At 36.3% G+C, this 42,158-nt stretch carries 45 protein-coding genes, 7 tRNA genes and 1 rRNA gene (2 of these 53 cut by a window edge); 43 read left to right on the forward strand and 10 right to left on the reverse strand.

All coding sequences use genetic code 11. The features are described from left to right. The 27 genes from rpmC to MY04_RS18490 all read left to right on the forward strand — a co-directional run. Nucleotides 1–297, forward strand: the 3' portion of a protein-coding gene (gene rpmC / locus MY04_RS18360; RefSeq protein WP_066212077.1) for a 50S ribosomal protein L29. The gene continues 36 nt to the left of window position 1, outside the view; only the last 297 of its 333 coding nucleotides appear in the window; its start codon lies beyond the left edge, outside the window; it ends in the stop codon at nucleotides 295–297. Nucleotides 298–318: 21 nt separating this feature from the next. Beyond that, a complete protein-coding gene (gene rpsQ / locus MY04_RS18365; RefSeq protein ID WP_066212079.1) occupies nucleotides 319–573 on the forward strand; it encodes a 30S ribosomal protein S17 in 255 nt (84 codons plus the stop codon). A gap of 75 nt (nucleotides 574–648) precedes the next feature. After that, on the forward strand, nucleotides 649–1,017 hold the full coding sequence (gene rplN, locus MY04_RS18370) for a 50S ribosomal protein L14 (RefSeq protein ID WP_066212081.1): 369 nt from the start codon (nucleotides 649–651) through the stop codon (nucleotides 1,015–1,017). A 5-nt stretch (nucleotides 1,018–1,022) separates the two neighbouring features. Then, a complete protein-coding gene (gene rplX / locus MY04_RS18375) occupies nucleotides 1,023–1,346 on the forward strand; it encodes a 50S ribosomal protein L24 (protein ID WP_066212088.1) in 324 nt (107 codons plus the stop codon). Beyond that, complete coding sequence (gene rplE, locus MY04_RS18380; RefSeq protein ID WP_066212090.1) at nucleotides 1,346–1,894, forward strand: 50S ribosomal protein L5; 549 nt, start codon at nucleotides 1,346–1,348, stop codon at nucleotides 1,892–1,894. Before rplX ends, rplE begins: the two co-directional genes overlap by 1 nt. A 15-nt stretch (nucleotides 1,895–1,909) precedes the next feature. Beyond that, a complete protein-coding gene (gene rpsN / locus MY04_RS18385) occupies nucleotides 1,910–2,179 on the forward strand; it encodes a 30S ribosomal protein S14 (protein ID WP_044203093.1) in 270 nt (89 codons plus the stop codon). 57 nt (nucleotides 2,180–2,236) lie between these two features. Then, nucleotides 2,237–2,635 carry a 30S ribosomal protein S8 gene (rpsH, locus tag MY04_RS18390; RefSeq protein WP_066213438.1) on the forward strand — a complete coding sequence of 133 codons (399 nt, stop codon included), beginning with the start codon at nucleotides 2,237–2,239 and terminating at the stop codon, nucleotides 2,633–2,635. Between the two features lie 79 nt (nucleotides 2,636–2,714). After that, on the forward strand, nucleotides 2,715–3,269 hold the full coding sequence (gene rplF, locus MY04_RS18395; RefSeq protein WP_066212092.1) for a 50S ribosomal protein L6: 555 nt from the start codon (nucleotides 2,715–2,717) through the stop codon (nucleotides 3,267–3,269). A gap of 5 nt (nucleotides 3,270–3,274) precedes the next feature. Beyond that, nucleotides 3,275–3,628: a 50S ribosomal protein L18 gene (rplR, locus tag MY04_RS18400; protein ID WP_066212094.1), complete on the forward strand. Its 354-nt coding sequence runs from the start codon at nucleotides 3,275–3,277 to the stop codon at nucleotides 3,626–3,628. Nucleotides 3,629–3,641: 13 nt separating this feature from the next. Continuing rightward, nucleotides 3,642–4,157 (forward strand): 30S ribosomal protein S5, encoded by a 516-nt coding sequence (gene rpsE, locus MY04_RS18405; protein WP_066212096.1) that lies wholly within the window; start codon nucleotides 3,642–3,644, stop codon nucleotides 4,155–4,157. 19 nt (nucleotides 4,158–4,176) lie between these two features. Further along, entirely contained in the window at nucleotides 4,177–4,356 is a 180-nt protein-coding gene (gene rpmD, locus MY04_RS18410; RefSeq protein ID WP_044228404.1) for a 50S ribosomal protein L30, read from the forward strand. Between the two features lie 60 nt (nucleotides 4,357–4,416). Then, entirely contained in the window at nucleotides 4,417–4,866 is a 450-nt protein-coding gene (rplO, locus tag MY04_RS18415; protein WP_044228401.1) for a 50S ribosomal protein L15, read from the forward strand. Between the two features lie 6 nt (nucleotides 4,867–4,872). Then, a complete protein-coding gene (gene secY / locus MY04_RS18420) occupies nucleotides 4,873–6,195 on the forward strand; it encodes a preprotein translocase subunit SecY (protein WP_066212099.1) in 1,323 nt (440 codons plus the stop codon). Then, nucleotides 6,195–6,968 (forward strand): type I methionyl aminopeptidase, encoded by a 774-nt coding sequence (gene map / locus MY04_RS18425; protein WP_066212100.1) that lies wholly within the window; start codon nucleotides 6,195–6,197, stop codon nucleotides 6,966–6,968. Before secY ends, map begins: the two co-directional genes overlap by 1 nt. A 15-nt stretch (nucleotides 6,969–6,983) precedes the next feature. Next, nucleotides 6,984–7,202, forward strand: a complete 219-nt coding sequence (gene infA / locus MY04_RS18430) for a translation initiation factor IF-1 (protein ID WP_044228392.1) — start codon at nucleotides 6,984–6,986, stop codon at nucleotides 7,200–7,202. A gap of 231 nt (nucleotides 7,203–7,433) precedes the next feature. After that, nucleotides 7,434–7,550: a 50S ribosomal protein L36 gene (rpmJ, locus tag MY04_RS18435; protein ID WP_084005960.1), complete on the forward strand. Its 117-nt coding sequence runs from the start codon at nucleotides 7,434–7,436 to the stop codon at nucleotides 7,548–7,550. Between the two features lie 59 nt (nucleotides 7,551–7,609). Continuing rightward, nucleotides 7,610–7,978, forward strand: coding sequence for a 30S ribosomal protein S13 (rpsM, locus tag MY04_RS18440; RefSeq protein ID WP_066212103.1), 369 nt, complete (start codon nucleotides 7,610–7,612; stop codon nucleotides 7,976–7,978). A gap of 35 nt (nucleotides 7,979–8,013) precedes the next feature. Further along, nucleotides 8,014–8,409: a 30S ribosomal protein S11 gene (rpsK, locus tag MY04_RS18445; RefSeq protein WP_066212107.1), complete on the forward strand. Its 396-nt coding sequence runs from the start codon at nucleotides 8,014–8,016 to the stop codon at nucleotides 8,407–8,409. A gap of 137 nt (nucleotides 8,410–8,546) precedes the next feature. Beyond that, the gene (gene rpsD, locus MY04_RS18450) at nucleotides 8,547–9,152 is read left to right on the forward strand and encodes a 30S ribosomal protein S4 (RefSeq protein ID WP_066212109.1); all 606 of its coding nucleotides are present in this window, start codon (nucleotides 8,547–8,549) and stop codon (nucleotides 9,150–9,152) included. 97 nt (nucleotides 9,153–9,249) lie between these two features. Beyond that, nucleotides 9,250–10,245 (forward strand): DNA-directed RNA polymerase subunit alpha, encoded by a 996-nt coding sequence (locus tag MY04_RS18455; RefSeq protein WP_066212111.1) that lies wholly within the window; start codon nucleotides 9,250–9,252, stop codon nucleotides 10,243–10,245. Nucleotides 10,246–10,401: 156 nt separating this feature from the next. After that, the gene (gene rplQ / locus MY04_RS18460; protein WP_066212112.1) at nucleotides 10,402–10,881 is read left to right on the forward strand and encodes a 50S ribosomal protein L17; all 480 of its coding nucleotides are present in this window, start codon (nucleotides 10,402–10,404) and stop codon (nucleotides 10,879–10,881) included. A gap of 133 nt (nucleotides 10,882–11,014) precedes the next feature. Further along, nucleotides 11,015–12,112 carry a glutamine-hydrolyzing carbamoyl-phosphate synthase small subunit gene (carA, locus tag MY04_RS18465; protein ID WP_066212114.1) on the forward strand — a complete coding sequence of 366 codons (1,098 nt, stop codon included), beginning with the start codon at nucleotides 11,015–11,017 and terminating at the stop codon, nucleotides 12,110–12,112. A 104-nt stretch (nucleotides 12,113–12,216) separates the two neighbouring features. After that, nucleotides 12,217–15,606, forward strand: coding sequence for a type IX secretion system sortase PorU (gene porU / locus MY04_RS18470; protein ID WP_066212115.1), 3,390 nt, complete (start codon nucleotides 12,217–12,219; stop codon nucleotides 15,604–15,606). 143 nt (nucleotides 15,607–15,749) lie between these two features. Beyond that, on the forward strand, nucleotides 15,750–16,985 hold the full coding sequence (gene porV / locus MY04_RS18475; protein WP_066212117.1) for a type IX secretion system outer membrane channel protein PorV: 1,236 nt from the start codon (nucleotides 15,750–15,752) through the stop codon (nucleotides 16,983–16,985). Nucleotides 16,986–17,127: 142 nt separating this feature from the next. Continuing rightward, nucleotides 17,128–18,414, forward strand: coding sequence for a M16 family metallopeptidase (locus MY04_RS18480; RefSeq protein ID WP_066212119.1), 1,287 nt, complete (start codon nucleotides 17,128–17,130; stop codon nucleotides 18,412–18,414). A 664-nt stretch (nucleotides 18,415–19,078) separates the two neighbouring features. Continuing rightward, nucleotides 19,079–20,185: a sulfotransferase family protein gene (locus tag MY04_RS18485; RefSeq protein WP_066212120.1), complete on the forward strand. Its 1,107-nt coding sequence runs from the start codon at nucleotides 19,079–19,081 to the stop codon at nucleotides 20,183–20,185. Nucleotides 20,186–20,385: 200 nt separating this feature from the next. Beyond that, nucleotides 20,386–21,522: a hypothetical protein gene (locus MY04_RS18490; protein ID WP_066212121.1), complete on the forward strand. Its 1,137-nt coding sequence runs from the start codon at nucleotides 20,386–20,388 to the stop codon at nucleotides 21,520–21,522. A 158-nt stretch (nucleotides 21,523–21,680) separates the two neighbouring features. On the opposite strand, the gene rplL is transcribed toward MY04_RS18490, so the two are convergent. The 7 genes from rplL to MY04_RS18525 form a co-directional block, all read right to left on the reverse strand. After that, nucleotides 21,681–22,058 (reverse strand): 50S ribosomal protein L7/L12, encoded by a 378-nt coding sequence (gene rplL, locus MY04_RS18495; RefSeq protein WP_066212123.1) that lies wholly within the window; start codon nucleotides 22,056–22,058, stop codon nucleotides 21,681–21,683. A gap of 113 nt (nucleotides 22,059–22,171) precedes the next feature. After that, nucleotides 22,172–22,717 carry a 50S ribosomal protein L10 gene (gene rplJ, locus MY04_RS18500; RefSeq protein ID WP_066212125.1) on the reverse strand — a complete coding sequence of 182 codons (546 nt, stop codon included), beginning with the start codon at nucleotides 22,715–22,717 and terminating at the stop codon, nucleotides 22,172–22,174. 2 nt (nucleotides 22,718–22,719) lie between these two features. After that, the gene (gene rplA, locus MY04_RS18505; RefSeq protein ID WP_066212127.1) at nucleotides 22,720–23,412 is read right to left on the reverse strand and encodes a 50S ribosomal protein L1; all 693 of its coding nucleotides are present in this window, start codon (nucleotides 23,410–23,412) and stop codon (nucleotides 22,720–22,722) included. A 24-nt stretch (nucleotides 23,413–23,436) separates the two neighbouring features. Continuing rightward, nucleotides 23,437–23,880 carry a 50S ribosomal protein L11 gene (gene rplK, locus MY04_RS18510; protein WP_066212129.1) on the reverse strand — a complete coding sequence of 148 codons (444 nt, stop codon included), beginning with the start codon at nucleotides 23,878–23,880 and terminating at the stop codon, nucleotides 23,437–23,439. Nucleotide 23,881: 1 nt separating this feature from the next. Beyond that, entirely contained in the window at nucleotides 23,882–24,454 is a 573-nt protein-coding gene (nusG, locus tag MY04_RS18515) for a transcription termination/antitermination protein NusG (protein ID WP_066212131.1), read from the reverse strand. A gap of 45 nt (nucleotides 24,455–24,499) precedes the next feature. Next, entirely contained in the window at nucleotides 24,500–24,691 is a 192-nt protein-coding gene (gene secE, locus MY04_RS18520; RefSeq protein WP_066212133.1) for a preprotein translocase subunit SecE, read from the reverse strand. A 112-nt stretch (nucleotides 24,692–24,803) separates the two neighbouring features. After that, nucleotides 24,804–24,876 (reverse strand) — tRNA-Trp (locus tag MY04_RS18525). 296 nt (nucleotides 24,877–25,172) lie between these two features. Here MY04_RS18525 and MY04_RS18530 point away from each other — a divergent pair. From MY04_RS18530 to MY04_RS18550, 5 genes are all read left to right on the forward strand, one after another. After that, nucleotides 25,173–25,691 (forward strand): hypothetical protein, encoded by a 519-nt coding sequence (locus MY04_RS18530; RefSeq protein WP_158297769.1) that lies wholly within the window; start codon nucleotides 25,173–25,175, stop codon nucleotides 25,689–25,691. A gap of 170 nt (nucleotides 25,692–25,861) precedes the next feature. Continuing rightward, nucleotides 25,862–25,942, forward strand: a tRNA-Tyr gene (locus MY04_RS18535). A gap of 19 nt (nucleotides 25,943–25,961) precedes the next feature. Further along, a tRNA-Tyr gene (locus MY04_RS18540) sits at nucleotides 25,962–26,042 on the forward strand. A gap of 13 nt (nucleotides 26,043–26,055) precedes the next feature. Next, nucleotides 26,056–26,128: transfer RNA gene (locus tag MY04_RS18545), tRNA-Gly, on the forward strand. 190 nt (nucleotides 26,129–26,318) lie between these two features. Beyond that, a tRNA-Gly gene (locus MY04_RS18550) sits at nucleotides 26,319–26,391 on the forward strand. Nucleotides 26,392–26,738: 347 nt separating this feature from the next. On the opposite strand, the gene MY04_RS18555 is transcribed toward MY04_RS18550, so the two are convergent. Then, entirely contained in the window at nucleotides 26,739–27,596 is an 858-nt protein-coding gene (locus MY04_RS18555; RefSeq protein ID WP_066212137.1) for an AraC family transcriptional regulator, read from the reverse strand. 133 nt (nucleotides 27,597–27,729) lie between these two features. Here MY04_RS18555 and MY04_RS18560 point away from each other — a divergent pair, with 133 nt between their 5' ends. The 3 genes from MY04_RS18560 (at nucleotide 27,730) to MY04_RS18570 (ending at nucleotide 31,137) form a co-directional block, all read left to right on the forward strand. Beyond that, nucleotides 27,730–28,635, forward strand: coding sequence for a carbohydrate kinase family protein (locus MY04_RS18560; protein ID WP_066212139.1), 906 nt, complete (start codon nucleotides 27,730–27,732; stop codon nucleotides 28,633–28,635). A 58-nt stretch (nucleotides 28,636–28,693) separates the two neighbouring features. Then, nucleotides 28,694–30,202 carry an L-fucose/L-arabinose isomerase family protein gene (locus tag MY04_RS18565; protein WP_066212141.1) on the forward strand — a complete coding sequence of 503 codons (1,509 nt, stop codon included), beginning with the start codon at nucleotides 28,694–28,696 and terminating at the stop codon, nucleotides 30,200–30,202. A 62-nt stretch (nucleotides 30,203–30,264) separates the two neighbouring features. Continuing rightward, entirely contained in the window at nucleotides 30,265–31,137 is an 873-nt protein-coding gene (locus MY04_RS18570; RefSeq protein WP_066213441.1) for a class II fructose-bisphosphate aldolase, read from the forward strand. Between the two features lie 92 nt (nucleotides 31,138–31,229). Here the strand turns inward: MY04_RS18570 and MY04_RS18575 are convergent, their stop codons facing one another. Then, nucleotides 31,230–32,147 (reverse strand): DUF368 domain-containing protein, encoded by a 918-nt coding sequence (locus MY04_RS18575; protein WP_066212144.1) that lies wholly within the window; start codon nucleotides 32,145–32,147, stop codon nucleotides 31,230–31,232. A 57-nt stretch (nucleotides 32,148–32,204) separates the two neighbouring features. Here MY04_RS18575 and MY04_RS18580 point away from each other — a divergent pair, with 57 nt between their 5' ends. The 4 genes from MY04_RS18580 (at nucleotide 32,205) to tuf (ending at nucleotide 34,977) form a co-directional block, all read left to right on the forward strand. Continuing rightward, nucleotides 32,205–33,116 (forward strand): Ppx/GppA phosphatase family protein, encoded by a 912-nt coding sequence (locus MY04_RS18580; RefSeq protein ID WP_066212147.1) that lies wholly within the window; start codon nucleotides 32,205–32,207, stop codon nucleotides 33,114–33,116. A gap of 331 nt (nucleotides 33,117–33,447) precedes the next feature. Beyond that, a tRNA-Tyr gene (locus tag MY04_RS18585) sits at nucleotides 33,448–33,528 on the forward strand. Nucleotides 33,529–33,662: 134 nt separating this feature from the next. Continuing rightward, a tRNA-Thr gene (locus MY04_RS18590) sits at nucleotides 33,663–33,734 on the forward strand. Between the two features lie 64 nt (nucleotides 33,735–33,798). Further along, entirely contained in the window at nucleotides 33,799–34,977 is a 1,179-nt protein-coding gene (gene tuf / locus MY04_RS18595; RefSeq protein WP_066212149.1) for an elongation factor Tu, read from the forward strand. A 252-nt stretch (nucleotides 34,978–35,229) separates the two neighbouring features. Here the strand turns inward: tuf and uvrB are convergent, their stop codons facing one another. Further along, entirely contained in the window at nucleotides 35,230–37,263 is a 2,034-nt protein-coding gene (gene uvrB, locus MY04_RS18600; RefSeq protein WP_066212155.1) for an excinuclease ABC subunit UvrB, read from the reverse strand. Between the two features lie 232 nt (nucleotides 37,264–37,495). Here uvrB and MY04_RS18605 point away from each other — a divergent pair, with 232 nt between their 5' ends. The 4 genes from MY04_RS18605 to MY04_RS18620 form a co-directional block, all read left to right on the forward strand. After that, on the forward strand, nucleotides 37,496–37,774 hold the full coding sequence (locus MY04_RS18605) for an OadG family protein (RefSeq protein ID WP_215585761.1): 279 nt from the start codon (nucleotides 37,496–37,498) through the stop codon (nucleotides 37,772–37,774). A 23-nt stretch (nucleotides 37,775–37,797) separates the two neighbouring features. Beyond that, complete coding sequence (locus tag MY04_RS18610) at nucleotides 37,798–39,675, forward strand: biotin/lipoyl-containing protein (RefSeq protein ID WP_066212157.1); 1,878 nt, start codon at nucleotides 37,798–37,800, stop codon at nucleotides 39,673–39,675. A gap of 17 nt (nucleotides 39,676–39,692) precedes the next feature. Beyond that, nucleotides 39,693–40,898, forward strand: coding sequence for a sodium ion-translocating decarboxylase subunit beta (locus tag MY04_RS18615; protein ID WP_066212161.1), 1,206 nt, complete (start codon nucleotides 39,693–39,695; stop codon nucleotides 40,896–40,898). A 747-nt stretch (nucleotides 40,899–41,645) separates the two neighbouring features. Then, nucleotides 41,646–42,158: ribosomal RNA gene (locus MY04_RS18620) — 16S ribosomal RNA — on the forward strand (it continues 1,013 nt past the right edge of the window).

Here is a 42,158-nt window from a genome sequence, read left to right on the forward strand (position 1 = left end):
TTGTCTTCGGAAGAGCTTGCAGAGAACATCAAAACTTCTCAAAAGCAATTAGAAGATCTTGCTTATGCTCATGCAGTATCACCACTAGAGAACCCAATGCAATTGAAAACACTTAAAAAGCAAGTTGCTCGTCTTAAGACTGAGTTGCACGCTAGAGTAACAGTTGAATTGGAGGAAAAGGTTAAAGCTGATAACGTAACTCGTGAGTCTATCTCAGAGTTCTTGCAAAAGTCAACGTTTTTAGCGCCTGTAAACAAGAAGATGGTTTTAAGAGCTATCGAGAAAGTTAACAACTAAGATACCTGATAGAAGAAGATCATGGAAAGAAACTTCAGAAAGCAGCGTCAAGGAGTAGTAGTGAGCGACAAAATGGACAAGTCTATTACAGTGCAAGTGGAAACACGTCAAAAGCACCCAATGTACGGTAAGTACATTAAGAAGACTAAGAAGTTTATGGCGCATGATGAAACTAACACTGCAGGTATCGGAGATACCGTTAGAATTATGGAGACGCGCCCATTGAGCGCGCGTAAGCGTTGGAGATTGGTGGAGGTAGTAGAAAAAGCGAAGTAATTCGTTCTTCTATCCATCTTCAAAATTTAATCATTTTACAATCACCAAGTAAAGAATCCTTATTAGGATAGGAAAATGATACAACAGGAATCAAGACTGTCAGTAGCAGATAACTCAGGCGCAAAAGAGGTACTATGTATCCGCGTGTTGGGTGGTACAAAAAAGCGTTACGCTTCTGTAGGCGACAAAATCGTCGTTTCTGTGAAGTCAGCGATCCCTTCTTCAAATGTTAAGAAAGGGACTGTATCTAGAGCGGTTGTTGTAAGAACTAAAAAAGAAGTTCGTAGAAAGGACGGTTCTTACATTCGTTTCGAAGACAATGCAGCAGTTCTATTGAACGCGCAAGACGAGCCAAGAGGTACTCGTATCTTCGGACCAGTCGCAAGAGAGCTTCGTGAGAAGCAATTTATGAAAATCGTTTCGTTAGCACCTGAGGTACTCTAAGAGTTATGAATAGAAAATTCCATATCAAAAAAGGCGACAAAGTAACAATAATCTCTGGCGAAAATAAAGGCAAAGAGGGAGTTGTACTTACAGTTGACCGTGAGAAGGAGCGTGCCATCGTTGAAGGTGTGAATATGGTTACTAAACACGTTAAACCTACGGCTGAAAAGCCAGAAGGTGGTGTTAAGCAAATGGAAGCACCAATTCACGTTTCAAACATTAAGTTGATCGACCCAGAATCGGGTAACGCTACTCGCGTAGGTCGTAAGCTTGACGAAAACGGTAAGTTGAAAAGATATTCTAAGAACACTGGAAAATTTATCGACTAATGGCTACAGCGACAAGATTAAAGGACAAATACCAAGAGGAAATCGTTCCAGCATTAAAGGAACGTTTCAGCTACAAGTCTGTAATGCAAGTTCCAAAATTGGAAAAAATTATCATCAACAGAGGTGTTGGTGAAGCAGTTGCAGATAAAAAACTTGTAGACATCGCAGTAGAAGAATTATCTACTATTGCAGGTCAGAAAGCAGTACCTACGATGTCTAAGAAATCAATCTCAAACTTCAAATTACGTGAAGATATGCCAATTGGCGCTCGTGTAACGTTAAGAGGTGACAGAATGTATCAATTCTTAGATCGTTTGATTACTATTGCTATTCCTCGTGAGCGTGACTTCCAAGGTATCAAAGATAAATTGGATGGTCGTGGTAACTATACTTTAGGTGTAAAAGAGCAAATCATCTTCCCAGAGATCAAACTTGATCAAGTAAAGAAGGTGACTGGTATGGACATTACGTTCACTACCTCTGCTAATACAGATGAGGAAGCTTACGAGCTTCTGAAATTATTTGGAATGCCTTTTAAGAAAAAATAGTAAACACGAGAAACTATGGCAAGAGAAGCAATAAAAGCTAGAGAGCGCAAGCGCGAAAGATTAGTTGCAAAATATGCAGCAAAGCGCAAAGCGTTAAAAGAAGCAGGTGACTGGGAAGGACTTGATGCTCTTCCAAAGAACTCTTCACCGGTTCGTTTACACAATCGTTGTAAATTAACTGGACGTCCGAAAGGTTACATGCGTAAGTTTGGTATTTCACGTGTTACATTCCGTGAAATGGCATCAGCAGGTAAAATCCCAGGCGTTACAAAATCGAGCTGGTAATTTTAATTTAGGAACCTACGGCACAGAGTGCTGTAAAAATATTTGCAAGCAATGGCAATGACAGATCCTATAGCGGACTACCTTACGAGACTTAGAAACGCGATTAGCGCTAACAAGCGTATCGTAGAAGTACCTGCTTCAAACATTAAGAAGCAGATGACTAAGGTGCTGCATGACAAAGGCTTCGTTCAAGGCTACAAGTTCGAGGATGGTGTGAACACTCAAGGTGTGATTAAGATCGCATTGAAGTATCATCCAGTGACTAAGCAACCTGCGGTTGTTGATTTGGAACGTGTATCACGTCCAGGTCTACGTAAGTATGCTAGCGCTAAGAACATGCCACGTGTACTTAATGGTTTAGGTATCGCAATCCTTTCAACTTCGAAAGGTGTGATGACTGACAAAGAAGCACGTGAACAAAATGTAGGTGGCGAAGTACTTTGCTACGTATACTAATAAAATATTAGTACAATACTTTAATATAACGGCTGACCGCTTCCCTTGGAGGAAGCCTTAAGCCCTAATTTGAGAAACCATGTCAAGAATTGGTAAAAAGCCAGTTTCAATCCCAGCAGGTGTTGAGGTAAAACTTAACGACAACTTAATCGTTGTAAAAGGACCTAAAGGAGAATTGCAACAGGAAATCAACAAAGACATCGCTATCGAGGTTGAAGGTTCAGAAGTACGTTTCGTACGTCCTTCAGATCATAAAGACCACCGCTCTTTGCACGGTCTTTATAGAGCCTTAACTCAAAACATGGTGGTTGGTGTATCTGAGGGATACAAAAAATCACTAGAGTTAGTAGGTGTCGGTTTTAAAGCATCGGTACAAGGTCAATTATTGGACCTTGATCTTGGTTATTCACACAGAATTCTTTTCCAAGTTCCAGCGGAAATCAAAGTGAGCGCTGAAACTGCAAAAGGACAACCACCTGTAGTACACGTTGAAGGCGTTGACAAGCAATTGGTTGGACAAGTTGCAGCGAAGATCCGTTCATTCAGAAAGCCAGAACCATACAAAGGTAAAGGTGTGAAGTATGTTGGTGAAGAGATTAGAAGAAAAGCAGGTAAAGCTGCTGGTAAAAAATAACAAGTATGGCCACTAAGAAAGATCTGAGAAGACTGAGAATCAAAAGGGGTATTCGTAAGAAGATTTCAGGTACAGCTGAACGCCCTAGACTCTCTGTATACAAAAGTAATACTGCAATCTATGCGCAGTTGATCGACGACCAAACTGGCCGTACTCTTGTTGCCTCTGATTCACGTGAGATCAATGCTGAAAGCAAAGCATCTAACGTTACATTGGCTGCAGAAGTAGGCAAAAAGGTTGCTGAGAAAGCTACTGCTGCTGGTATTTCAACGGTTATTTTTGACCGTAACGGTTACCTTTACCACGGTAAAGTGAAAGCGTTAGCAGAAGGTGCTAGAGAAGGTGGTTTGAAATTCTAAAGAGTTGTCAGAGATGAAACAAAACGTAACAAAAGTAAAATCAGCTGATCTAGAGCTTACAGAAAAAGTTGTTGCTATCAAGCGTGTAGCTAAGGTAGTAAAAGGCGGTAGACGCTTCAGCTTTTCTGCGATCGTAGTTGTAGGTAACGGTGACGGCGTTGCTGGTTATGGTTTGGGTAAAGCCAACGAGGTAACTGACGCAATCACTAAAGGCATCGAAGACGCTAAGAAAAACCTAATGAAGGTACCAGTACTTAAAGGTACTGTTCCACACCCTCAAAAAGGTAAATTCGGTGGCGGACGCGTGCTAATCAAACCTGCATCTGCAGGTACTGGTGTTATCGCAGGTGGTGCGATGCGTGCAGTTCTTGAATCAGCAGGTGTACACGACGTATTAGCAAAATCACAAGGTTCTTCTAACCCACACAACGTGGTTAAAGCAACTTTTGATGCACTACTTAAAATGCGTGATCCACGCATGGTAGCTGAGCAACGCGGCGTGAAATTAAGCAAAGTTTTTAACGGCTAATCAAAAATTTAATCTAGTTATGGCAAAGATCCGTATTACTCAGGTTAGATCGTTGATCGGTCGTCCTGAAAGACAAAAACGCACAATCAAGGCGTTAGGGTTAGGAAAAATCAACAAAACTGTCGAAAAAGATGTTAATCCACAGATTTTAGGCATGGTAAAAGCAGTTGATCACCTAATCAGCGTTGAAGAGTTGTAATTTCTTTGTACTTTTGCATAAAGCATTAGTACTTTAAAAGGTATTAATTAGGAAACAGTCATGAAACTGCATACACTAAGTCCTGCGAAAGGTGGTAAAGTACGCCAAAATAAGCGCGTAGGTCGTGGACAAGGCTCAGGCCGTGGTGGCACGTCAACACGTGGTCACAAAGGTGCTAAGTCGCGTTCTGGTTATAGCCAGAAGTTTGGCTTCGAAGGAGGTCAAATGCCACTACAACGTCGCGTGCCTAAATTTGGCTTCAAATCTCCATTCAGAGTAGAATATACTCCGATCAACTTGGAAAATATCCAAAAGATCGCTGATGAGAAAGGTATTACTACTTTCGCGTTAGAGACATTCGTGGAGTTAGGAGTTATTTCTAAGAACGGTAAAGTTAAAGTTCTTGGTAATGGCGAACTAACTGCAACAGTAGAGATTTCGGCGAACGCTTTCTCTGCATCTGCTAAAGAGGCAATCGAAAAAGCAGGCGGAAAAGCGATTACATTGTAAGAAGCTATGAACAAGTTTGTCAAGACACTGAAGAACATTTTTTCAATCGAGGAGCTAAGAAACAGAATTTTATTCACTCTTGCGCTCCTAGCGATTTTCAGATTGGGATCGTATATCGTACTGCCCGGCGTTAACCCTGCAGAACTTGCAGATCAAACAGATGGAATTCTAGGAATGTTAAACGTCTTTTTAGGCGGGTCATTCTCTAGAGCTTCTATTTTTGCCTTGGGTATCATGCCTTACATTTCGGCATCCATTGTGATCCAATTGTTGAGCATGGCAGTGCCTTACTTCCAGCGTATGCAAAAGGAAGGAGAATCTGGTCGTAAACGAATTAACCAAATTACGCGTGTTTTGACGATCGTGATTACACTCTTCCAAGGATCAGGATATTTATATTCTACGATCCCTACAGAGGCAATCGTCATCAAACAGTCATTATTCTACCCAGCATCCATATTAATTATGACTGCGGGTACAATTTTCTGTATGTGGCTTGGTGAAAAAATCACTGAAAAAGGAATTGGTAATGGTATCTCCATGTTAATCATGATCGGTATCATTTCTGGCTTACCTGTAGCATTGTATCAAGAAGTAGATCAATTAGATCAAAACATTTTATTTGTTGCTGAACTTGTTACTTTGTTCTTTATTGTAATGGGTGTTGTTCTATTGAACGCAGCTGTTCGTAAGGTACCTGTGCAATATGCACGTCAGGTAGTAGGTGCTGGAGGTAAGAAACGTACTTTGGCTACTGGCCAACGTTCTTACATTCCATTAAAAGTGAATGCTGCGAACGTGATGCCTATCATTTTTGCACAATCATTAATGTTCCTTCCTTCTATGATTGCAGGCATTTGGGCAGATCAAAGTGATAATGCGAGATGGATTCAGCAAAATTTTGCTGACTTCACATCATTAGCTTACAATTTGACATTTGCAATTTTAATTTTAGTGTTCACGTATTTCTATACGGCGATTACGATCAACCCTGATCAAATGGCAGAAGACTTAAAGAGAAACAATGCATTTGTACCAAATGTGAAACCAGGTGAGGAAACTTCAAACTTCATTAGCTGGATTCTAGATAGAATCACATTACCTTCAGCAGTATATTTAGCAGTTGTGGCAATTTTGCCAGCTTTTGCTAGTATGTTAGGTGTTAGTGCTGGTTTTTCTAGATTCTATGGTGGTACATCACTTATTATCATGGTGGGTGTTATCTTAGATACTCTTCAGCAAATCGAATCATACTTGCTTATGCAAAATTATGATTCAATGATGAAGTCTGGGAATATCAAAGGACGCCAAAACGTGGCAACAGTCTAATGGTATACTACAAAACAGAAGAAGAGATAGAACTAATGCGTGTTAGTGCTGATTTACTCGGCAGAACGCATGGTGAAATCGCCAAGAATATTAAAGAAGGGGTAAGCCTTAGTGCTATTGATAAAATCGCTCATGATTTTATCATGGACAATGGGGCTCACCCCTCGTTCTTGAATTATAATGGGTTCCCAAACACTTTGTGCATGTCATTAAATGACGTTATTGTACACGGTATCCCTTCCGATTATGAGTTGAAAAGTGGTGACGTAATCTCTATTGATTGCGGAGTACTTTTAAATGAGTTTCATTCTGATAGTGCATACACTTACCCAGTGGGTGATGTGGATCCTGAAGTAATGAAACTTTTAAAGGTTACTAAGGAATCACTTTATAAAGGAATTGATGCTTGTAAAGTCAATAACAGAATTGGTGATGTGAGCTTTGCAGTTCAACAACACGCTGAAATGCACGGTTACGGAGTCGTTAGAGAATTGGTTGGTCATGGTTTAGGTAGACACCTACATGAAAAACCAGAAGTACCTAACTATGGGAAAAGAGGTAGAGGATTAAAAATCAAAGATGGATTAGTTATCGCAATTGAACCTATGATTAATTTAGGTACAAGAGCAATTACTCAAGACAACGATGGTTGGACAATCCGTACGAGAGATCGTAAACCTTCAGCTCATTATGAACACACTGTTGCTATTGTTAATGGTGAAACAGAAGTGTTGACAACATTCAAGTACATCGAGGAAGTATATCCATTTTAATTAAAATAATATCAAATGCCAAAACAATCTAATATTACCCAAGACGGTACGATCGTAGAGGCCCTTTCTAATGCAATGTTCCGTGTGGAGCTAAAGAATGGACATCAAGTTGTAGCACACATCTCTGGTAAGATGCGTATGCACTACATTCGTATCCTCCCAGGTGACAAAGTTCGTTTGGAAATGTCTCCATATGATCTTACTAAAGGAAGAATTGTTTATAGATATAAATAATTCAAAAAAAATACCTATCTTTGCAGGCCTGAATTCAGTGTTATTCAAATAGATTAACACGCAGTAACAAAATAATGGGAGAATTCCCTTTATTTTTGCCTAATTATTAAGAAGGTATGTTTAGTGCATGTGATTTATTCAAAATTATTTGGATAGACTGAGCATGGATAGGCGACTTTCGGGTGCCTTGACATTAAATCAGGGATTTTATACGTTTAAAAATTCGGAGCAATGAAAGTCAAAGCTTCTATCAAAAAACGCAGTGCGGACGATAAGATCATCCGCCGCAAAGGCAAGTTGTACATTATCAACAAGAAGAATCCAAGACATAAACAACGTCAAGGATAATTTCTTAGTACAACAGCGAGAATTAATTTAAGTTTTACAAAACCGTTCACAAGTAAAACATGGCACGTATTGCAGGTGTTGACATTCCAAACAACAAAAGAGGTGTTATTTCATTAACATACATCTTCGGAATTGGAAGAGCGTCAGCGGCGAGTATCCTTGCTGAAGCTGGAGTAAGCGAGGATAAAAAAGTTCAAGATTGGACTGACGAAGAATCACAAAAGATTCGTGAACTTATCACAGAAGGTCACAAAATCGAAGGTGAATTAAAATCAGAAATTCAATTAAACATCAAGCGTTTGATGGATATTGGATGTTACAGAGGCCTTCGTCACAGAAGAGGTTTGCCAGTTCGTGGTCAACATACCAAGAACAACTCACGTACTCGTAAGGGTAAGCGTAAGACAGTTGCAAACAAGAAGAAATAATTTAGTTCATAGCGTTTAGCTGAACAAAAAGAATTATGGCTCAAAGAAGAAAAAACGAAAAAGCTAAGAAAAGAGTAGTTAATGTAACTCAGGAGGGGGAAGTGCACATCAAAGCATCTTTCAACAACATTATCATCTCTTTCACCAACAAAGAAGGACAAGTGATTTCTTGGTCTTCAGCTGGTAAAATGGGCTTCAGAGGCTCAAAGAAAAACACTCCTTATGCTGCGCAACAAGCGTCATCAGATGCAGCGAAAGTTGCATTCGACTTAGGTATGCGTAAAGCTGAGGTTTTTGTAAAAGGTCCGGGTTCTGGTCGTGAAGCGGCTATCCGTACTGTACAAAATTCAGGTATTGAAGTAACTATCATCAAAGACGTTACTCCTCTACCACATAACGGATGTCGTCCTCCGAAAAGAAGAAGAGTCTGATTTGACCTTCTCTTTTTTAAGAGAACATTCGATATGAGTGTGTTATAAACAGGGTCTGTCGTAATAAGCCACGACAGAGATCATTAGCACCTCCTGAAAAAATTAATTTTTAAAGACACTCCTAAAATTCTAGAGAAATGGCTAGATATACAGGGCCTACATCGAAGATTGCTAGAAAGTTTAATGATCCAATCTTCGGGGCATGCAAGGAACTTAAGAAAAAGGCGTATCCTCCGGGACAGCATGGTAAAAACAGACGTCGTAAGCAGTCTGAATATGCTATCCAGCTTGCTGCAAAGCAAAAAGCGAAATACACTTATGGTGTATTAGAACGTCAGTTCCGTAACATTTTCGAAAAAGCTGCGAAAAAATCAGGTATCACAGGTACGAACTTATTACAGTTCTTAGAAGCGAGACTTGATAACACAGTATATCGTTTAGGATTCGCTCCTACTCGTAGAGCTGCGAGACAATTAGTATCGCACAAACACATTACTGTGAACGGTAAAGTAGTGAACATTCCTTCTTACACTTTGAAAGCTGGTGATGTGATTGGTATTCGTGCTAAATCACAAACTAACAAAGTGATCAAAGAGGCTACGACTGGTAAACAACGTACTGCTTATTCTTGGTTAGAATATAACGCTCAAGATTTGACAGGTAAATACGTTCAAAATCCAGAGAGAGACGAGATCCCAGAAAATATTCAAGAGCAACTTATCGTCGAGTTGTACTCTAAGTAATATAGATCTTTGGAAAATGCTTCTAAGTATGTTATTTTAACATCCTTAGAAGCTTTTCTTATGATCTTATTAAACTTTTTAAAACCACAATCATTATATGTCCATTCTTGCTTTTCAAAAACCTGACAAGTTGGTAAAGGAATCGGCTGATGAATTCAAAGGCCTTTTCGAATTCAAACCTCTTGAAAAAGGATACGGCGTAACAGTTGGTAACGCTCTTAGACGTATATTACTTTCGTCGCTTGAAGGATATGCTATCGTGGGTATCAAATTCCCAAATGTACTTCACGAATATTCGACTATCGATGGCGTTGTAGAAGATGTGACTGAGATTATCTTAAACTTAAAGAAAGTTCGCTTTAAGGCTGAGGTAGAAAATCCGTCGCAAAAAATCAACATCAACATCAGTGGTAAAAGCGAATTTAAAGCGGGTGATATTGCTCAGTTCACAGAAGAATATAAAGTCCTTAACCCGGATTTTACAATTTGTAACTTAGACGAGAGCGTAAATCTTCAGGTTGAGTTCACAATGATGAACGGCCGTGGATACTTATCTGCAGACGAACAAGCTGAGAGTGAAGCTGATGATATTGTTGGTTTTATTCCGATTGATGCAATCTTCACTCCAGTAAAAAATGTTAGATACCATGTTGAAGACTTTAGAGTTGACGACCGTACTGACTTTGAGAAATTGGTGATTGAAGTTATTACTGATGGTTCTGTTGAGCCAGAGGAGTCTTTAAAAGACGCCGCTAATATCTTGATCCAACACTTTATGTTGTTCTCTGACAATAATATGATTATTGATGATGGAGGAAACGACGCTCAAGTGGAAATTGATGATGAATACTTAAGAATGCGTAAGCTTCTTAAAACATCATTATCTGATCTTGATTTATCAGTTCGTGCATACAATTGCTTGAAAGCTGCAGATGTTAAAACTTTGGGAGATTTAGCATCTTTAGAAATTTCAGACATGATGAAGTTCAGAAACTTTGGTAAGAAATCACTTACTGAGTTAGAACAATTGATGACTGATAAGAAATTGTCATTTGGTATGGATGTGACTAAATACCGTCTTGACGAAGATTAGTCACTAATTACATAAATGTCTAACTGTTCCTTGGACACGGCAGTTAGTTAATTACCGGCCGAAGAAAAGCTAAGGCTTTTTGGAGGTTCACCGTCCAATAATTATTATTAATCATGTAGCAGTTCCTAATACGGCTGTTGCAATATCATTATTACAATGAGACACGGTAAAAAATTCAACCACTTAGGTAGACAAAAGAAGCATAGAGAGCTTATGCTTGCTAACATGGCTTGTTCTTTAATCGAGCACAAGCGTGTTTTCACTACAGTTGCTAAAGCTAAAGCATTACGTAAATACGTAGAGCCATTAGTAACTAAGTCGAAAAACGATACAATGCACTCTCGTCGTGTGGTATTTTCTTACCTTCGTGACAAGTACGCGACTACTGAGTTATTCTCAGCAATTCGTGATGCTGTAATCAACCGTCCAGGTGGTTACACTCGTATCATCAAAACAGGTCGTCGTTTAGGTGACGGTGCTGAAATGGCAATGATCGAGTTTGTTGACTTTAACGATATCTACAACGTTAAAGAAACTAAGACGAAAACTCGTCGTAGAAAGAAAAAAGCTTCAGCTCCTGCTGCTCCAGAAGCACCAGCAACTGAAGAAAATAATAACGAAGAATCAGCTGAATAATCAGATGGTGAATCGATAATTATAATAAAGGGAAATGGTTAATTAATCATTTCCCTTTTTTTTAGGTCATGTATATCATCATACCCAAAATTTTTAATATTTTTGCACTAAGTTCAACTAGACTGTAATATCAATGGAGAAGAAGACTGCCATTTTAATGCTTCAAGATGGAACTACCTATAAAGGAACAGCCATCGGAGCAATTGGTACAACAACAGGCGAAATTTGTTTCAACACAAGTATGACAGGTTATCAAGAGATCTATACTGATCCTTCATACTATGGCCAAATCATTGTAAATACTGTATCACATATCGGTAACTACGGTACAGTACACAACGAGAATGAATCTAAAAAGCCTCAAATTAATGGTCTTGTTGTAAAAAGCTTTTCAAGCGTTTATTCAAGAAGTACTGCTGAGGGTTCATTACAAGACTATTTAGAATCAGCTAACTTAGTAGGTATTGCAGATATTGATACTCGTGCTTTAGTAAGACATATCCGTCAGAAAGGTGCGATGAACGCTATTATTACATCTGAAACTGAAGACCTTAAGGTAATTAAGAAACAATTGGATGCTACTCCTAATATGGAAGGCTTGGAATTGTCTTCGGTTGTAACTACTAAAGAACCTTATATCGTAGGTGATCCTCGTGCTGCTGTAAAAGTTGCTGTATTGGATTTGGGTATCAAGAAGTCTATTCTTGAAAACTTTACATCAAGAGGTATGTTGTGTAAAGTATTCCCATCAAATACTACATTTGAGCAAATGAAACAATGGAAACCGGATGGTTATTTCTTATCAAACGGACCTGGTGACCCATCTGTTATGGATTATGCAGTGGATACAGCAAAACAAATTTTAGATGCTGATAAACCATTGTTCGGTATCTGTTTAGGACATCAGATTATTTCAAGAGCAATGGGTCTTGAAACATATAAGATGCACCACGGACATAGAGGAGCAAATCACCCTGTGAAAAACTTAGTTTCTGGTAGATCTGAAGTGACTTCTCAAAACCACGGTTTTGCAGTAAGCATGGAAAGTATTGAAAAGAACGATGCTATCGAGTTAACTCATATCAACCTTAACGATGAAACAGTTGAGGGGATCAAGGTACTTGGTAAAAACGCATTCTCAGTTCAATACCACCCTGAAGCTTCTCCGGGACCTAACGATTCGAGATATTTATTTACTCGTTTCCTAGAAATGATTCAAGAAAATAACTAGCAATTAGTTAGTTATAAAAGATAAATTAGCATGGTTATTTAATTGACCATGCTTTTTTTGTATCTTGTAAAAATACAAACGATGTGATGATCAATAACACATAGATGACTTCTAATAAATCTTACATATCAACTTTTATCCTTCTATTTTTTTCTATTGGTTTCGTTTTGGGGCAATCTCCATTATCCCAAGGAGATATTTACAAATTAGAAATCACCGAAGATGGTATTTATAAAATAGATGCTTCATTAATGTCAGAAATGGGCATTGATATTAATTCTTTAAATGCAAACCAATTGTTCTTATATGGTTTTGGAGAAGGCATGCTTCCTCAAACTAATTCTGATTACAGACCTGATGAATTATTAGAAGTTCCTATGAAATATGTGGGGAATGACACTAACTTAAATAGCAATTCATATTTCTTATTTTACGGATTTGGACCAAATAAAACCATCATCAATTCTGATGAAGAGTTTGTTAATAAAGAGTTGAACTTGTATTCAGCTACCAATAATTACTTTTTAGTAGTTAAAAGCCAAGGTTCACCCAAAAGGATACAAAATCGAAATGTTTCTGGAATTAATTCTCAAAACTTTGATCAATTAATTGAGAGTATTCACTTTGAAGAAGACATAAGAACAGCTTTAAATGATGCTTCTGGACGTTTTTTCTTTGGGGAAAATTTTACAACAACAACATCAAAAAGTATTAGTATTCCTGTTATACCACAATCTACTGCTTCGCTGATAAGATTTAAAATAGGGGTAATGGGGAAATCCAGAGAAGTAAGTACATTTAGTATTCAAACTAATACTGTTAATAGAGGAGAATTAGAAGTACCAGCTGCTCCTGAATTCAATTCATATAGATATGGGAATCAGGGTCATATGGTCAACTCCTTATTTGATCCTTATTCTGTTAATTCGATTGGAGATAATATCACGTTTGATATTTCATTTAGCAAACCTTTATCTGATTCTGAAGGGTATCTAGATTACATTACTTTAAATATCAATAGAACTTTAATGGAAAAAAGTGGAGGTTTTTCTCTTCATGGATTTTTTGATAATGATTCTAGAGATGTAGCTGCGATTAAAAATAGTAGTAATTTAGAAATTTGGGACATTTCAAATACCCAAGATATCTATGTATTGCCTAAAGTTAATGATAGAAATAACTTATCAAGATCAAAAAGTTATTTTGAGGTGGTTGCATTTAATAACTCAAATGTTTTATCGCCTACATATTTAGAAAAAATACCGAATCAAAATTTAAGAGGTATTAGTGTACCTAACCTTCTGATTATTACTGCTCCACAATATTTAACACAAGCAAATCAATTAAAATCTCATAGAGAGTCACATGATAATTTATCTGTTTCCGTAGTCACCACAGATCAAGTTTACAACGAATTTTCTTCTGGAAGACAAGATGTGAGTGCTATTAGAGACTTTGCTAAATATTTATATGAGAAGAATAATCAAGAACTAAAGTATTTATTGTTATTCGGTCAGGGATCATATGATTATAAAGGGAGTCAATTCGAGAATTCTAGTCAAGTGCCTGTATATGAGTCAAGAAATGTTTTACATAGAACTCAAACCTTTTCATCTGAAGACTATTTTGGTTTCTTTGATAATCATGAAGGTTATTGGACTGAAGATATTGAAGGAACTGCAGATGAATATGATTTAGAAATAGGAATTGGTAGATTACCCGCTAGAAATGTAGAACAAGCTCAATTACTATTAAATAAACTGATAAGTTACGATACCACTACAGCTAATCGACAACAATGGAAAAAAGATATTGTTTTTGTTGCAGATGATGGCGATAACAATAACCATCAGTCTGATGCAAATGAATTGGCAGTTTATGTAGAAGAAACTTTTAAAGAGTTTAATTCTAAGAGAATATATATTGATAACCTTCAGAAAGAAACTTCTCCTACAGGTGCAATAGCTCCTGAAACTTACGATCTTGTTTATAAGACAATAAATGATGATGGGGCGATGATTATCAATTACAGTGGTCATGGTTCTATTTCAAGATGGGCAGATGAAACAATAATGGATTTAGAATTAGCGAATAATTTGACTAATTATCATCATTTGCCATTATTTTTTACAGCGACATGTGAATACGGCAGGTACGATAATCCTAATTATGAATCAGGTGCTGAGCAACTATTATTTAATTCTAAAGGAGGAGCAATTGCTTTGATGACTACCACAAGACCAGTGTTTGCATCAAGTAATCTTGTAATTAATAAAGCATTTTATGAACAAATTTTTGTGAAAGATGCCGATGGTAATTATCCTCGATTAGGAGATGTATTTAAGTTAACTAAGAATAATAGTTTAAGAGGTACAAGAAATCGTAATTTCGCCTTGCTTGGAGACCCATCAATGAGATTATTCATTCCTAAAACTGAAACAAAAATTACTCATTTGAATGATGAACTATTATCAAGTTCTGATACAATTAAAGCTTTAGATAGAATTCGTTTAAGAGGGGAGATAGTTAATGATAATACTAGAAATACCGGATTTAATGGAGAAGTATTTTTAACATTGTTCGAAAAACCAATAACATCATCGACATTAGGAAATGATGGACCTGAAACTGTATTTGAATACCAGGAAAGAAAATATCAACTTTTTAGAGGGGTTGCTGATGTTGTAAATGGTGAATTCGAAATTGATTTTGTAGTACCGTTAGATATTAGGTATAATATTGGGAATGCAAAGTTTAGTCTTTATGCCAAAGCAAATGATAATGAAGAGGCAATTGGTGGAGAAATGAATATTTTAATTGGTGGTTCTTCAGATAACCCTGTTCAGGACAATAATCCACCTGAAATATCAATTTCTTTAAATGGAGATCCTTCAAATGTTAATACCTATCCAGATCTTTATTTTCATGCTGAATTAGAAGATGAATCCGGTATTAATATATCTGGTATTGGAGTTGGACATGATGCGACATTGATTTTGGATGAAGGTGATACTAGTTGGGTTGTAAATGATTACATCATGCCTGTGTCAGGTCAAGAAAATACATATTCTTTAGTTTTTCCTGTAAATAACCTAGAAGAAGGTGAACATACTTTAGAGTTAGTTGTTTGGGATGTATTGAATAATAGATCATCAAAAACGATACGTTTCTATGTAAGTAACATTAATGAAATAGAAGTGGAGGAGTTAAAAGCTTATCCTAATCCTGTAAATAATCAATTTACTTTATCATTTAAACATAATTTAGGTGGAAAATATCTAAAGATTCAATCGAATATTGTGGATATGTCTGGTAAAGTTGTTCTTAAGAGCGATTTAGAATACGAAGTATCAGATGATATCATTCAAATACAATATGATGATGTGAAATCTTCATTGAACTTAAATAAAGGGATTTATGTAATACAACTCATCATAGAAAGTCCTATATTGGGACTACAATCAGTAAAAACTATCAGAATAGTAGTTATTTAATCAAATAATGACTTTTATTTAAATAGATTACTTATCTTTAAATAAATAGATTTAGAGCAACTGCCTATAAAAAACAATTACACATAATTAGTTTGGCTCATCGCAGCTATTTTTTTCGACTTTAATACGATCAGCATTTAGTTATGTTCAATCTGAAGAATTCATTTGCTTTTTTAATACTCTTATCATTTTTTGTAGTAGACGTAAAAGCACAGAGTGGTGGTAGTGGAAACCCACCAAGTAATATTATTAATGGTGGTAATGCTAATAGTAATCCTATTATTACCGCGGTACCCTTTTTAAATATTTCACCTGAAGCAAGAGGTGCAGCAATGGGTGATATGGGTGTGGCGACTTCGCCAGATGTTTCATCATCACATTGGAACCCTTCAAAATATGCTTTCATCGAAGATGATTGGGGTGCATCATTGTCTTACAATCCTTGGCTACAAAAGATTGTTGGCGATATGTCTTTAAGTTATCTTTCAGCTTATAAACGTTTGAATAAGCGTCAGACTGTTGGATTCAGTATGCGTTACTTTGATTTAGGAAGTATTCAGTTTACTGACGACAATGGTAATACATTACAACTATTCAATCCAAGAGAATATTCTTTTGATGGTCATTTTGCGATGCAATTATCTGACCGCTATAGTATGGCCGTTTCAGCACGTTATATCTACAGTAATCTAGCTGGATCATTATCAGGTGGTAATGTAGATAGTAAACCAGCACATGGCTTTGCCGCTGATATCTCTGGTTACTTTAGAAATCCTGATGTTCAAATCGGACAATATTCAGGCGTTTTTGCATGGGGATGGAATGTATCAAATATTGGTACAAAGATGAATTATAGTGCTAGTTCGCAAGAAGACTTTTTACCTACTAACTTAAAGCTAGGTACATCATTGACTTTAGATCTTGATGCTTACAATAAATTGACTTTTGGTGTAGATGTGAACAAGTTGTTGGTGCCCACACCAGATTCAACTTATGACTTTAGATCAGTAGGTATTTTAGAAGGGATGTTTAATGGTTTGACAAAAGCTCCAGGTGGATTCTCAGAAAAAATGAAAGAATTTATGTGGAGTGTGGGTGCAGAATATTGGTATAACGATATGTTTGCAGCTAGAATGGGTTATTTCTATGAGCATCCAGATAAAGGTGATAGACAATATATGCAATTAGGTTTAGGTATTAAATACCAAGTCGTAACACTAGATTTTGCCTACCTTCTATCATTCAAAAGAAACAATCCTCTTGAGGATACATTACGATTCTCCCTCTCCTTTAACTTTGGGGGGAAGAACTCACTCAAGAAGAAAAAATCATATAATCCAGCAGGAGGTAATGATGTCTTAGATGCAGATGATATCTAATCAACATCAAAAATTAATAAAAGGTGAGGTAAAATAGTTTACCTCACCTTTTTTTTCCATATTAACTGAATCTTCCCAACATGAGTTCAGTAATTCATTAATTGAATTTCTGATAATATTTAAGCATTTCTTTTATTCAAATATGAACCATAGTTTAGATAGAACAATCGCACCTGAATCTTTTCAATTAGTTGATTTTTCTTTACAAAAACCCGAACAATATCAACTCCCGAATTCTTGTAAGGTTTTTGCCATAAAGAATAATGCACAACCTATTTTACATTTCTCAATTGTAATAAAAGGAGGGAAGTTGGTAGAGGATGTGAAGGGAACGGCATTTTTAACTTCAAAAATGATAGGAGAAGGAGTTAAGGGGATGAATAGTGCTCAAATTCATGAGTATCTTGACTCTTATGGAGCTATTATTAATGTATCTAACGACTTGGACTCATTTACCTTAACAGGTCATTGTTTAAAAAGGTATTTTGGAGAAGTGATATCAATGGTGAATAAATACTTGAAAGAGTCTGAATTCTCTGAGGAAGAATTTCGTCATATCGTTCAAGTAGTTGTTCAGCAGAAAAAACTAGCAGAAGAAAAAACGTCATATCTGTCCACTAAGAAATTCAGAGAATCCTTTTATGGAGAAGATCACCCTTTTGGATCTACATTATCAGCTGAACAGATACTTCAATTTTCAATAGATGATGTTCAGAAATACTACAACGATCAAATCATTGGAGCACCTTTTGAAATATTCATATCAGGTGATTTTGATGATTCATGCTTAAAGATTTTAAGTGATCAGTTAGGAAAAATTGAAATTAAAAAAGGAAGTGCTATTTTAAAATATCCTAAGTTTGTCGATAAAATTAATTCGAATGAACTAAAAATATATGACGCAAAGGATGGATCTGTACAATCTAGTATAAGAATAGGTTGCCCAACGTTTACTTTGCCTCATAATGACTTAGAAGCGTTCTCAGTGATGAATGAAATGCTTGGAGGGTATTTTGGGTCTAGATTGATGAAAAACATTAGAGAGGAAAAGGGGCTTACTTACGGAATTCATTCATCGTTTAGAAATGAACAAAATCAAGGGTATTTTTTAATTGCAACTGATGTAAAAAAAGAATTAAGAGACGTAGCAACAACCGAAATTTATAAAGAAATAGAAAAATTAGGTAAAGAACCTATTTCCCAAGAAGAATTAATAACTGTACAAAACTATATGTCAGGTAATTTTATCATGTCTATTAATTCTAATATTTCCTTGTTAGAGGTAACAAAAGGATTATATAAGAAAGGATTGAACTTCGACTACTACGATACATATGTAAGTAGAATTCAGTCTGTAACAACACAGCAAGTTCAAGATATGGTCAAAAAATATTTATTAGGAGATATGTTAGAAGTGGTTGTAGGGTAATACAAACTTCTATAAATAACAAAAGTGGTAGCAAACATGAATTGTTTTCTACCACTTTTTTGTGAGTTGAAGTTTGTGAAGTAATTACCTAGTAGTAATCCGACAATTTGATTGTCGTTGTTAATTGCTTCAAAAAATCTGTGTCTTCTAGTTTAGTACTTTAGTTGAAAGTTTGTCTAACACAGAATAAAAAAATGTTTGTAATGTTAGTCTGTTTGTTTAATAAAGTGTAATAAAAACGGTTAAAGACGTTATTTTTCTTACTCCGTTTTTATGTTGATACAATTCTAATATAATTAATTTTAATAAACAATATTAGTTAACAAATTCAATTACATTTAGTTAAATATTAATAGTACGTATAGGAATAGTGATAAATAAAATAAAAGATAAGTAAAATTACGTGCTTAGATACTCACTCAATAAAAAATTCAATTTCTCTAAAAAAGTTGACATTACTTGATAAACTTACATATGTTTAAATTTTGTTAGAAGGTGTACAAAATGTAACAATAAATGTAAATCAAATTAATTTTTTGAAGAGTTATCACGTTACATAAGGTATCAAAACATCTAGTACCTATGTATATTTACATGGGATATATCAATTATTTGATTTTAATATTTATCTTTTATTCAATTTTAAAGTAATCCGAAAAGAATTATGGCTTCATTCGATAAGTTAGATATGGCTACATTATCAGGTAGTTCACTCGCTAATTTTAATAAAATAGAAAAAGACTATACTATTGAACCTCAGTTTAAGAATAAGTTTAATAAGGCAAAATTGATTAGTACTTTATGTTATCCAGTTGAGAAAATAAATCAGAACTTGCTTTACAGTAAGGCCGATAACATAACAATAGATAAAGATCCAGTATTTATTTTAGGTCATTGGAGAAGTGGAACAACCCATTTGCATAATTTATTAGCTAAAGATCCTCAGTTTGGTTTTGTGAATACTTTTCAAAGTGTGTTTCCAAATGCCTTAATGTTTGGGAAAAATATTTTTACAGCAATGATGAAAATATTTATGCCTAAAGAACGTCCAGCTGATGGATTAAAATTAGATCCAGCTTTTCCACAAGAGGAAGAATTTGCTTTAGGTAATATTCATGATATGAGTTTCTACTATTTTTGGTACTTCCCTCAAGATACACTTAAGATATTTGATAAATTCTTATTAGGTAAAGGTTTGTCTGAGGAAAAGAAACAAAAGTGGAGAGATGAATATTTACGTTTTGCAAAATTAGCTTTGATGCAAACAAAAGGTGAACGTTTTCTTTCTAAGAACCCTCCTCATACGGCTAGAGTTGATGAAATTCTTAAGGTATTTCCTAATGCCAAGTTTATCTATATATATAGAAATCCATATGAAGTTTTTGGTTCAACATTTAGATTTTTCAAGGGAGTACTTCCTAGTCAGAAATTTCAAGAAATCACTGACGACCAATTATCAGATAATATCTTAAAAGTATTTACAAAGATGTATGATAAATATGAAAGTGATAAATCTTTAATTCCAGAGGGAAATCTTGTTGAAGTGAAGTATGAAGAATTTTCAAAAGATAACATAGGGTATTTATCAGATATTTATCGTGATTTAAATATTGGTGATTTCAATTCTGTAAAACCATTAATGGAAGAGTACTTAAATGGTTTGGGAACGCATAAGAAGCATCAATATAATTTCCCACAAGATGTCATAGACAAAGTGAATGAACACTGGCATTATGCATTTGAAAAGTGGGATTATGAAATGATTAAATAGAGAATAAGTTTTAGAATAATTATATAAAAGTCACTTTAGAAATGAAGTGGCTTTTTTAATTTCAATGTACCACATTATCTATTGGTACAAGGAATAATTGGTTCATATTATAAAATGAACCGATTTTTTTTTGCCATTACTTTAAGTTAGAAACATGAAATGAAACTGGATTAACAGTATGAAATGAAAAACGATTAACTATGAAAAAACTACTATTTTTTTTAGCAAGCATTATTGTTTCTACACAACTAATGGCTGTGAATTATTACCCAAATGGAGATCAAGAAATCAATTCTTGGACAGAATGGCAAAATACAAGTAATTGGACAAGAGTTGGAGGGGGTACAGGATATCCCATATTAGGTGATAAAGTTATTTTGGGTAACTCAAAGTCTTTAACTATTGATTTCGACCTTCCAACGAATATTGGTGGTGGCATCTACATGGAATTAGAAGCTGATGGAAGATTAATAGTTAATTCTAATGGAGTGCTTAATATTCTTGGCGATTTAAATATGGAAGAAGCCAATGTTCAAATTGAAATCTATGGCTATTTAGAGGTCGAAGACGATATGAATGTTGATAATGGGAACCTATTTCTAAAAAATGGAGGTGAACTCATTGTAAACGATAATTTCACAAGGTTAGATATAGGTAGTGGACAAATAGAGATAGCAGGTGATGGAACAAGGTTAGTGGTTGAGGGGAATTTTTATGATGGTCATTACACTCCTTTAGTATTTAATGCTCCAACAATCGAAATTACAGGTGCTTGTTTTACAAAAGAAGGATCTTTTTGTGATATCAATTTACCAGTAGAATTAATTTCTTTTGAGGTGAAAAAAGATGGATTTAAAAATATAATCCTATGGAAAACGGCACAAGAAATAAATAATGATTATTTCATTTTATTAAAATCTTATGACAAAATAAACTGGATTGAAATAGAAAGAAAGGAGGGGGCTGGAAATTCAAATACTACTTTGAGCTATTCAGTAGTAGATAGTAATATAGAAGCTTCAGGTAAAATTTATTATCAGCTTATTCAAGTTGATTTTGATGGAACAGAAACAGTATATGGCCCCTTAATGGTATTGGATGGACAAAGTCAAGATATTGTTAAAGTGTACACTTATGGAGATCGTTTTGCTTTTATGCTTGGAGATGAAATAAAAAATATAAAGTATACAGTAATTTCATCTAATGGGGCAATGAGACACTTTGAAGGTTCAGAGAATAATTACTTTGAAATAAGTAAAACAGATCTTTATCAAGGTATCAATATTATACATATTTACTTTGGGGCTAAGATCTATTCAAAAAAGATTTATAATTAATTTCTTCAATTAATAAAGCTAGTATAAACTAACGATTCCAAAAGATAGCTCATGAAGTTTTCATGAGTTGTTTTTTTTTGATATTAGATACAAAAAAAGGGTGAACCTTTCGGATCACCCTTTATATCTATATCGATTAATTTTAGATCAAACTAAAATTATTTGATTTCGATTTCAGCACCTTCAGCAGCTAATGCATCTTTCAACGCTTCAGCTTCTTCTTTAGAGATACCTTCTTTTACTGGAGCTGGAGCAGAATCAGCTAATTCTTTAGCTTCTTTCAAACCTAAACCAGCAGCTGATTTAAGAGCTTTAACTACTTTCAATTTAGCTGAACCAGCTGACTTCAAGATTACGTCGAATTCAGTTTTTTCTTCAGCAGCAGCACCACCTTCAGCACCACCTGCAACCATTACTGGAGCAGCAGCAGCAGCTGGCTCGATACCATGCTCTTCTTTCAAGATCTCAGCAAGTTCTTGTACTTCCTTAACTGTTAGGTTTACTAACTCTTCTGCGAATTTTTTCAAATCTGCCATTTTTGTAAAATTAAAATGTGTTTTTAAATAAAGTTACGATTTATATATATGGAAGCAACTAGGCGTAACGTTCTAAAGCCATTGTTGCAAGAGGTTGGTTAGAAAGGTCTATATTACTCTCCTTTCTCCTCTAGCGTTTTCAACAAGCCAGATAATGTCTGTCCTGAAGATTGTAAAGCGCTAACAACGTTCTTAGCAGGCGATTGTAACAATCCAAGGATGTCGCCAATAAGCTCTGCTTTTGATTTTACTGCTGTTAATGCTTCTAAGTGGTTTTCACCAACGTATAATCCACCGTCGATTGAAGCTGCCTTCAATGCTGGGATTTTACGATCTTTTGGCATACCCGCTTGGAAGTCCTTAAGAACTTTCGCTGGAGCAGCACCAGATTCTGGTGAGAACAAGATACCTGACATACCCTTAAGAGCACCCTCTTTAAGTTCTGCGTAGTCAGTTTGTGTATCCAATTTGTCAAGAGCTTTCGCAATTAGCGTGTTCTTGACTACTTGATATTCGATACCCTTTGAGAAACAAGCCTTACGGAAAGTGTTCACTTCATCAACAGTCATAGTAGCACTGTTTACGATGTAGAAGTAATCACAAGCCGCTAATTTTTGACTTAAGTCCTCAACGAGTTGTACTTTCTGATCTTTTGTCATAATTAGCTATCGATAGAACTCTTTTCAACTTTGATACCAGGACCCATAGTTGTAGAGATCGTTACGCTCTTAAAATATGTACCTTTAGCCGATGAAGGCTTTAACTTAGATAAAGTCTGAATCAACTCAGCTGCATTTTCTTTTAACTGCTCAGCAGTAAAAGATGATTTACCAACTGAAGTGTGAATGATACCAGTTTTGTCAACTTTAAAGTCGATTTTACCAGCTTTCACTTCTTTCACAGCTTTACCAACTTCTAATGTTACTGTACCCGCTTTAGGGTTTGGCATTAGACCACGAGGACCTAAAACTCTACCTAAACGACCTACTTTAGCCATTACTGTTGGCATAGTGATGATTACGTCGATATCAGTCCATCCACCTTCGATTTTCTTGATGAATTCGTCTAAACCTGCGTAGTCAGCACCTGCTGCTTTTGCTTCTTCTTCTTTGTCTGGAGTAACTAGAGCAAGAACTCTAACTTCTTTACCTACACCGTGAGGAAGAGTTACCACACCACGAACCATTTGATCCGCTTTACGTGGGTCAACACCTAAACGCACGTCTAAGTCTACAGAAGCGTCGAACTTCTCGAAAGAGATTTCTTTCACAAGTTCTGTAGCTTTCTCCAGCGTGTATTCTTGAGTTCTATCATATTTAGATAGAGCCTCTTTCATTTTTTTTGATACTGCCATGATTAAAAACTAATTCTTGTAAAATTAAGCCTCCCAAGGAGCTGTTCCTTCTACTGTGATACCCATGCTACGAGCCGTACCCGCAACCATTTTCATACCTGATTCAACTGTAGAACAGTTAAGGTCTGGTAATTTTGTCTCTGCAATCGTTCTAACTTGATCCCAAGTAACTTTCGCTACTTTTTTACGGTTAGGCTCTGATGAACCTTTTTTAACTTTTGCCGCATCCAGGATTAAGTTTGCCGCTGGAGGAGTTTTGATTACGAAGTCGAAAGACTTGTCTTTGTAAATCGTAATTAAAACAGGCAATAATTGCCCCCCTTTGTCTTGTGTTCTTGCGTTGAACTGTTTACAGAAATCCATAATGTTCAAACCCTTCGAACCTAACGCAGGACCTACTGGCGGCGACGGATTGGCTGCTCCACCTTTAATTTGAAGCTTCAGGAAACCTTCGATTTCTTTTGCCATTTTACTCTTCTTTTTCTACTTGTTTATAATCGAGTTCTACTGGTGCATTACGACCAAAGATCTTCACCATGACATTGAGTTTTTTCTTCTCTTCGAAGACTTCCTCTACGCTTCCGGAGAATCCAGAGAATGGACCATCCATAACACGTACTGTTTCGCCGACAGAGTAAGACGTATCATGTTTAACTTCGCCTTCGTCCGACTCATCGACTTTGCCTAGGATCTGATTAATCTCTGACTCGCGCATTGGTTTTGGAAGCACTGTCGGATCTTTCGTATCCGCGTTTAGAAATCCAATGACACCAGGAACACTATTAATCGTGTGTTGAACCTCACCGTTTGTTAAATCAGCTTGGACGATAACATAGCCTGGAAGCAAATTCTTTTCGACAGCGATCTTTTTAATCTTGCCATCTCTTTGCTTTCTTGCTTGATATACTTTTTCCGTAGGTACGATAACTTCTGTGATGAAATTTTCAAGTTTTTGATTTTCCAACTCTTTAAGAAGGTAATCTTTCACTTTCTTTTCCTGACCACTTACAGCTCTTACTACATACCATTTAAGGTCACCCATAGCTTTTTAGTTTAATCTGTTGAGGTTTCTTAACTAATAAATTACTTATATCGCTTTGTAGATAAACTCCAAAGCTGCGTTGATTAATGAATCTGCTCCACCAATCACTAGAGCAAACACTAATGAAGCAACTAATACTAAGATTGAGCTATCCTTTGCTTCGTTAAATGACATCCAAGATACGTTGTCTGTCATTTCTGTGTATGACTCTTTAATAAACTGAATTACTTTATTCATAATTCTTTCGATTTTCACACAAAAAAAGTTGCTGATTCGTAACAACTTTTTCTGATACTAAGTTTTAAAAATGAATTGAACGGCTAAATATAAGAAGTTCAATTTAAATTTGCACGGGCAGTAGGATTCGAACCCACGACCTGCGGTTTTGGAGACCGTAACTCTACCAGCTGAGCTATGCCCGTTTGTCGGTTATTTTCAGTGGTTTACATAATCACCTCGAATTTCCGAGATGCAAAGGTAGATACTTGAAATAAATAAACAAATAAGAATGTGAAATTTTTTCTTAATTCATATTAATATACAGTCACTTAAAGACAATAAATGTATATTGCTACCCATTATTTATATATGTACTGCTAATATCCGTATTAAATTATTCCTTTTTCTTTTTATGAAAAATTTTTTGATTTTAATTTTTGTTACTGGTTTTTTAAACATTTTGCATGCTCAAGAAAAAAATCTGAGTGATTGTATCGTTATGAAAGATGGTGTAATAAATATTTTCGCCTCATCAACTACTGTGGAAGATTCATTTTTTCAATTATCAGTAAAGAGAAGTAATAAAACTGTTTTTTGGGAAGTCTTTAGAGAAATTGGAGATTTAAAAAGGAAATATGAAATCAATAAGCTTCCAGTAGGTATTTATAAATTTCAATTTGCATTGGATGGAAAAGCAGTATATGGAGAGGTGTCTAAACTTACTTCTAGTACTACAATGAAAATTTTTGATTCTGACATTTCTTATAAAAGACCATTTTTTGAGGTGGCTGTAGAAAGTGATACACTAAAGGTGAATGGCTTTTTTGGCGAAAACGAAGAAGTAAAACTCTCCATGAAAAAAGAATCTGAGGACGATGACTCCTATTCTGCGCAATTAAAATTGTTAAAAGGAGAGTTAAAGACGCAATACATACTCTCTGATTTTAATCCAGGATTGTATGTAATCCGTGCACAAATTGATGATAGAACGTTTGTAAGAAACTTTGAGATAAAATAATTGATACTTTAATAAGTTAGCTCTCAATTAGTTTACATTCCTTTAGAAAAGTTTTTTGTAGATTTCTTTGCAGAATTGAATTCATGCTATACCTTTGCACTCGCAATCGGGACAAACGGTCACGATGAAGACAATGAGTGTGAAGAATAAGTAAACATCCGAAGGTATCTGGGAAGGTTCCAGAGCGGTCAAATGGGACGGACTGTAAATCCGTTGCTTCGGCTTCGCAGGTTCGAATCCTGCCCCTCCCACACAATGTTTACTTAATCTGGGAAGGTTCCAGAGCGGTCAAATGGGACGGACTGTAAATCCGTTGCTTCGGCTTCGCAGGTTCGAATCCTGCCCCTCCCACACAACATTGTACGCGGGTGTAGCTCAGTTGGTAGAGCGACAGCCTTCCAAGCTGTAGGTCGCGGGTTCGAGCCTCGTCACCCGCTCAAAGGTCAATCGGAAACGGTTGACCTTTTTGCGTTTCTAAGGGTTATTATTTTAATACGTTTCTATTTCTCTAAAGAAAGGAACAAATAATTTCTATTCTCTTAAACAATCACTTACCGTAATTTTTAAAAAGTATCTGATTGTTTTGTTGGAAATGTCCCTAAAGAACTGTTTTCTTTGTAACATCATGCGGGTGTAGCTCAGTTGGTAGAGCGACAGCCTTCCAAGCTGTAGGTCGCGGGTTCGAGCCTCGTCACCCGCTCGCAGAGGTCAATCAGAAATGGTTGACCTTTTTTTGTGTTTAAGATTTAGTGTTAATTGAGTTGTGGAGACATCACGAGGGGTTGCACCACCTCGTTAACGAAGACGTAAGGAATAGATCTTTATTAAGCTTATTGTATTTTTATTGACAGATTCAATCCTTACTTTTTACCTCTTACCTCTTACCTCTTACCTCTTACTTTTTAAAAACCTTCCACATGATTAAAACTCTGGGCTTTCGATTCCCTAACCGAAGTAAAAACTCTCTCCCTTAGTTATTACTTATTACCTATTACTTAAAAATAAGAGCGTAAATTTTGCTACCTGCTACCTGCTACCTGCTACCTTCTAACTAATCTCAATAATCTTCCTCCTATACTCCGCTGGCGTCATCCCCATAATCAGTTTAAACTGTCGATGGAAATAAGACATATTCTCATAACCACAGTCCATGGCTATTTGAGTGATAGGCTCATTGGTTTCTTGTAATTCCTGACAAATACTATGTACTCTAAACTCATTTAAGTATTGAGTGAATGTTTTCTTAAATCTATTTTTAAAGAATTTACAGAACGATGACTTGGTCATACAGCATAATTCTGCCATCTGATCTACCTGTATTGGAGATTGAAAATGATTTTCTATATGATGTATAATCTTATCAACTCGTTTACTCGATTTTTGAAAAGAAGTTTTATCAATAGGTTCGGAAAGGATACTGTAATCTTTTAATTCAGATAATTGATGTAAGACATCGAGAAAAACAATTAACCGAGACATATCAGATAGTTGGTTTAGTGATTTCATTTTTTTTCCAATCTCCTCAGTAATCTTTGATTGGGTAAACATGATTCCTCCATTCGCTTTTTCTAATAGTAAATCAATTTTAGAAAACTCCTTGATGTTTTTTAAATGATTATTGAACTGATCAGCATTCCATTGTATATATACAGAAGAGGCACCTTGATCATAATTTTTAGCATTCTTCCATGCATGAGGTAAAGAAGGACCTATTAAAACTAGATCTCCTGATTGAAACTGCTGAATACTATTTCCAATATATCTTACTCCACTACTTTTTAATATATAAGTTAATTCTAACTCATTATGATAATGCCACGGTGCATTAAAGTGTGTTTCTTCGAATTGAAAAGAGTGAATTGACTCATCTACTTGTTTAGGGATTACTTCTAGTTTTGCTCTCATTTTTTTAGTGTATTGTTAGTTCGCTGTTGTTTGTTCTTAGTATTGGACAATATAGTACATAAATCGTAAAATATTGAATTTATTAAACGTAAATATCACACCATAATTTTGTGTTAAACTAAAGCAAAATAGTATGGAAGTGATATGTAGCGGACTCAATGTAGTCGATTTACTTGTTGCCGTACCGAATGAGATTCCTTATGGCGAAAAAACTGAATGTGAAAAGATAATTGTACAAGGCGGGGCACCTGCAGGAAATGCAGCTAGTGGTATTGCTGCTTTAGGACATGATATAAGTTTCTTAGGGTATTTCGGTGATAATACTTTAAGTCAAATAGCCCGAGCTGAACTGGAAAGACACGGGGTGAATCATCAATTATTTATAGAGAAAGAAGGAGCAACACCTGCAATAGCTATAGTTCAAATTGATGACACAGGAGAAAGAACAGTGCTTTATTCTATGAACAATTATTCATCATTTCAACCTTCAGACTTTAAAGAAGAATGGTTAGAGCAAACAAAATTGATTTTGGTGGATGGGTATGATACAGAGATTAACCTGCATCTATTAAGGTTGGCAAAAGAAAAAGGGATCACTACGGTATTAGACATGGAGGCAGCAGAAGAGTCTTTGATGAAAGAAATGGTCGGACTAGCCACACATGCTATACTTCCTTTAACATGTGCACAAAAACTATCCAAGAAAGATAATATAGAAGACTGTGTCAGAACAATTGCTTCAATGACGGAGGGACAAGTGGTTGTGACAGATGGAGTGAATGGCTCATATGCATATAATAAAGGTATAATTGTTCATCAACCTTCCTATAAAGTAGAAGTAGTAGATACCACAGGGTGTGGAGACGCATTTCATGCCGCATATGCCTCGGCAGTATTGCAAGGAAAATCATTAAGAGATAGAATGAACTACGGAAGTTTCTTTGCTTCTCAAGTGGCAAAGGTATTTGGAGGTAGAACATCTTTCCCAAGTAGATCATATATGGAAGAAAACCTTCCTTCTTTAGAAGAAACTGTATAAAGCAGACTTCATTCAATCAAAAATAAATTATTAACTCTTTGAATAAACAACAATCATTATGGAAGCAGTAGCAGCAAACCCAATTGAACAAGGAATCGTAAGCGACTTATTTGAAAAGCTTATCCAACCTGCGGCACCTAAAAAAGTAGCAAAAGTCGGTTTGGTAGGCATTGGCCTTGAGGAACATTTTGATTGGGCTTCTATCAAAAAAAATTACAGAGTAGCTCAAGAAAACCTTCAATTGGCTTTACCAAATGAGTATTTTCAATTGACATGCTCATCAGAACCTATTCAAACAAAAGAAGATATTTTGGCTTGGCTTCAAAGTCAAGAAAAAGAAGGAGTTGATGCAATTGTTGTATATCAAGGTTCTTATATAGCGGGCGACTTAGCAGCTACATTGGCTCGTTGGTTGGTACAACATCCAGTTCCTGTTTTAAGTTGGTCGCATGATGAGGCAACAGGAGGACGATTAGTGAACAATCGTCTTTGTGGACAGAACTTCTTGCTGAATATTTTAAGCTCAAGTAAGGTGAAATATTCTTGGTTGTTCGAAAACCCAAAATCAGAGCACCTTAAAGAACGAATTATGCCGTTCGCAAAAGCAGTATATGCTAAAGCATCGATGAACCAACGTATGATCGGTATGGTCGGTGGATTTAGAGTACCTGGTTTTTACGATTGTGAATTAAATGAGATTGCTCTTTTAGAACGTTACGGTTTGATCGTAGATCGTGTAGACTTCGAAACGATCTGGAAGCACGGACAGAAGTTTAAAGAGTCTGATATCGATGAAATCAGAGAAAAACTGTTGTATCATCCGGCTTGTAAATTCAATAATGTTACCCCTAATCAAATTAATAAATCACTTCGTTTGTCGTTGGCGGTTGCAGATTACTCTAGACAGCAAAATTATATTGGTATTGGTTTAAAGAACTGGCCAGAGTTGTTCGATCATTATGGAATCGCTGGAGATGGAGCAGGTGCGTTAATCCAAGATATTGGTATTCCTGTAGCTGATGAATCGGATATGGGAGCATTGCTTACAATGGTGGTGATGAATCAGGTGACTTTAACAGAAGGTCTTCCAACATTAGTTGATTTGTCATTAATTGATCAAGGTAATAACAGAATTGGTTTCTGGCACTGTGGCGGAGCACCAACAAAATTAATTAATGAGCCAACAGGATTTGAAGTGAGAAACCATAGTATCCTAGAGAATTTCAGTGTTGAAAGCAGCATGGGAATGTTACTTGAGTTTATGCAAAAAACGGGACCAGTAACTATTGCTAAATACCAATACCCTGATGGAGCTAGAGTATTTAACTTCGAAGGAGAAATTTTACCATCAGAAATGGCCTTTAGAGGAAGTTATGCTGAAGTTCGTCCAGAAATTCACGAGTCAAAAGATGTGCTTTCGGCTGTATTGAATAATGGATGTGATCATCACTGGATTATTGGTAGAGGACATTTCTTAAAAGATTTGGATACGTTAAACCACTGGTTGGGGGTGAATCAAATTGATATTCCAAAAAGCTTAGACCATCTATATGGTCATAGTTTATAATCAAATAGACATTTAAATAACGGGGCAGCTACTTGATGTTGCCCGCACATCATCTTATAATTATGGAAAAGAATTTTTCAGAGGATTTCGCATCATTGCTCGATCTCTTCAAAGCATATAGAAAAACAGAAAGGTGTTTGGCGTCCTTCAATGTAAATGATAATTATGATTTACAGGCGGTCGTTGAAGCAGCCAACGAGATGGATACGCATGTAATGGTCATGACTTATCCTCCAGTTGCCGATTTGATTACACCACAAGTGTTTACAAAAATGGTAGAAGGAGTACGTTTGAATGCCAAAAACAAAGTGTATTTACATTTGGATCATAGTGTTTCGGTCGATCAATGTAAAGCGGCTATCGATGCCGGTTACGATTCTGTGATGATTGACGGATCTCAAAAAGCATTGGAGGAAAACATTAAGATGACGAAAGAAGTAGTCGCTTATGCAAAGTCAGCTAATGTAGTTGTTGAAGCTGAAATTGGTAAAATTCTAGGTCGTGGCGTAGAAGTGAAATCAGATGATGATTTCTTAGCCTCGGTTTCTCATGTAAAGCAATTATACGAAGAAGCACAACCTGATATTGTGGCAGTAGGTATTGGTACGGCTCATGGTTTCACTCCTCAAGAACCTAAAATACATTTTGGGCGATTAGGTGAGATAGCAGAAGCTATTCCTGCTCCTTTAGTATTACACGGGGGTACTGGTATTCCTGATTTAGATATTCAAAAATCAATCACCATGGGTATGAGTAAGATTAATATCGGAACCATAGTGCACACTACTTATATGCAAGAAGCCATGAAGCGAATGAATGAAGCAGGGATGAATGCTTATCCTCCATTTATTATGAAAGAAGTCTTGCCATTAATTAAAGATGTAGTGGTGGATCGTTTGAAAGCAGTGAATTTTCAAAATGAACTTGTAGTTTGATGTAAACATCAAATACTCTTTTAAAATTGCGACATATAAAAAGGATACCTTGTTATGGGGTATCCTTTTCATTTATATCAAGTTGTTGATGTTTATGCTACTTCAGTATCTTTAGAAGCAAACTTCTCAATTCCATACACCAACACAAAGCCAACAATAGCCAACACAATTGCTAAGATCAACTGATTATCACCCTCGAAATGTTGAGGTAGAATAGACTTCTCAATTAATGGCTTCGTTTCTCCGTGACGATCTATATAAGTCTTCAAGATCTGTTTCCAAGGCCATACCTTATTTAAAGAGCCAATCATTACTCCCGATAGAAGAGCAATAGTGAAATCGTGATACTTCTTTAATAAGAATGATAATATTCTAGAGAAACTAGTGATACCAATCGCTGCACCCGCTCCGAATACTGCAATTACTTTAATATTTAAGTCTGTGATCGCAGAGATAATCTGATCGTATTGTCCCATTAATAGTAACATGAATGAGCCAGAAATACCTGGAAGGATCATGGCGCAAATAGCAATCATACCGGCGAAGAAGATATAAATCATTCCTTCAGGAGCCTGACTAGGAGTGGCGATGGTGATCCAATACGAAAGTACTGCACCTATAATAATGGCTATGATCGTGGCCACATTCCATTTCTTCACCTGTTTTCCAACAAGCAAAGTAGAAGCGATGATTAATCCAAAGAAGAAAGACCAAAGCCCGATAGGTTCATGAACTAAAAGATATTTCATCAATTTAGCGAGTGAGAATACCGCTGTGCCAATACCTACAAATAATGGAAGTAAGAAATTAAGATCTAGCTTTTCCCAAAGTTCCTTGATTTTAAATTTCGATAATAGTTTTAATGCTTCAAGGTCGATAGAATTAATTGCATTTAATAATCGCTCATAAATACCGGTAATAAATGCAACTGTTCCTCCAGAAACACCGGGTACTACATCAGCCGCACCCATAGCTAATCCTTTTAAAAAGATAAAAAGTTTTTCTTTCATTGATTTGATCTTCTAATTTGGGGCAAATATAAGGTAGTTCATTTAAATCTATCAGAAATGACACAAAGAAAAGCATCAATTGATATGGGGACCAACACTTTTCAGCTATTAATAGGAGAAGTGGAAGGTCATGATAAGATAAAGAAATTATATACTGAAGATATTTTTGTTCGATTAGGAAAGGGAGGTATCTCCGATGGCTATATCACAGAAGAGGCACAGCAAAGAGCGTTTGATGCACTCGGAAAGTTTCATCAAATAATAAGTGAATATGATGTGGTGTCTACTGAAGTGGCCGCTACAAGTGCCGTAAGAGTAGCCAAGAATGGAGTCGAATTTCGTGAAGCGATTAAATCAAAGTTTAATTTTGATGTAAATATCATTCAAGGAGATGAAGAGGCAGAAGTGATTTATTATGGTGTAAGGTCTGATATATCAATAGAAGACACTGCTATTATTATGGATATAGGTGGTGGAAGCACAGAATTTATTATTTGTGATAGCGAAAAAGTGCTTTGGAAAGAAAGTTTTGAAGTAGGGGCACAACGATTGTTTGATTCCTTTTGTAAGGTAGATCCTATTACATCATCAGATAAAGAAGCATTATTTGATTATGTAGAGAACAGATTGATGTCGCTTTGGGGTGCAGTCGAAAAATATCAACCAAAGAAAATTATTGGAGCGGCAGGTACTTTCCATACGATTCAAGAAGTTTATGGTGCATATAATAATGTATCAGCAAAGGATGTGCAGGTGGTAGATAATTCCGATTATGATGAAATGTATGAGAAGTTTGTGGGATGGAATAGAGAAGAACGTTTTAAGATAAAAGGACTTATTCCTCAGAGGGTAGATATGGTCGTTCCGGCTTCTTGTTTACTAAAATGTGTCCTAGATAAATTGTCTTTAGGAAAATTATTTATATCTTCAGCATCTCTAAGAGAAGGTTTGTTACTGAGAACGAAATAAATACCATAAATTCCGACTTTAAATACAATATAAACCCAAATAATTACCTAAAATGAAAAAACTTGAATAAATTTTTGATTTAGAAAGGTTTGTTTGCATACTCTTAACAAAGATTTAAAATAGAAAAATATATATTGCAACGTATTGATTTTTAATGGTTTGGATATAGATTTTATTGCACTGTAATTATCACTTATCCAATAAAAACCTATTTTAACGTATATAAATCTATCTATTTTTTAGTTAGATGTTTGAAGTTTTTGAAAATCAATTTACCTTTGCATCTCGAATAGATACGAGAACCACTTTTTGGTACTCAAAATCTTGCCTTGGGAAGGTTCCAGAGCGGTCAAATGGGACGGACTGTAAATCCGTTGCTTCGGCTTCGCAGGTTCGAATCCTGCCCCTCCCACTATTAACAGGCAAAGTTGTCTTCGGACAGTGGCGTTTGTTGAGAAAAGTATAGTTAGTTTTCTTCAGATCTCTAATTATACCTTTTAAGGAAAATCGGTAAATCTGCCTAGCTAGATTGCGGTATTCGCATAAGCTGCCGTAGCTCAGGGGTAGAGTACTTCCTTGGTAAGGAAGAGGTCGGGAGTTCAAATCTCCTCGGCAGCTCGATTTTGCTTTCAAAATCTGAAGATTGAAATCTATTAATTGTATATAATTCTTTTTAGAAAAGATGGCTAAGGAAACATTTGACCGTTCGAAACCCCATTTGAACATTGGTACAATCGGTCACGTTGACCACGGTAAAACTACTTTAACTGCGGCAATTTCATCAGTTTTAGCAAACAAAGGTCTTGCTGAGCAAAAGGACTTCTCACAAATTGACAACGCTCCAGAAGAGAAAGAACGTGGTATCACGATCAACACTTCTCACGTTGAATACCAAACTGAGAACCGTCACTATGCACACGTTGACTGTCCAGGTCACGCCGATTACGTGAAAAACATGGTAACTGGTGCTGCACAAATGGACGGTGCTATCCTTGTAGTTGCTGCTACAGATGGTGCTATGCCTCAAACTAAAGAGCACATCCTATTAGCTCGTCAGGTTGGTGTACCTAAAATCGTTGTGTTCTTGAACAAAGCGGATATGGTAGACGACGAAGAGATGCTTGAGCTAGTTGAAATGGAAGTAGCTGAAGAACTTGAGTCTAAAGGTTATGAGGACGCTGTTATCGTTCGTGGTTCTGCATTAGGTGCATTGAACGGTGAAGATAAGTGGGTAAAAACAGTTGAAGAATTAATGGAAGCTGTTGATACTGAAATTCCTCTACCAGAGCGTGACGTAGACAAGGATTTCTTAATGCCAGTAGAGGACGTATTCTCGATCACAGGTCGTGGTACAGTAGCTACAGGTCGTATTGAGAAAGGTGTTGCTAACACAGGTGACGCAGTTGAAATCATGGGTCTTGGTGACAAATTAACATCAACTATTACTGGTGTTGAGATGTTCCGTAAGATTTTGGATAGAGGTGAAGCTGGTGATAACGTAGGTATCCTTCTTAGAGGTATCAACAAAGAAGACATCAAGCGTGGTATGGTAATCTGTAAGCCAGGTTCTGTAACTCCTCACAAGAAGTTTACTGCTGAGATCTACGTTCTTTCAAAAGAAGAAGGTGGTCGTCACACTCCATTCTTCAAAGGTTACAACCCTCAGTTCTACTTCCGTACAACTGACGTAACTGGTACTATCGCTCTACCTGACGGTGTTGAGATGGTAATGCCTGGTGATAACGTAACTATCACAGTTGATCTTCAAAAGGAAATCGCAATGGAGGAAGGTCTTCGTTTCGCGATCCGTGAAGGTGGACGTACAGTAGGTGCAGGTCAAGTTACTACAATCGTTGAGTAATTGATTCTCAACATTAGTTGAGCACATATATTAAGAGGTTATCTAGCAATAGATAACCTCTTTTTATATTTTATGGGGTTTTCAATAAATACATAAGCTTCTTCAGTCCATTTGATTACACCGAATAATGGGCATCAAAAACTCCTAACTACTACTTCCTAAATCCTACCTATAAAAAATCCCATCAGAAAATACATTCCAATGGGATCACTTATATCTTAAATTTGCTACCTGCTACCTGCTACCTGCTACCTAAACCTTACTATTCTTCACCCTTTCGAGTTCAAACATTATATCTCTCAACCTCGCTGCTTCTACAAAATCAAGATTACTTGCTGCTTTCTCCATATCCTTCTTCACTTGAGCAAGTTGTTCTTTAATATTAGCAGACTTACTGTTTTCCTGATAAGTTGATGCCTCTTCCGCTGCTTTTGCTTGACTTTCTTCCTCAGTTTGGTATTCTTTAGTGATAACTTTTCTATCTGCAACTTGAGTTTGCTCTAAAATTGCATCATGTGACTTTCTTACAGTTGTAGGAGTAATACCATGTTCTAAATTATATTCATGCTGAAGTTTACGACGCCTTTTGGTTTCACTAATCGCTTTCGTCATCGATTTAGTCATTTTATCTGCGTACATAATTACTCGGCCTTCCGAGTTACGGGCAGCACGACCGATCGTTTGTATCAATGAACGCTCATTTCTTAAGAAACCTTCTTTGTCTGCATCCATAATAGCCACCAAAGAAACTTCTGGTAAATCCAATCCCTCTCTCAAGAGGTTTACTCCAACAAGTACATCGACGATACCCAAACGAAGTTGTCTTAGAATTTCTACTCTATCTAAAGGTTTAATTTCCGAGTGGAGATAAGTCGATTTGACTCCGATATCATCTAAGTATCGGGATAATTCTTCCGCCATTCTCTTGGTCAGTGTGGTAATTAAAATTCTATCTCCTTTTTCGATGGTAGCTGTGACTTCCTCTAATAAATCATCAATTTGATTTAAGGTTGGACGAACATCAATTTCTGGATCTAAAAGTCCTGTTGGTCGAATTACCTGTTCAGTAATTGCTCCTTCTGTTTTTAGTAATTCGTAATCGCCAGGAGTAGCACTTACATAAATACTCTGACTTACGATACTTTCAAATTCATTAAAAGTAAGTGGTCGGTTGTCTAAAGCTGAAGGTAAACGGAATCCATTATCGACCAACGAAATTTTTCTAGACCGGTCACCTCCCCACATTGCTCGAATTTGAGGTAGAGTAACATGACTTTCGTCGATTACCATTAAGAAATCGTCTGGGAAATAATCAAGGAGACAGAAGGGGCGTTGACCTGGACGTCTTCTATCAAAAAATCTTGAGTAATTTTCGATACCAGAACAATAACCTAATTCACGGATCATCTCCAAATCAAATTCAGTTCTTTCTTTTATTCTTTTAGATTCTAATACTCTCTGATCTTTTTCGAAATATCTGATCTGTTCTATCATTTCATCTTGAATCTGAACGATAGAATCATTTACTGTGTCTTTGCTTGTCACAAAAAGGTTGGCAGGGAAAATGGTGATACCATCTTCACGAGATTGCATTTTACCAGTGATTGGATCGATACGTTGAATTTCTTCAATTTCATCATCCCAGTAAATAATACGGTAAGCAAAATCCGCATAGGCAGGATAGATGTCAACTGTATCTCCTTTTACTCTGAAATTACCACGGTTAAATTCCATTTCATTTCTGGAGTAAAGAATATCTACAAAATCGCGAAGTAACTTTTGTCGAGGATATTCAATCCCTGTTCTTAGTTTGAGAACATTCTTTCCGAATTCCTCAGGATTACCGATACCGTAGATACAAGAAACGGAAGCAATAACGATCACATCTCTTCTACCTGATAGTAAAGCAGAAGTACAAGCCAATCGAAGTTTTTCAATTTCTTCATTGATCATTAAATCTTTTTCAATGAATGTATCTGTGGTTTGAATATAGGCTTCAGGTTGATAATAATCGTAGTAGGAAATAAAATACTCTACAGCATTTTCAGGAAAGAATTGCTTGAATTCTCCATAAAGTTGTGCTGCAAGTGTTTTATTATGACTCAATATTAATGTCGGTCGGCCAGTCTCTTTGATAACATTCGCTATACTGAATGTTTTACCAGAACCCGTCACACCCAAAAGAATTTGAGATTCCTCTCCACTTTCCACTCCCTCTGCTAATTGTTTAATGGCAGCGGGCTGATCACCCATAGGTTTAAAATCGGCTATTAATTTAAAATCCATATTTCGAAAAATAGTAAGCTATAAATATACTAATTTCTTTTCCAATTTGCTCTTTTTGTCTTGGATGAAGTGATTATTCATATAAAAAATAAATGTAGAAATAACACTAATATTAATTGATGTAATTCAGTGATAATCATCACTTAAAAATTTATTGATAAGCTATAAATTGATTTTTATCCAAAGACAACATCAACTAGAACTTAGAAACAACACATACCAATAATAAATTATGATGGAAAATTTAGAATCAGCCCTGCTGCTTTTAGTGGTTGGGATGGGGACTGTATTTACTATTCTAACGATGGTTGTTTTATCCGGTAAGCTAATTATTAACATCACAAACTCTTATTTACCGGAAGAAATACCAACTAAAAAGTCGATCAATCCAAAAAATGGGCCTTTAGTTTCTCCTCAGATGGTAGCCGTTCTTTCCGCATCGGTTTCAATCGCTACAAAAGGAGAAGGAAGAGTAGTAGAAATTACAAAATCAACTAAGAACAAAATTTAACCTTAACCTAATCAGCATTAAAAATGAGCAGAGAAATTAAATTTTCTTTGGTGTACCGCGATATGTGGCAATCATCAGGGAAATACGTACCTAGAGTAGATCAATTAACGAAAGTAGCACCTCATATTGTCGATATGGGATGTTTCAGTAGGGTAGAAACCAATGGAGGAGGTTTCGAGCAAATCAATTTATTGTTTGGAGAAAATCCGAATAAAGCGGTAAGAGCTTGGACGAAACCATTTAATGATGCGGGTATTCAAACGCATATGTTGGAAAGATCATTAAATGGAATTCGGATGAGTCCGTGTTCTGAAGAGTTGCGAAAAATGATGTTCCGATTAAAGAAAAAACAAGGAACGGATATCGCAAGGTCTTTTTGTGGATTAAATGATCCAAGAAACTTAAAACGCTCTATACGGTTTGCAAAAGAAGGAGGGATGATCGCCCAAGCTAGTTTATCCATTACTTTTTCTCCTGTTCATACGGTAGAATATTATGTGGATTTAGCTAATCATTTAATCGATGTAGGCGCAGATGAGATTTGTATAAAAGATATGGCAGGTATCGGACGTCCAGAATCTTTAGGTAAAATAGTTAAAGGAATAAAAGCTAAAAATCCTCAAACCATCATTCAATATCACGCACATTCAGGACCTGGCTTTGCACCTGCTTCTATTTTGGAAGTAGCTAGAGCTGGGGTGGAATATATTGATGTCGGAATGGAGCCATTGTCATGGGGTACAGGACATGTTGATTTGATTACTGCACATGAAATGCTTAAAGATGCAGGGTTCATTGTTCCGGATATCAATATGAATGCTTATATGGAGGTAAGGCGACTCACTCAAGAGTTTATTGATGATTTCCTTGGGCTGTATATCAATCCTAAAAATAGATTTATGAATTCTCTCCTTATCGGGCCGGGTCTACCTGGAGGAATGATGGGTTCTTTGATGGCCGATTTGGAAAATAATCTAAGTAGTATCAACAAGTGGTTGTCTAAAAGAGATCAGCCAACCTTAACTCAAGACGAGTTGTTGATTAAGCTTTTTGATGAGGTGAAATTCATTTGGCCTAAGCTCGGTTATCCGCCACTTGTTACTCCTTATTCTCAATATGTTAAGAATACAGCTTTGATGAATGTGATGCAATTGATTAAAGGTAAGGAACGTTGGACTTTAATTGATGATAATACATGGGATATGTTATTGGGTAAATCGGGTAAACTTCCTGGAGAAGTTGCTGATGAAATCAAAGCGCTGGCATATGCTCAAGAAAGACAATTCTTTGATGGGGATCCACAAGAGTTTCATGATAAGCAACTAGGAGATGAACTGGAAAAGGCAAGTGATGAAATGCTGAAAAATAAATGGGAATTTGGGGAAGATAATGAAGAGTTGTTTGAGTTTGCAATGCATCCTGCTCAGTATAGAGCATATAAAAGTGGAGAGGCAAAAGCTGCATTTGTTGACGATGTCACCAAAAGAAAGTCGAAAACGGAGGATCAGCCTGTGGTAGTATCAAATAATGTGGTGGAGGAAAGACCACAACATTTAAACATTACTGTCGATGGGCAATCATTTGATGTGAAAATTGGTTATGGTCAAAAGGAAGTAGGAGATCATCAACAAGAATTAGTGCCAGCGAAAGTAGAAGTCACTAAAGAAATTGGGCAATCTGTTCAAGCTCCATTGGAAGGTAAGTTTTTCTTGACGAAGACATCATCTGAACAGCCAAAGAAGATTGGTGATGAAGTGAAGGAAGGTGATATTATTGGCTATATAGAATCGATGAAAGTTTATAATGCAATTGCTGCGAATAAATCAGGAGTGATTCAAGAGATTTGTCATCATGATGGAGAAGACGTAGAGGAGGATGAAAATCTGATGATTTTACAGTAAACTAAACGAAGAAGCTTATGAAAGAGACTTTAATAAAACTCTATGAAATGACTTCGTTTGGTGGCTTCATAGATGACCCTGGAGCAGTATTGATGTTAATTATAGGTGGTGTTTTACTTTATCTAGGAATAGTGAAGAAGTTTGAGCCTCTATTATTAATCCCAATTGGTTTCGGAGTTTTGTTAGCAAATATTCCTGGGGCAGAAATGTCTGTGGTGGCTTCTACAGAGGATAATGGAATTTTTCATTTATCATTAGTAGAAATAGCCAAGCAATATGGTATTATTAATTTACTTTATTATGCATTGATTAAATCTGGTTTACTTCCTCCTTTGATTTTTATGGGTGTTGGAGCAATGACAGATTTTGGCCCAATGTTGAGAAACTTAAGGTTAGCGTTTTTTGGAGGGGCTGCACAATTGGGTATTTTCACTGTTTTGGTATTTTCAATTATGATTGGATTTACACCTCAAGAGGCAGGAGCGTTATCAATTATTGGAGGAGCTGATGGACCAACTGCAATTTACACCACAATTAAGTTAGCTCCGCATTTATTAGGCCCCATAGCAATTGCGGCTTATTCTTATATGGCATTGGTTCCTTTTATCATTCCGATGGTAGCAAACAGGTTAATTACCAAAGAAGAGTTTTTGATTAATATGAAATCTCAAGATCAAAGACATCCTACTATACCGATTAAGCATTTGCAAAAGGTGAAGATTATTTTTCCAATTGTACTATTCTTGCTGGTAGGAGTATTGGTTCCTTCTTCTGTGCCATTATTAGGTGCATTACTATTTGGTAATTTGGTAAAAGAAATTGGAACGGCTACCGATCGTTTATCAAAAGCGGCATCTTCAACAATAATGAATACTTCGACCATATTTTTAGGACTTTGTGTTGGAGCAACGATGAATTCTGCTTCTTTTTTACAAAAGGAAACGTTGATGATTTTGGTAGGAGGCTTTATAGCTTTTTCAATTTCTGTTCTTGGAGGAATATGTGCCGTAAAGATTTTTAACCTTTTTACTAAAAAGAAAATCAATCCACTTATTGGAGCAACGGGACTAAGTGCAGTGCCAATGGCCTCTCGTGTAGCGAATGATTTGGCTTTAAAACACGATCCCAAGAATCATATTTTACAATATGCAATGGCATCTAATATCTCAGGAGTTATAGGTTCTGCAGTTGCGGCAGGGGTATTAATTTCTTTCTTGGGGTAAATTTAGCTTTAGCACTGGATTTTTTTCAGTGCTAAAGTATTTGTTTTCTAGGATGTTATGATTGGGTTAAATTTTATTTAAACTAAAATTATGTGATAGGTATTGCTTTATAAAAAACTGCGCTTACCTTTGCACTCCCTTCAAACGGAAGGCCAACAAAAACAAAGCATTTGTATAGGTGTTTTGGGATTGACAGATTGTAAAGAAGAACAGCGATATTCTTACAAAGTTAACGAAAAACTTAACGAATTGTAATGAGTGTTGCAGATTAAAAATCTCTTCTTACCTTTGCATTCGCCTTTCAACGGAAAGGCTCTTTAAAAAGTGAATAGGGAAGAGTGAAAAGCGAAGCAACATTAAAGAAATTTAATGTACTGATAAACCCAAGTGTTTATCCTTTAAGAATCGAAAAACAACGGTTTTAACCTTAAGTACTTGATCTTGAAAGCTTCAAAAAACTTCAAATTTTCCTTAAAACATTTGGAAGTTAAATAAAAAGTTCTTACCTTTGCACTCGCTTCTGAAAAACAGAGGCACATTAAACAACGGTTTAATGTACGGATAAACCCAAGTGTTTATCCATTAAAAACTTGAAACAGAGTTCACTGAGAGTAATCTCAAACGTTCTTTTGATGTATTGAAAAGTAATTACAAGATCAGCGAAAGCGGATCCCAAAAGAAAATTTCTTTTATTCGTAGAGACAGGTATTTAACAACATTGATCTGATTGTAGATCTAAAGATTTTTACAACGGAGAGTTTGATCCTGGCTCAGGATGAACGCTAGCGGCAGGCCTAATACATGCAAGTCGAGGGGTAACATGATCTGCTTGCAGATTGATGACGACCGGCGCACGGGTGCGTAACGCGTATATAACTTGCCTCATACTGGAGAATAGCCCGGAGAAATTCGGATTAATGCTCCATAGTATTATAAAGTAGCATTGCTTAATAATTAAAGATTTATCGGTATGAGATAGATATGCGTCCCATTAGCTAGTTGGTGCAGGTAACGGCTCACCAAGGCGACGATGGGTAGGGGTTCTGAGAGGAAGGTCCCCCACACTGGCACTGAGATACGGGCCAGACTCCTACGGGAGGCAGCAGTAGGGAATATTGGTCAATGGAGGCAACTCTGAACCAGCCATGCCGCGTGAACGATGAAGGCCTTCGGGTCGTAAAGTTCTTTTGTATGGGAAGAAACCCACCCCTGCGGGGGTGTTTGACGGTACCATAAGAATAAGCACCGGCTAACTCCGTG

Source organism: Flammeovirga sp. MY04, from assembly GCF_001682195.2.
GTDB classification, from domain to species: Bacteria; Bacteroidota; Bacteroidia; order Cytophagales; family Flammeovirgaceae; genus Flammeovirga; species Flammeovirga yaeyamensis.

Bases quoted from the DNA above. Each gene is read 5' to 3' on its own strand.
- rpsQ (WP_066212079.1), top strand. From the start codon at position 319: ATGGAAAGAAACTTCAGAAAGCAGCGTCAAGGAGTAGTAGTGAGCGAC.
- rplN (WP_066212081.1), top strand. From the start codon at position 649: ATGATACAACAGGAATCAAGACTGTCAGTAGCAGATAACTCAGGCGCA.
- rplX (WP_066212088.1), top strand. From the start codon at position 1,023: ATGAATAGAAAATTCCATATCAAAAAAGGCGACAAAGTAACAATAATC.
- rplE (WP_066212090.1), top strand. From the start codon at position 1,346: ATGGCTACAGCGACAAGATTAAAGGACAAATACCAAGAGGAAATCGTT.
- rpsN (WP_044203093.1), top strand. From the start codon at position 1,910: ATGGCAAGAGAAGCAATAAAAGCTAGAGAGCGCAAGCGCGAAAGATTA.
- rpsH (WP_066213438.1), top strand. From the start codon at position 2,237: ATGACAGATCCTATAGCGGACTACCTTACGAGACTTAGAAACGCGATT.
- rplF (WP_066212092.1), top strand. From the start codon at position 2,715: ATGTCAAGAATTGGTAAAAAGCCAGTTTCAATCCCAGCAGGTGTTGAG.
- rplR (WP_066212094.1), top strand. From the start codon at position 3,275: ATGGCCACTAAGAAAGATCTGAGAAGACTGAGAATCAAAAGGGGTATT.
- rpsE (WP_066212096.1), top strand. From the start codon at position 3,642: ATGAAACAAAACGTAACAAAAGTAAAATCAGCTGATCTAGAGCTTACA.
- rpmD (WP_044228404.1), top strand. From the start codon at position 4,177: ATGGCAAAGATCCGTATTACTCAGGTTAGATCGTTGATCGGTCGTCCT.
- rplO (WP_044228401.1), top strand. From the start codon at position 4,417: ATGAAACTGCATACACTAAGTCCTGCGAAAGGTGGTAAAGTACGCCAA.
- secY (WP_066212099.1), top strand. From the start codon at position 4,873: ATGAACAAGTTTGTCAAGACACTGAAGAACATTTTTTCAATCGAGGAG.
- map (WP_066212100.1), top strand. From the start codon at position 6,195: ATGGTATACTACAAAACAGAAGAAGAGATAGAACTAATGCGTGTTAGT.
- infA (WP_044228392.1), top strand. From the start codon at position 6,984: ATGCCAAAACAATCTAATATTACCCAAGACGGTACGATCGTAGAGGCC.
- rpmJ (WP_084005960.1), top strand. From the start codon at position 7,434: ATGAAAGTCAAAGCTTCTATCAAAAAACGCAGTGCGGACGATAAGATC.
- rpsM (WP_066212103.1), top strand. From the start codon at position 7,610: ATGGCACGTATTGCAGGTGTTGACATTCCAAACAACAAAAGAGGTGTT.
- rpsK (WP_066212107.1), top strand. From the start codon at position 8,014: ATGGCTCAAAGAAGAAAAAACGAAAAAGCTAAGAAAAGAGTAGTTAAT.
- rpsD (WP_066212109.1), top strand. From the start codon at position 8,547: ATGGCTAGATATACAGGGCCTACATCGAAGATTGCTAGAAAGTTTAAT.
- MY04_RS18455 (WP_066212111.1), top strand. From the start codon at position 9,250: ATGTCCATTCTTGCTTTTCAAAAACCTGACAAGTTGGTAAAGGAATCG.
- rplQ (WP_066212112.1), top strand. From the start codon at position 10,402: ATGAGACACGGTAAAAAATTCAACCACTTAGGTAGACAAAAGAAGCAT.
- carA (WP_066212114.1), top strand. From the start codon at position 11,015: ATGGAGAAGAAGACTGCCATTTTAATGCTTCAAGATGGAACTACCTAT.
- porU (WP_066212115.1), top strand. From the start codon at position 12,217: ATGACTTCTAATAAATCTTACATATCAACTTTTATCCTTCTATTTTTT.
- porV (WP_066212117.1), top strand. From the start codon at position 15,750: ATGTTCAATCTGAAGAATTCATTTGCTTTTTTAATACTCTTATCATTT.
- MY04_RS18480 (WP_066212119.1), top strand. From the start codon at position 17,128: ATGAACCATAGTTTAGATAGAACAATCGCACCTGAATCTTTTCAATTA.
- MY04_RS18485 (WP_066212120.1), top strand. From the start codon at position 19,079: ATGGCTTCATTCGATAAGTTAGATATGGCTACATTATCAGGTAGTTCA.
- MY04_RS18490 (WP_066212121.1), top strand. From the start codon at position 20,386: ATGAAAAAACTACTATTTTTTTTAGCAAGCATTATTGTTTCTACACAA.
- rplL (WP_066212123.1), bottom strand. From the start codon at position 22,058: ATGGCAGATTTGAAAAAATTCGCAGAAGAGTTAGTAAACCTAACAGTT.
- rplJ (WP_066212125.1), bottom strand. From the start codon at position 22,717: ATGACAAAAGATCAGAAAGTACAACTCGTTGAGGACTTAAGTCAAAAA.
- rplA (WP_066212127.1), bottom strand. From the start codon at position 23,412: ATGGCAGTATCAAAAAAAATGAAAGAGGCTCTATCTAAATATGATAGA.
- rplK (WP_066212129.1), bottom strand. From the start codon at position 23,880: ATGGCAAAAGAAATCGAAGGTTTCCTGAAGCTTCAAATTAAAGGTGGA.
- nusG (WP_066212131.1), bottom strand. From the start codon at position 24,454: ATGGGTGACCTTAAATGGTATGTAGTAAGAGCTGTAAGTGGTCAGGAA.
- secE (WP_066212133.1), bottom strand. From the start codon at position 24,691: ATGAATAAAGTAATTCAGTTTATTAAAGAGTCATACACAGAAATGACA.
- MY04_RS18530 (WP_158297769.1), top strand. From the start codon at position 25,173: ATGAAAGATGGTGTAATAAATATTTTCGCCTCATCAACTACTGTGGAA.
- MY04_RS18555 (WP_066212137.1), bottom strand. From the start codon at position 27,596: ATGAGAGCAAAACTAGAAGTAATCCCTAAACAAGTAGATGAGTCAATT.
- MY04_RS18560 (WP_066212139.1), top strand. From the start codon at position 27,730: ATGGAAGTGATATGTAGCGGACTCAATGTAGTCGATTTACTTGTTGCC.
- MY04_RS18565 (WP_066212141.1), top strand. From the start codon at position 28,694: ATGGAAGCAGTAGCAGCAAACCCAATTGAACAAGGAATCGTAAGCGAC.
- MY04_RS18570 (WP_066213441.1), top strand. From the start codon at position 30,265: ATGGAAAAGAATTTTTCAGAGGATTTCGCATCATTGCTCGATCTCTTC.
- MY04_RS18575 (WP_066212144.1), bottom strand. From the start codon at position 32,147: ATGAAAGAAAAACTTTTTATCTTTTTAAAAGGATTAGCTATGGGTGCG.
- MY04_RS18580 (WP_066212147.1), top strand. From the start codon at position 32,205: ATGACACAAAGAAAAGCATCAATTGATATGGGGACCAACACTTTTCAG.
- tuf (WP_066212149.1), top strand. From the start codon at position 33,799: ATGGCTAAGGAAACATTTGACCGTTCGAAACCCCATTTGAACATTGGT.
- uvrB (WP_066212155.1), bottom strand. From the start codon at position 37,263: ATGGATTTTAAATTAATAGCCGATTTTAAACCTATGGGTGATCAGCCC.
- MY04_RS18605 (WP_215585761.1), top strand. From the start codon at position 37,496: ATGATGGAAAATTTAGAATCAGCCCTGCTGCTTTTAGTGGTTGGGATG.
- MY04_RS18610 (WP_066212157.1), top strand. From the start codon at position 37,798: ATGAGCAGAGAAATTAAATTTTCTTTGGTGTACCGCGATATGTGGCAA.
- MY04_RS18615 (WP_066212161.1), top strand. From the start codon at position 39,693: ATGAAAGAGACTTTAATAAAACTCTATGAAATGACTTCGTTTGGTGGC.